Annotated in this window: 60 protein-coding genes and 1 pseudogene (2 of these 61 only partly in view); 25 read left to right on the forward strand and 36 right to left on the reverse strand. The window is 64.2% G+C overall.

Features of this window, described 5'->3' with window-relative positions:
• Positions 1 to 162 carry the end of a DUF1499 domain-containing protein gene (locus IVA75_RS14395; protein WP_247290994.1) on the forward strand. 693 nt of this gene lie to the left of the window's left edge, so 162 of the gene's 855 nt are visible here — the last part of the coding sequence; the start codon falls outside the window, past its left edge; it ends in the stop codon at positions 160 to 162.
• Positions 163 to 169: 7 nt separating this feature from the next.
• Here IVA75_RS14395 and IVA75_RS14400 read toward each other — a convergent pair whose 3' ends face one another.
• The 4 genes from IVA75_RS14400 to IVA75_RS14415 form a co-directional block, all read right to left on the reverse strand.
• Entirely contained in the window at positions 170 to 1,093 is a 924-nt protein-coding gene (locus tag IVA75_RS14400) for an MBL fold metallo-hydrolase (RefSeq protein WP_247290996.1), read from the reverse strand.
• 166 nt (positions 1,094 to 1,259) lie between these two features.
• Entirely contained in the window at positions 1,260 to 2,474 is a 1,215-nt protein-coding gene (locus IVA75_RS14405) for an acyl-CoA dehydrogenase (RefSeq protein WP_007594720.1), read from the reverse strand.
• A gap of 160 nt (positions 2,475 to 2,634) precedes the next feature.
• Entirely contained in the window at positions 2,635 to 3,711 is a 1,077-nt protein-coding gene (ribB, locus tag IVA75_RS14410; RefSeq protein WP_027568700.1) for a 3,4-dihydroxy-2-butanone-4-phosphate synthase, read from the reverse strand.
• A gap of 175 nt (positions 3,712 to 3,886) precedes the next feature.
• Complete coding sequence (locus IVA75_RS14415) at positions 3,887 to 5,614, reverse strand: cation:proton antiporter (protein ID WP_247290998.1); 1,728 nt, start codon at positions 5,612 to 5,614, stop codon at positions 3,887 to 3,889.
• Positions 5,615 to 5,681: 67 nt separating this feature from the next.
• Here IVA75_RS14415 and IVA75_RS14420 point away from each other — a divergent pair, with 67 nt between their 5' ends.
• Positions 5,682 to 6,209: a DUF3124 domain-containing protein gene (locus IVA75_RS14420; RefSeq protein WP_247291000.1), complete on the forward strand. Its 528-nt coding sequence runs from the start codon at positions 5,682 to 5,684 to the stop codon at positions 6,207 to 6,209.
• Positions 6,210 to 6,274: 65 nt separating this feature from the next.
• On the forward strand, positions 6,275 to 7,507 hold the full coding sequence (locus IVA75_RS14425; protein WP_247291002.1) for a PLP-dependent aminotransferase family protein: 1,233 nt from the start codon (positions 6,275 to 6,277) through the stop codon (positions 7,505 to 7,507).
• Positions 7,508 to 7,511: 4 nt separating this feature from the next.
• On the opposite strand, the gene IVA75_RS14430 is transcribed toward IVA75_RS14425, so the two are convergent.
• Positions 7,512 to 7,784 (reverse strand): helix-turn-helix domain-containing protein, encoded by a 273-nt coding sequence (locus IVA75_RS14430; RefSeq protein ID WP_018456224.1) that lies wholly within the window; start codon positions 7,782 to 7,784, stop codon positions 7,512 to 7,514.
• 158 nt (positions 7,785 to 7,942) lie between these two features.
• Here IVA75_RS14430 and IVA75_RS14435 point away from each other — a divergent pair, with 158 nt between their 5' ends.
• Both IVA75_RS14435 and IVA75_RS14440 read left to right on the forward strand, forming a co-directional pair.
• On the forward strand, positions 7,943 to 8,395 hold the full coding sequence (locus IVA75_RS14435; protein WP_247291004.1) for a hypothetical protein: 453 nt from the start codon (positions 7,943 to 7,945) through the stop codon (positions 8,393 to 8,395).
• Positions 8,396 to 8,491: 96 nt separating this feature from the next.
• Complete coding sequence (locus IVA75_RS14440; protein WP_027516531.1) at positions 8,492 to 8,719, forward strand: hypothetical protein; 228 nt, start codon at positions 8,492 to 8,494, stop codon at positions 8,717 to 8,719.
• Between the two features lie 69 nt (positions 8,720 to 8,788).
• On the opposite strand, the gene IVA75_RS14445 is transcribed toward IVA75_RS14440, so the two are convergent.
• The 8 genes from IVA75_RS14445 to IVA75_RS14480 form a co-directional block, all read right to left on the reverse strand.
• Complete coding sequence (locus IVA75_RS14445) at positions 8,789 to 9,607, reverse strand: aldo/keto reductase (RefSeq protein ID WP_247291006.1); 819 nt, start codon at positions 9,605 to 9,607, stop codon at positions 8,789 to 8,791.
• 146 nt (positions 9,608 to 9,753) lie between these two features.
• The gene (locus IVA75_RS14450; protein ID WP_247291008.1) at positions 9,754 to 11,307 is read right to left on the reverse strand and encodes an alkaline phosphatase D family protein; all 1,554 of its coding nucleotides are present in this window, start codon (positions 11,305 to 11,307) and stop codon (positions 9,754 to 9,756) included.
• Between the two features lie 119 nt (positions 11,308 to 11,426).
• The gene (locus IVA75_RS14455) at positions 11,427 to 11,846 is read right to left on the reverse strand and encodes a hypothetical protein (RefSeq protein ID WP_247291027.1); all 420 of its coding nucleotides are present in this window, start codon (positions 11,844 to 11,846) and stop codon (positions 11,427 to 11,429) included.
• Between the two features lie 107 nt (positions 11,847 to 11,953).
• Positions 11,954 to 12,955 carry a nitronate monooxygenase family protein gene (locus IVA75_RS14460; protein WP_247291029.1) on the reverse strand — a complete coding sequence of 334 codons (1,002 nt, stop codon included), beginning with the start codon at positions 12,953 to 12,955 and terminating at the stop codon, positions 11,954 to 11,956.
• Positions 12,956 to 13,048: 93 nt separating this feature from the next.
• Positions 13,049 to 14,668, reverse strand: a complete 1,620-nt coding sequence (locus IVA75_RS14465; protein WP_247291031.1) for a DHA2 family efflux MFS transporter permease subunit — start codon at positions 14,666 to 14,668, stop codon at positions 13,049 to 13,051.
• Positions 14,665 to 15,819, reverse strand: coding sequence for an HlyD family secretion protein (locus IVA75_RS14470; RefSeq protein WP_247291033.1), 1,155 nt, complete (start codon positions 15,817 to 15,819; stop codon positions 14,665 to 14,667). Before IVA75_RS14470 ends, IVA75_RS14465 begins: the two co-directional genes overlap by 4 nt.
• Positions 15,820 to 16,014: 195 nt before the next feature.
• Complete coding sequence (locus IVA75_RS14475; RefSeq protein WP_007594751.1) at positions 16,015 to 16,173, reverse strand: hypothetical protein; 159 nt, start codon at positions 16,171 to 16,173, stop codon at positions 16,015 to 16,017.
• 24 nt (positions 16,174 to 16,197) lie between these two features.
• Positions 16,198 to 16,572: a PRC-barrel domain-containing protein gene (locus IVA75_RS14480; RefSeq protein ID WP_027568689.1), complete on the reverse strand. Its 375-nt coding sequence runs from the start codon at positions 16,570 to 16,572 to the stop codon at positions 16,198 to 16,200.
• A gap of 156 nt (positions 16,573 to 16,728) precedes the next feature.
• On the opposite strand from IVA75_RS14480, the gene IVA75_RS14485 reads away from it, so the two are divergent.
• The 7 genes from IVA75_RS14485 (at position 16,729) to IVA75_RS14515 (ending at position 22,020) form a co-directional block, all read left to right on the forward strand.
• Positions 16,729 to 18,516 (forward strand): thiamine pyrophosphate-requiring protein, encoded by a 1,788-nt coding sequence (locus IVA75_RS14485; RefSeq protein WP_247291035.1) that lies wholly within the window; start codon positions 16,729 to 16,731, stop codon positions 18,514 to 18,516.
• An 8-nt stretch (positions 18,517 to 18,524) separates the two neighbouring features.
• Positions 18,525 to 18,752 carry a hypothetical protein gene (locus IVA75_RS14490; protein ID WP_007607330.1) on the forward strand — a complete coding sequence of 76 codons (228 nt, stop codon included), beginning with the start codon at positions 18,525 to 18,527 and terminating at the stop codon, positions 18,750 to 18,752.
• An 87-nt stretch (positions 18,753 to 18,839) separates the two neighbouring features.
• Positions 18,840 to 19,391: a DUF4142 domain-containing protein gene (locus IVA75_RS14495; protein ID WP_027516522.1), complete on the forward strand. Its 552-nt coding sequence runs from the start codon at positions 18,840 to 18,842 to the stop codon at positions 19,389 to 19,391.
• Between the two features lie 222 nt (positions 19,392 to 19,613).
• A complete protein-coding gene (locus tag IVA75_RS14500) occupies positions 19,614 to 20,504 on the forward strand; it encodes an SDR family oxidoreductase (protein WP_247291424.1) in 891 nt (296 codons plus the stop codon).
• Between the two features lie 99 nt (positions 20,505 to 20,603).
• Positions 20,604 to 21,188, forward strand: a complete 585-nt coding sequence (locus tag IVA75_RS14505; protein ID WP_247291037.1) for a phosphatase PAP2 family protein — start codon at positions 20,604 to 20,606, stop codon at positions 21,186 to 21,188.
• Complete coding sequence (locus IVA75_RS14510; RefSeq protein ID WP_027568683.1) at positions 21,185 to 21,532, forward strand: DUF3147 family protein; 348 nt, start codon at positions 21,185 to 21,187, stop codon at positions 21,530 to 21,532. The genes IVA75_RS14505 and IVA75_RS14510 overlap by 4 nt, the downstream gene beginning before the upstream one ends.
• Entirely contained in the window at positions 21,532 to 22,020 is a 489-nt protein-coding gene (locus IVA75_RS14515) for a DUF3147 family protein (RefSeq protein WP_027568682.1), read from the forward strand. Before IVA75_RS14510 ends, IVA75_RS14515 begins: the two co-directional genes overlap by 1 nt.
• Here IVA75_RS14515 and IVA75_RS14520 read toward each other — a convergent pair.
• The gene (locus IVA75_RS14520) at positions 22,017 to 22,184 is read right to left on the reverse strand and encodes a hypothetical protein (protein ID WP_247291039.1); all 168 of its coding nucleotides are present in this window, start codon (positions 22,182 to 22,184) and stop codon (positions 22,017 to 22,019) included. The two genes, IVA75_RS14515 and IVA75_RS14520, sit on opposite strands and share 4 nt — an antisense overlap.
• A 175-nt stretch (positions 22,185 to 22,359) precedes the next feature.
• On the opposite strand from IVA75_RS14520, the pseudogene IVA75_RS14525 reads away from it, so the two are divergent.
• Positions 22,360 to 22,604, forward strand: a pseudogene (locus IVA75_RS14525) (hypothetical protein).
• Between the two features lie 136 nt (positions 22,605 to 22,740).
• Here the strand turns inward: IVA75_RS14525 and IVA75_RS14530 are convergent.
• The 3 genes from IVA75_RS14530 to IVA75_RS14535 form a co-directional block, all read right to left on the reverse strand.
• The gene (locus tag IVA75_RS14530; protein ID WP_007594775.1) at positions 22,741 to 22,947 is read right to left on the reverse strand and encodes a hypothetical protein; all 207 of its coding nucleotides are present in this window, start codon (positions 22,945 to 22,947) and stop codon (positions 22,741 to 22,743) included.
• A gap of 78 nt (positions 22,948 to 23,025) precedes the next feature.
• Positions 23,026 to 23,157 (reverse strand): hypothetical protein, encoded by a 132-nt coding sequence (locus tag IVA75_RS40140; protein ID WP_256379041.1) that lies wholly within the window; start codon positions 23,155 to 23,157, stop codon positions 23,026 to 23,028.
• Between the two features lie 107 nt (positions 23,158 to 23,264).
• On the reverse strand, positions 23,265 to 23,459 hold the full coding sequence (locus IVA75_RS14535; protein ID WP_247291041.1) for a hypothetical protein: 195 nt from the start codon (positions 23,457 to 23,459) through the stop codon (positions 23,265 to 23,267).
• A 95-nt stretch (positions 23,460 to 23,554) separates the two neighbouring features.
• On the opposite strand from IVA75_RS14535, the gene IVA75_RS14540 reads away from it, so the two are divergent.
• Positions 23,555 to 24,067, forward strand: a complete 513-nt coding sequence (locus IVA75_RS14540) for a DUF4142 domain-containing protein (protein ID WP_247291043.1) — start codon at positions 23,555 to 23,557, stop codon at positions 24,065 to 24,067.
• Positions 24,068 to 24,084: 17 nt separating this feature from the next.
• On the opposite strand, the gene IVA75_RS14545 is transcribed toward IVA75_RS14540, so the two are convergent.
• The gene (locus IVA75_RS14545; protein ID WP_247291045.1) at positions 24,085 to 24,366 is read right to left on the reverse strand and encodes a hypothetical protein; all 282 of its coding nucleotides are present in this window, start codon (positions 24,364 to 24,366) and stop codon (positions 24,085 to 24,087) included.
• A 291-nt stretch (positions 24,367 to 24,657) separates the two neighbouring features.
• On the opposite strand from IVA75_RS14545, the gene IVA75_RS14550 reads away from it, so the two are divergent.
• Complete coding sequence (locus IVA75_RS14550) at positions 24,658 to 30,669, forward strand: HAMP domain-containing protein (RefSeq protein WP_247359337.1); 6,012 nt, start codon at positions 24,658 to 24,660, stop codon at positions 30,667 to 30,669.
• A 13-nt stretch (positions 30,670 to 30,682) separates the two neighbouring features.
• A complete protein-coding gene (locus tag IVA75_RS14555; protein ID WP_247291049.1) occupies positions 30,683 to 32,173 on the forward strand; it encodes an HWE histidine kinase domain-containing protein in 1,491 nt (496 codons plus the stop codon).
• Here IVA75_RS14555 and IVA75_RS14560 read toward each other — a convergent pair.
• Positions 32,170 to 32,391 (reverse strand): hypothetical protein, encoded by a 222-nt coding sequence (locus IVA75_RS14560; protein WP_018456200.1) that lies wholly within the window; start codon positions 32,389 to 32,391, stop codon positions 32,170 to 32,172. The genes IVA75_RS14555 and IVA75_RS14560 overlap by 4 nt on opposite strands.
• Before the next feature lie 138 nt (positions 32,392 to 32,529).
• Between IVA75_RS14560 and IVA75_RS14565 the strand changes: the two genes are divergently transcribed.
• Both IVA75_RS14565 and IVA75_RS14570 read left to right on the forward strand, forming a co-directional pair.
• A complete protein-coding gene (locus IVA75_RS14565; protein ID WP_247291051.1) occupies positions 32,530 to 32,787 on the forward strand; it encodes a hypothetical protein in 258 nt (85 codons plus the stop codon).
• A gap of 95 nt (positions 32,788 to 32,882) precedes the next feature.
• Positions 32,883 to 33,131: a hypothetical protein gene (locus IVA75_RS14570; protein WP_007594791.1), complete on the forward strand. Its 249-nt coding sequence runs from the start codon at positions 32,883 to 32,885 to the stop codon at positions 33,129 to 33,131.
• Between the two features lie 98 nt (positions 33,132 to 33,229).
• Here IVA75_RS14570 and IVA75_RS14575 read toward each other — a convergent pair whose 3' ends face one another.
• Positions 33,230 to 33,439: a hypothetical protein gene (locus IVA75_RS14575; RefSeq protein ID WP_247291054.1), complete on the reverse strand. Its 210-nt coding sequence runs from the start codon at positions 33,437 to 33,439 to the stop codon at positions 33,230 to 33,232.
• 18 nt (positions 33,440 to 33,457) lie between these two features.
• Positions 33,458 to 33,679 carry a hypothetical protein gene (locus IVA75_RS14580; protein WP_247291425.1) on the reverse strand — a complete coding sequence of 74 codons (222 nt, stop codon included), beginning with the start codon at positions 33,677 to 33,679 and terminating at the stop codon, positions 33,458 to 33,460.
• 115 nt (positions 33,680 to 33,794) lie between these two features.
• Between IVA75_RS14580 and IVA75_RS14585 the strand changes: the two genes are divergently transcribed.
• Complete coding sequence (locus IVA75_RS14585; protein ID WP_027568672.1) at positions 33,795 to 34,007, forward strand: DUF3072 domain-containing protein; 213 nt, start codon at positions 33,795 to 33,797, stop codon at positions 34,005 to 34,007.
• An 86-nt stretch (positions 34,008 to 34,093) separates the two neighbouring features.
• Positions 34,094 to 34,399 carry a DUF6496 domain-containing protein gene (locus IVA75_RS14590; protein WP_247291055.1) on the forward strand — a complete coding sequence of 102 codons (306 nt, stop codon included), beginning with the start codon at positions 34,094 to 34,096 and terminating at the stop codon, positions 34,397 to 34,399.
• Positions 34,400 to 34,405: 6 nt separating this feature from the next.
• On the opposite strand, the gene IVA75_RS14595 is transcribed toward IVA75_RS14590, so the two are convergent.
• Positions 34,406 to 34,768: a hypothetical protein gene (locus IVA75_RS14595; protein ID WP_027568670.1), complete on the reverse strand. Its 363-nt coding sequence runs from the start codon at positions 34,766 to 34,768 to the stop codon at positions 34,406 to 34,408.
• A 273-nt stretch (positions 34,769 to 35,041) separates the two neighbouring features.
• Positions 35,042 to 36,580, reverse strand: a complete 1,539-nt coding sequence (locus IVA75_RS14600; RefSeq protein WP_247291058.1) for a Do family serine endopeptidase — start codon at positions 36,578 to 36,580, stop codon at positions 35,042 to 35,044.
• 209 nt (positions 36,581 to 36,789) lie between these two features.
• Here IVA75_RS14600 and IVA75_RS14605 point away from each other — a divergent pair, with 209 nt between their 5' ends.
• A complete protein-coding gene (locus IVA75_RS14605; RefSeq protein WP_247291427.1) occupies positions 36,790 to 37,626 on the forward strand; it encodes a universal stress protein in 837 nt (278 codons plus the stop codon).
• A 115-nt stretch (positions 37,627 to 37,741) separates the two neighbouring features.
• Here IVA75_RS14605 and IVA75_RS14610 read toward each other — a convergent pair whose 3' ends face one another.
• From IVA75_RS14610 to IVA75_RS14650, 9 genes are all read right to left on the reverse strand, one after another.
• Entirely contained in the window at positions 37,742 to 37,954 is a 213-nt protein-coding gene (locus IVA75_RS14610; RefSeq protein WP_063993392.1) for a hypothetical protein, read from the reverse strand.
• A 199-nt stretch (positions 37,955 to 38,153) separates the two neighbouring features.
• A complete protein-coding gene (gene rpe, locus IVA75_RS14615; RefSeq protein WP_247291061.1) occupies positions 38,154 to 38,891 on the reverse strand; it encodes a ribulose-phosphate 3-epimerase in 738 nt (245 codons plus the stop codon).
• Positions 38,888 to 39,823, reverse strand: coding sequence for a CbbX protein (gene cbbX / locus IVA75_RS14620; protein ID WP_018456188.1), 936 nt, complete (start codon positions 39,821 to 39,823; stop codon positions 38,888 to 38,890). Before cbbX ends, rpe begins: the two co-directional genes overlap by 4 nt.
• A 98-nt stretch (positions 39,824 to 39,921) precedes the next feature.
• Positions 39,922 to 40,329, reverse strand: coding sequence for a ribulose bisphosphate carboxylase small subunit (locus IVA75_RS14625; RefSeq protein ID WP_007594833.1), 408 nt, complete (start codon positions 40,327 to 40,329; stop codon positions 39,922 to 39,924).
• Between the two features lie 11 nt (positions 40,330 to 40,340).
• Positions 40,341 to 41,801: a form I ribulose bisphosphate carboxylase large subunit gene (locus IVA75_RS14630; RefSeq protein WP_247291063.1), complete on the reverse strand. Its 1,461-nt coding sequence runs from the start codon at positions 41,799 to 41,801 to the stop codon at positions 40,341 to 40,343.
• 31 nt (positions 41,802 to 41,832) lie between these two features.
• On the reverse strand, positions 41,833 to 42,918 hold the full coding sequence (fba, locus tag IVA75_RS14635) for a class II fructose-bisphosphate aldolase (RefSeq protein WP_247291065.1): 1,086 nt from the start codon (positions 42,916 to 42,918) through the stop codon (positions 41,833 to 41,835).
• 14 nt (positions 42,919 to 42,932) lie between these two features.
• Positions 42,933 to 44,954 (reverse strand): transketolase, encoded by a 2,022-nt coding sequence (gene tkt / locus IVA75_RS14640; RefSeq protein WP_247291068.1) that lies wholly within the window; start codon positions 44,952 to 44,954, stop codon positions 42,933 to 42,935.
• A 16-nt stretch (positions 44,955 to 44,970) separates the two neighbouring features.
• On the reverse strand, positions 44,971 to 45,846 hold the full coding sequence (locus IVA75_RS14645) for a phosphoribulokinase (protein ID WP_027516497.1): 876 nt from the start codon (positions 45,844 to 45,846) through the stop codon (positions 44,971 to 44,973).
• A 12-nt stretch (positions 45,847 to 45,858) separates the two neighbouring features.
• A complete protein-coding gene (locus tag IVA75_RS14650) occupies positions 45,859 to 46,896 on the reverse strand; it encodes a class 1 fructose-bisphosphatase (RefSeq protein WP_247291071.1) in 1,038 nt (345 codons plus the stop codon).
• Positions 46,897 to 47,017: 121 nt separating this feature from the next.
• Here IVA75_RS14650 and IVA75_RS14655 point away from each other — a divergent pair, with 121 nt between their 5' ends.
• Positions 47,018 to 47,989, forward strand: a complete 972-nt coding sequence (locus IVA75_RS14655) for a LysR family transcriptional regulator (RefSeq protein WP_247291073.1) — start codon at positions 47,018 to 47,020, stop codon at positions 47,987 to 47,989.
• A 257-nt stretch (positions 47,990 to 48,246) separates the two neighbouring features.
• Here IVA75_RS14655 and IVA75_RS14660 read toward each other — a convergent pair whose 3' ends face one another.
• The 4 genes from IVA75_RS14660 to IVA75_RS14675 form a co-directional block, all read right to left on the reverse strand.
• Positions 48,247 to 48,456: a hypothetical protein gene (locus IVA75_RS14660; RefSeq protein ID WP_106942870.1), complete on the reverse strand. Its 210-nt coding sequence runs from the start codon at positions 48,454 to 48,456 to the stop codon at positions 48,247 to 48,249.
• Between the two features lie 138 nt (positions 48,457 to 48,594).
• On the reverse strand, positions 48,595 to 49,014 hold the full coding sequence (locus IVA75_RS14665) for a DUF4118 domain-containing protein (RefSeq protein ID WP_247291075.1): 420 nt from the start codon (positions 49,012 to 49,014) through the stop codon (positions 48,595 to 48,597).
• A gap of 138 nt (positions 49,015 to 49,152) precedes the next feature.
• Positions 49,153 to 50,346, reverse strand: coding sequence for an MFS transporter (locus IVA75_RS14670; protein ID WP_247291077.1), 1,194 nt, complete (start codon positions 50,344 to 50,346; stop codon positions 49,153 to 49,155).
• Positions 50,347 to 50,398: 52 nt separating this feature from the next.
• Positions 50,399 to 50,953, reverse strand: coding sequence for a TetR/AcrR family transcriptional regulator (locus IVA75_RS14675; protein ID WP_247291079.1), 555 nt, complete (start codon positions 50,951 to 50,953; stop codon positions 50,399 to 50,401).
• A 953-nt stretch (positions 50,954 to 51,906) separates the two neighbouring features.
• Here IVA75_RS14675 and IVA75_RS14680 point away from each other — a divergent pair.
• From IVA75_RS14680 to IVA75_RS14690, 3 genes are all read left to right on the forward strand, one after another.
• The gene (locus IVA75_RS14680) at positions 51,907 to 52,446 is read left to right on the forward strand and encodes a hypothetical protein (protein ID WP_247291081.1); all 540 of its coding nucleotides are present in this window, start codon (positions 51,907 to 51,909) and stop codon (positions 52,444 to 52,446) included.
• Between the two features lie 187 nt (positions 52,447 to 52,633).
• Complete coding sequence (locus tag IVA75_RS14685) at positions 52,634 to 53,545, forward strand: helix-turn-helix domain-containing protein (RefSeq protein ID WP_247291083.1); 912 nt, start codon at positions 52,634 to 52,636, stop codon at positions 53,543 to 53,545.
• Positions 53,545 to 53,744: the 5' end (the start) of a hypothetical protein gene (locus IVA75_RS14690; RefSeq protein WP_247291085.1), read on the forward strand. The gene runs 454 nt beyond the window's last position; the window shows 200 of its 654 coding nt (coding positions 1–200); the start codon lies at positions 53,545 to 53,547; its stop codon lies beyond the right edge, outside the window. Before IVA75_RS14685 ends, IVA75_RS14690 begins: the two co-directional genes overlap by 1 nt.

Raw genomic sequence — 53,744 nt, forward strand, 5'->3', positions numbered from 1 at the left:
TCCGCCTCGCGCTATTTCGAGAGCGACCTCGGCAGCAACGCCGCGCGCGTGAAGAAATTCACCGACGATCTCAACACCGCCGCCGATGCCGACGCACTCAAGCCGGTGAAGAAGACGCCGGTGGCGCCGCCGAAGGCGCCGGCGAAAACTGTGAAGAAGTAACGGAACGCTAGGCGTCCGCCATCCGATAGGTCCCGCCGATCACGGGATCGCCATCCGTCGCCACCACGCCGCGGGCGACCAGATCCTCCAGATGCGCCAGCACGGAGTAGCCTGCCGCGGTGGTGAGCCTTGGATCGATGCCGATATAGATTGCCCGGACCATGGTCGGGATGTCGGTCTCGCCCTTGGCGAGGCGGTGCAGGATGGAGGCTTCGCGCGCCTTGCGGTGACGGATCAGGAAGCGCACGAAGCGCGGACCGTCCGGAATTTCGGGGCCGTGGCCGGAGAAATACACATCCTCCTCGCGCGCGGCGAGACGATCCAGCGATTCCATGTAGTCGATCATCGAGCCGTCGGGCGGCGCCACGATCGAGGTCGACCACCCCATCACGTGATCGCCGACGAAGTTGAATTTCCGCTCGGGCCAGGCAAACGCAAGGTGATTGGCGGTATGACCGGGTGTCGCCACGGCCTCGAGCCGCCAGCCGTCGCCTTCGACCACGTCGCCATGGGCGATCCTGATATCGGGCGCGAAGTCGCGATCGGCGCCGGATTCCGGATTGTGCTTCTCGCTCTCGAAACGTGGGCGCGAGGCGCGGTGCGGGCCTTCGGCGTAAACAGGCGCGCCGGTCGCCCGCTTGATCCGCGCGGTGTTCGGCGAATGGTCGCGGTGGGTGTGGGTGACGAAGATATGGCTCACCGTCTCGCCGCTGACAGCATCGAGCAACGCCGCCGCATGCGCCTCGTCGTCCGGACCGGGATCGATGATCGCGACATTGCCTCGGCCCACGATGTAGCTGACCGTGCCGGTGAAAGTGAACGGGCTCGGATTGTTACAGAGCACGCGCCGCACACCGGGGCGGACCTCCTCGACGATGCCGGGCTTCAGCGGAAAGTCGCGGTTGAACGGGACGTCGTCGTTGTCGGACATGGGACTTCCTGTGCACTGCAGTCCCAACCCTCGCCGTCATACCCCGCGAAGGCGGGTATCCAGTACGCCGTGGCGCCGGTGGCGAAGGCGAGGTCTCTGGGATACTGGATCGTCCGCTTTCGCGGACGATGACAGCTGAGCAAAACGACGGCCACGGAATACGTGCCTAGAAAAACGCCTGAATGCCCGTGATCGCGCGGCCCAGGATCAGGGCGTGGACGTCGTGGGTGCCCTCGTATGTATTGACGGTCTCGAGGTTATGGACGTGGCGCATCACGTGATACTCGATCGAGATGCCGTTGCCGCCGTGCATGTCACGCGCGACGCGGGCGATGTCGAGCGCCTTGCCGCAGTTGTTGCGCTTCATGATCGAGATCATCTCGGGCGCGAACTTGCCCTCGTCCATCAGGCGGCCGACGCGGAGCGAGCCCTGAAGGCCCAGCGCGATCTCGGTCTGCATGTCCGCGAGCTTCTTCTGCACGAGCTGGGTCGCAGCGAGCGGCTTGCCGAACTGCTTGCGGTCGAGCGTGTACTGGCGGGCGCGGTGCATGCAGTCCTCGGCCGCGCCGAGCACGCCCCAGGAAATACCGTAGCGGGCGCGGTTTAGGCAGCCGAACGGGCCCTTCAGGCCGGAGACGTTGGGCAGCAGCGCGTCTTCCGGAACCACGACGCCGTCCATCACGACCTCGCCGGTGATGGAGGCGCGAAGCGACAGCTTGCCGCCGATCTTCGGTGCCGACAGGCCCTTCATGCCCTTCTCCAGCACGAAGCCGCGGATCTGGTTGTCGTGCGCGGCCGACTTGGCCCAGACCACGAACACGTCGGCGATCGGCGCGTTCGAGATCCACATCTTGCTGCCGGTCAGGCGATAGCCGTCCGAGACCTTCTCGGCGCGGGTCTTCATGCCGGCCGGATCGGAGCCGGCGTCAGGCTCGGTCAGCCCGAAGCAGCCGACCCACTCGCCGCTGGCGAGCTTCGGCAGGTACTTCTTGCGCTGGTTCTCGTCGCCATAGGCGTAGATCGGATACATCACCAGCGAGGACTGCACCGAGTTCATCGAGCGGTAGCCGGAATCGACCCGTTCGATCTCGCGTGCGACGAGACCATAGGCGACATAGCCGGCGTTGGCGCAGCCATATTCCTCCGGCAACGTGATGCCGATCAGGCCGAGTTCGCCCATCTCGTTGAAGATCTCGCGATCCGTCTTCTCTTCGAGATAGGCCTTGGCGACGCGCGGCAGCAGCTTGTCCTGGGCGTAGGCGCGCGCGGTGTCGCGCACCATGCGCTCGTCTTCGGTGAGCTGCTCGTCGAGCAGGAACGGATCGTCCCACTGGAAAGAAGCCGAAGCCGGCTTGTCCTTGGCCTGAGGGCGCGCGGTCATGAAACGTCCTTTCGTCTGGTTCCGTCAAAATTTGCCCGACAACGTAAAGCGCCGCGGCAACAAGTGCAATTGCGTTGCAGATGATCGGGTCTGCGTGAATCCCGGGGACCTGCGAGGCGCGCCTCGGGGGATTCGCTTCGCGCACCCCGGGATGACAGCGCTAGCTTTCGAGCAGCTCGTTGGCGACGATCTCGATGCCGAAGCCCGAAAGGCCCTTGTAGTCGTGCACGGAGGAGGTGAGATGCCGGATCGAGGTGACGCCGAGATCGCGCAGGATCTGTGCACCGACGCCGACTTCACGCCACTGCCGGTTGCGGTCAGCCTCGGTCGCGCTCTCATCGGGCAGCGGCGCCACGGGGACACCGGCAGCACCGTCGCGCAGATAGACCAGAACGCCACGGCCCGATGTCTTGAAGTGCTCGAGCACCGCCGCCATGCGCTTGTGGCCGGTGAAGATGTCCTTGACGATGTTCGGCTTGTGGAAGCGTGTCAGGACGTTCTTGCCGTCGCCGACGCCGTTATAGACGAAGGCGACGTGGGCGATGGAATCGAACGGCGAGCGGTAGGCATAGCCCTGAAGCGGCCCGATCGGGCTTTCGGTGACGAAGGTCGAGACCCGCTCGATCAGCTTCTCGCGCACCTGGCGGTAGGCGATCATGTCGGCGATGGTGACGTGCTTGAGCTTGTGCTGGGCGGCGAAGCGGGCGACCTGCTCGCCCTTCATTACGCTGCCGTCGTCATTCATCAACTCGCTGATGACGCCGACCGGCGGCAGGCCGGAGAGCTTGCACAGATCGACCGCGGCCTCGGTATGGCCGGAGCGCAGCAGCACGCCGCCGTCCTTGGCGATCAGCGGGAAGATGTGGCCGGGACGGGCGAAATCGTTGGCACCGGCGTTGGGATTGGACAGTGCGCGGCAGCACGAGGCGCGCTCCTCGGCCGAGATGCCGGTGCCGCCGTCGGGCTTGTAGTCGATCGAGACCGTGAATGCGGTGGTGTGCGCGGAATCGTTGTGGGCCACCATCGGATCGAGCCGCAGGCGGCGCGCATCTTCGGTGGTGATCGGCGCGCAAACGATGCCGGAGGTGTGGCGGATGATGAATGCCATCTTCTCCGCGGTGCAGAACGAGGCGGCGACGATCAGATCGCCCTCGCCCTCGCGGTCATCGTCGTCGGTGACGACCACGAGCTCACCCCGGGCAAAGGCCTGCAAGACTTCCTGGACGTTATCCGGCATTTCCCAATCTCTATCGGTTATGGCCCGGAGGCTTAGCCGGACTTGGGCCGGGGCGCTAGTGTCCCCGGCGCAACCACATATGCCGGACCGCAACCCTGCCCGACGGGCGGCTTGCACCGGGCAGATCAGGGATATGGGCGAGGAAAAGCCCCGGTGAGAAGCGGGCCTGGCGCGGTCAGGGCAGCACCTCGCGCCGCTCGCCAAGCCGCTGATCGAGTTCGGCACGCTTGTCGGCCAACAGGCCGGCTTGGGCGGCCTCGATCACCGTGAACAACTCGTGGGCGTCGCTGAGCCGGGTCACGGTGACATAGCTGGCGCCAGCCGCGTAGAGTTCGTCCACATCCGACAACAGATCGGCCGTGGCAATGATCATGGCGGTCGGGTTGAGGGTGCGGACGTGGCGGACCAGCTTCTCGTTGCTGGCCCCCTTCAGAAGCGCATCCGGTACGCTGAGGATGATCATCTCGGACTTGCCGACGCCGGCATGGAGCAGCGTGTCGGCGCTGCTGATATCTCCATAGATCACATGCAGGCCGCGCGAAAGCAGCGTCTGGTACACATTGGGGTTGAAGTCGATCACGGTGATCTGCTCGAGCAGCACCGGTGCCTGCCGTTCGATCTCGGCCAGCAGCGCGCTCGCCGCACGGAAAAAGCCGAGGATGACGATGCGGCGCGCCTCGCCATGGCCTTCGTGCCCTTCCTCGCCTTGGCCATTGCCGTGGTCGAGATCGCGCAGGCCGATCCGCTTCAGGGGACCGATCGCCCAGCGGGTGATCTCGTCGCTGCGGGTCATCACGAAGGTCGAGAGCACTGCCAGCACCACGAAGGCGAAGGAGGCCGCATTCGCAGTCTCCGCCGCGATGTGATGGTCGGCGACGCCGGTCTGGATCACCACCAGCGAGAATTCGGAGATCTGCGCGAGATTCAGGGCCGGCAACAGGCTGGCGCGCAGGCCCTGCTTCATCAGATAGAGCGGGGCGAAGGTGGTGACGAGGCGGCTCACCACCGTGAACGCCGCGATCATCAGGGCAAGCCCGATCACGGAGAGGCCGGGCACGGGAATGGTCATGCCGAGCGCGACGAAGAACAGCGTGATGAAGAAATCGCGAAGCGTCGTGACCTTGGCCGTGACGTCGAGCGCGTAGGGAAAGGTCGAGAGCGAGACGCCGGCGATCAGGGCGCCCATCTCGCGCGACAGCGACAGCCGCTCGGCGGTCTCGGCGACCAGGAAACACCAGGCGAGCGCGCCGAGCAGGATCAGCTCGGGGCGGCGGGCGATCTGGTGAAACAGGCGCGGCAGCACGTAGCGGCTCACCAGCAGTGCCGCGGCGACCAGCACCGCGACCCGGCCGATCGAGAGCAGGATGACGCTGATTTCCAGATTGGCGAGGCTCGGCTGCACCGCCAGGAACAGGATCGCGAAGATGTCTTGGAGCACCAGCACGCCGAGGGTGATGCGGCCCGGCAGGGTGTCGAGCTCGCGCTTCTCGTAGAGCACCTTGACGATGATGACGGTGCTCGACAGCGCGCAGGCGACACAGAGATAAACCGCGTCGAACTGACCCCCACCGAGCGATAGACCGATGCCGACGAAGAACAGCACCCCGAGCAGGCAGCCGCCGAGGAGCTGGCCGCCCGCCGCGAACAGGATGACTTTTCCCGCCCGCACGATCTTCTTCAGGTCGATCTCCAGGCCGATCATGAACAGCATGAAGATCAGGCCGAGCTCGGAGATGACGCTGATCGATTCCTGCGACTTGACCCAGCCGGCGCCAAATGGACCAATGCAGAAGCCGGCGATAAGGTAGGCCAGGATCAGCGGTTGCCTGGAGAAGTGGGCAAGCAAGCCCAGCATCCAGGCAAACAGGATACAGAGAGTGATGTCGCGAATGAGCTCGTGCATGCCAGATTGGTCCGTTTTGCCGCACCCTAGTGATCGAGTGCGGCGCGGCAAGCGAGCAATTCGTCACATGCGGATGGGGCTCGCCATTGCAATGCTGCTATGCCCCCTCGCCTGCTCCGTCCCCGCGGCCGCTCAATCCAAGGTCAATATCGAACAAAACTTTGCCGATTCCCTCACCGCACTGCCAAAAGAAGAACTCGCCGTCTCCGGCGGGTTCTACGTGCCCGCCTATTCCAGCGTCGCGATGAGCCAGGGCAAGCTGCGCGTCGACTTCTCGGTGACCCTGAGCGTGCACAACGCCTCCGAGACGCAAGCACTGGTGGTCAAACGCATCGCCTATTTCGACACCGCAGGCAAGCAGGTCGAGAGCTATCTGAAGGCACCCGTCGCGGTGAAGCCCCTCGCCACCGTCTCGATCTTCATTCCGACCGACGACGTACGCGGCGGGACCGGAGCCAATTTCCTCGTCGATTGGGCCGCAACAAGCGAGATCGCCGAGCCTGCCGTCGAGGCCTTGATGGTTGGCGGCGTCGCCAATGCGCATTACGCTTTCATCAGCCAGGGCCGTCCGACCCGGACGGTCGGCAAAAAATAAGCAAGAAGCACGACTGACCGGCGCAAAGCCGGCAGCCTGACAAGAATAGAACGAGGAACGCTCCAATGACGTCCAGCTTCGATTTTGCGCCCCTGTTTCCCGCAGGGCTGCCGGCCCCCTCTGCGCGCTGGACGGGCCTTGCCAAATACAGTTTTGTCGGCGGCAATAACGACTCCGAGCAAGTGCCGCTCGATCATCTGATCGAGGCGGCCAACCTGGCTCTGCAACGCGAAGGCCGCTCGCTCGCCACTTACGGGCTGGCACATGGTCCCCAGGGCTATCTGCCCTTGCGCGAATTCCTGGTGACAAAACTCAAGCGCGATGCCGGCATCAACTGCACGGTCGACGACCTCCTGATCGTCTCCGGCTCGCTGCAGGCGCTCGACCTCGTCAACGCCACGCTGCTGACGCGCGGCGATACCGTGATCTTCGAGCAGGATAGCTATCAGGGCTCGCTGACCCGCCTGGCACGGCTCGGGGTCAACGTTGTTGGCATTCCCCTCGATAAGGACGGCATGCGCATGGACGTGCTGGCCACGACGCTGGCCGACCTCAAGGGCCGCGGCATCCGGCCGAAATACATTTACACCATTCCGACCGTGCAGAACCCGACCGGCAGCATCATGCCGGAGGGCCGCCGCACCGAGCTGTTGCGGCTGTCGGCAGGCTACGGCGTGCCCATCTTCGAGGACGATTGCTATGCCGATCTGGTCTGGTCAGGACAGCGGCCGCCGGCGATCCATGCGATGAGCCGGAACGGCGGCGTCATCCATATCGGCTCGTTCTCGAAGTCGATCGCGCCCGCGCTGCGCGTCGGCTTCATCGTGGCGCCCTGGGATGTGATGTCGCGGATGCTGGCGCTGAAGACGGACGCCGGCTCCGGCGCGCTGGAGCAGATGGTGCTCGCTGCCTATTGCAAGCCGCATTTCTCGACCCACGTGCCGGCGCTGACCAAGACGCTACGCACCAAGCTCGACACGCTGATGGAGGCCGTCAACGAGCAGTTCGGGACGGCAGCCGAGTTCGAGGAGCCCAAGGGCGGCATCTTCCTGTGGGTGAAGCTGCCCGATCAGGTGGATACGCTAAAGCTGTATCAGGCCGCGCTTGCCGCCGGCCTCTCGATCAATCCGGGGCCGGAATGGTCGACCGACAAAACCCACTCCAGATCGCGACTGCGGCTGTGCTTTGCGAGCCCCTCGCATCAGCAGATCCGCGAGGGCGTCGCCGTGCTGGCCGAGATCTGCCGCAAGGAGTTCGGCGTGCCGGCCCGCAGCGCCAATGTGGAGAAGCGAGCCTGAGCCTTCAGACGATCTGGGGCTGGCTGCCGTGGATCGCGGAGGCCAGCCGCAGCAGCAGCACGATCGAGACGTTGCCCTTGCCGGCCTCGATCTGGGCGATGTAGCGCTCGGAAATCCCGGAGCGGCGGGCCAGCTCCCGGCGCGACAGGACGCAGCGCATGCGTGAGGACTTCAAGCGGTCGCCCAGCTCGGCCAGAAACGCGCTCTCGGAATAAGGCGGCACGGCGCAGCTCCCGGGCAGCACCTCGCCTGCGAAATCCCTGACTTGATTCAGCATCGGTCTATCCAATTTCGCCTTCGGGAGCGCCATCCTACCCCGGAAGCGGCCGGCCTCATTGACGCGGATCAAATTCGCGCGCGATTGGTGGTCAGCGTGGACGATTGCTCGCAGGATGCTACACTTCGGAATCATTCGGAGGTGGGGCTTTTCAGAACATGAGGCGTTGTTTGAACCGCTGGATCGCGGCAGCAGTGCTGTGGGTTGCGTTCGAGCCGGCGGCTGGTGCCGAGTCGCTCGCGGCGACCGTTGAGCAATGGGGTCTGCTCGGCTCATGGGCGATCGACTGCGCGGTCCGGCCCGACCGCGACAAGGGCGCGCTCTTGATTTACGAGATCCGCAAGGACGGAAGGGTGATGTACCGGCGCAATTTCGGCGAGACCAAGGACGAAAACGAAGTGGTATCGGCGACGGTCAGCGCCGACGGCATGCTCAATGTGATGGTGTACTTCCCATCGCTGCAGCAGACGCGCGAGTTTGGCCTGCTCCTTTCGAAGCAAGGCGGCTTGCGCGCAATCTACAATCGCAGCGAGCGCGGCGAGTACACGATCAGGGACGGCAAATACGTCGCGACCGGCGCGCCAACACCTGCACAACAGCGCTGCGATTAACCCACCTGAACAGGCGTTCAGAAATCTCCTGCGATTCCTCCGGAACGTTCCCGCGAATGCGCCGTTTAGATTTGCATTCCATTGGAGGAGGACATCATGAAGAAGTTTGGTTATGTGCTTGCCGCTGTCGGCGCGCTCGCGGTTGCACTGCCGACGCTCGCCAGCGCGGAGACGGTGGTGATCAAGCGCGGAGGTCATCATCACGGCATGTATGGTGCCCGCGCCGAATACGGCATGCATCGCGATCACGGCTGGCATCGCGGCTGGCGCCATCGCGACCGCGTGGTCGTGATCAAGCGTGGTCACCGCCATCATTGGGACTAATGCGCAACGCAACATGGAAATGGCCCCTCGCGGGGCCATTTCTTTGCGTGCACGAAACGTTCGGCGAGGTCAGTCCCATGCCGGCGCGAAGCCGGGATTGACGCAGCGCCTGTCCTTCGGCAGCGCGGCGATCTTGTTGCGGTCGGCATCATCGAGGGTGATCTTCAGCGCGTCGAGATTGGCCTGCTGGCTCTCTCGGCGTGAGGCTTTCGGGATCGCGGCGACACCGTCCTGGTCGAGCAGCCATTTCAGCGCGACCTGCGCGGCGGTTGCATTGTGCCTCGCGCCGATCTCGGCCAGCACCGGATCGGAGGCGGCACGCCCCTGTGCCAACGGGCAATAGGCAACCAGCGGGATCGATTTGGCGTTGAGATAGGCCAGCACCTTCGATTGATCGAGCATGGCGTGGTATTCGATCTGATTGCACGCGATCGGCGCCTTGATGTCCTCGACCGCGATCTTCAGCAGCGCTGTGGTGAAGTTGGCGACGCCGATCGCCCGCGTGCGCCCCTCCTCCTTCAGCTTCATCAAGGTCTCGAACACCGCGCCCCAGTTCGCCGCCTTGGACGGCCAGTGCACGAGATAGAGATCGACATGGTCGAGCCGCAGCTTCTTCAGGCTGGCGTCGAAAGCGCGGCGAATGGCGTCGGCGCTGAGGTTCTCGTGCCAGACTTTCGTCGTGACGTGCAGCTCGCCTCGCGGCAGCCGGGCCGCGGCGAGCGCCGCGCCGATCGATTCTTCGTTGCCGTACATCTCGGCTGTATCGATATGGCGATAGCCGATCGACAGGGCGCTCTCGACTGCCGCGCGGCAGGCATCGCCCTGCATACGAAAAGTCCCGAGGCCAAGCTTGGGCATGCTGATGCCCTGTGTCTTGAGAGTATCCATGAAAAGGCTCCTGACATCGTTCAGCCCGCCGAGGCCAGCAGCGATGCTGCGTGAGCAGACTCTTTGGGGATGGAAGAGAGGTGGCGGGAACGGACAGCATAGCGCGGCAGGCGCAATGCGGCCAATCAAGATCGGGTTAGCGTCCCTCAGGAATGCTGCGCCACGACGGCTGGACGCGCCTGCGGCTGCGGCTCGATATCGGCCGACCAGAGGTCCCGGTTGTCGACGTCCTTCAGCGTCACTGTCATCACGCCGGTCCGGCCATCGATGTCGACCTTGCCGAAGAACTGCAGTCCGAAACAGGGCGCGAGGTTTTCCCCCTGCGCCTCGCCGCACCCGTTCTGGTACATCGCGACGGGACCAAAGGTATCGTCGAGCTCGCCCGGCCCCCAGGTGCCGGCATGCAAGGGCCCCGAGACGAATTCCCAGAACGGTTCGAACTCCTGGAATTGCGCCCTGTTCGGATCGTAATAGTGCGCGGCGGTGTAATGCATGTCGGCGGTGAGCCAGACGATGTTGCGGATTCCGGCGTGCTTGATGGACGCGAGAAGATCGGCGATCTCGTGCTCGCGCCGGTCGGGCGGCCCACTACCCAGCGCGACCGCATCGAGACTGACCAGCCCGATCGGCAGGTCGGCCGCGATCACCTTCCAGGTCGCGCGCGACGCCGCGAGCTCACGCTTCAGCCAGGCGAGCTGTTCTGCGCCCAGGATCCAGCCGCGGTGATCGTCGCCCTTGTTCCAGCTATCGTCGCGATAGCTGCGCATGTCGATCATGAAGACGTCGAGCAGCGGGCCATAGGCGATCTTGCGATAGACCCGCCCCTTTCGCGCGCCGATGTCGTGGATCGGCATGAAGTCGAAGAACGCGCGGCGGGCGCGCGCGACCAGGCGCGGGGTGCCGTCATCCTCATGGCCGGCGGCGTCATAGCTGCCGGTCGGCGACCAGTCGTTGGTGACCTCGTGGTCGTCCCATTGCGCGAACATCGGCACCTCGGCATGGAAGGCGCGGAAGTGCTCGTCGAGATGGTTGTATTTGTAATTGCCGCGGAACTGCGCCAGCGTGTGCGCGACCTCGGATTTCTCCTCGGTCACGACATTGCGCCAAATCTCGCCGTTCGGCAGCTTCTGCTCGGAGGGGATCGTGCAGTCGGCGTAGATGTGGTCGCCGGAGTGGATGAAGAAGTCGGGGCGATTGTCGAGCATGGTGCGATAGCTGCGGTAGCCGCCGCGCGATGTGTCGATGCCCCAGCCCTGCCCCGCAGTATCACCGGACCACAGGAACGAGATCGACCGGCCGGCAGCCGGCGCAGTGCGGAAATGGCCGATGCGGCTTTCGCCGGCGATGCCGGTCGCGATGTCGTCGAAGCGCACACGATAGAAGATGTCCTGCCCGGGCGGCAGATCTTCCAGCAGCAGTTTCGAGGTGAAGTCGGCATCGCGCGAAGCCGACGCGATGACGGTCTTGAAGCTTTCCACGGATGAATAATCCACCCGCATCCGCGCCGGCCTGTCGGCACGCGCCCAGATCACGGCGGAGCCATCCGAGACGTCGCCGGACTGGATGCCGCCTGCGATCTGCGGACGATCCGCGGCGCGACTGAGGTGTGGCGTTGCAAGCGCGGCAACGGCGAGGCTTGAGGTGGAACGGACCAGGAATTGCCGCCGGGTCCAGGCGCGCGAGGCGCGGAGCGCTACCATTCAGGAAACCTTCGTCGACTAGCGACGGAAGGTGCCTGCGTCGTTTGACCCCCGGCTTACGGTTTCTTGACCGCGGGCCTACGGTTTTACGACGTGCGGATGACGGCTCGGAGCTGAACCTAATGCTTCCAGTTGCAGATGCCGCCGCTGCGGCACGGCCATGTCTGGATACGGGTATCCATCGCCTGCGCGTCGAGGGGATTGCCGTGGCGATGCGCGAGCTTGGTGCGCGCCGCGCCGCGTGGCTGCGCGGGCTTGGCGTGCGCGACCTTCGGCTCCGACACGCGCACGCGTTCGGCGGCCACCTTCTTCGGCACGTCGACCGGCTCGGCGCGCGCCCGCGCCTCGTTGCCGCCGCGCGCCTCCAGCGCGACCGGCGCGAACTGGGTTTCGGGCCCGAGCCGCTTCGGCGACAACACCGCCTTCGAAAGATCGAGGCCGAGATATTCACTGGGTTTGTAGTCGTCAGCGCGCGCGACGCCGCCCCATGCGAGCACGAGGGCAACGGCCATTGCAAAAGGAGCGCTCTTTGGAATCACGGACGCCTCCTGAAATTGATTGTTAAGAGGTAATTTACCTCTATTTAGGAGGCGTCGCGCGCAATTCCAGCGGTCAACTGCCGCCGTGGTTAAGAAGTCTGGCGGTGTCAGGCGACCTTTCGCGGTGCACCCGTCTCTTCAAGAAGCCCCATCAGACGGGTGCGGATGATGGTTTCCGCCTCAGCCATGATCCTGTCGACGAGTTCCTTGCAGGTCGGGATGTCGTGGATAAGGCCTGCGACCATGCCGCAGCTCCACGCGCCCGCGTCCATCTGCCCGTCCAGCATGATCCTGGGATAGACGCCCGCGACCTGGTCGTGGATGTCGTCGATCTTCAGCTTGTCGCCCTTCTCGCGTTCGATCTCGAGCAGGCGGTCGACATTGGCGTTCTTCAGCACGCGCTCGGTGTTGCGCAGGCTGCGCATAATCAGGCGGGTGTCGAGCTCGGTCGCCGCGACCAGCGCATTCTTGACGTTCTGGTGCACCGGCGCTTCCTTGGTGGCGATGAAGCGCGTGCCCATGTTCATGCCGGCCGCCCCCAGCGACAGCGCCGCGACGAGGCTGCGGCCGTCGGCCATGCCGCCGGATGCGACGAACGGAATCTTCAATTCCTCCGCCGCGCGCGGCAGCAAAATCATGTTGGGAATGTCGTCCTCGCCGGGATGGCCGCCGCACTCAAAGCCGTCGACGCTGACGGCGTCGCATCCGATGCGCTCGGCCTTCAGCGAGTGGCGCACCGAGGTGCATTTGTGGATGACCTTGATACCGGCGGCCTTCAGCGCGGGCATGTAGGCTTCCGGGCTGCGGCCGGCGGTCTCCACGGATTTGATGCCGCCTTCGACGATGGCGGCGATGTACTCCGGATAAGGCGGCGCGGCGAAGGTCGGCAGGAAGGTGAGGTTCACGCCGAACGGCTTGTCGGTCATATCGCGACAGCGTGCGATCTCTTTTGCCAGCAGTTCCGGCGTCTTCTGGGTGAGACCGGTGATGATGCCGAGCCCGCCGGCATTGGAGACGGCAGCCGCCAGCTCGGCAAAGCCGACGAAATGCATGCCGCCCTGGATGATGGGGTGCTCGATGCCGAACAGTTCGGTGATCGCCGTCTTCACTTAAATTACCTCCCGGGCTTTTGCTTGACGTTCGGAGCAGTCTAGCCGGACTTTTGCGCCGCGGTCACCATTTCTCTCCGAACGGCCATTGGCTCAATGCCCCCGCGCGGGAGCGCCCAGCTTGATCGGGCGCAGCACCGCGGCGGTCGGGATCATCAGCACCGCGATGATCGCGAGCGTCCAGAACACGTCGATATAAGCGAGCAAATCGACTTGGTGCTGCAAAGTGCGGCCGACCCAGGCGACCGCCTGCGAGGCCGCATCGCTGGCATTCGAGCCCTGAGCCTGGAAGAAGCGGGTCATCGTCTCGATGGTCTGCTGATAGCCGAGGTCCGACGGCGCGGCGTGCTCGATCAGGCGGCTCTGGTGGAATTGCTGGCGCTGCGCCAGAATTGTCTGCGCCAGCGCGACGCCCATGGAGCCGCCGATATTGCGGGCGACGTTGATCAGCGCCGAGGCCTGGTTGGTCTTGTCGGGCGGCACGCCGTCATAGGACGCCGTCGTGACCGGCAGGAACAGGAAAGGCAGACCGAGCGCGAGGAAGATGCGCGACATCGCGGCATAGCCGTAGGTGATGTCGCCGGTGAGGCCCGTGAGATGCCACATCGAGAAGGCGACGATGGCGGCACCGAACATGATGAGGTATTTCGGCTGCACGCTGCTGACGAGACGCCCCACCACCGGCATCAGCACCAGGGTCGCGATTCCGCCCGGTGACAGTGCGAGACCCGCCAGCATCGCGGTGTAGTTCAAATCGCTCTGGAGCAGTTGCGGCAAAAGCTGGGTCGTCGAGATCAGCACCGCGCCGGTCGCAAGCATGACCAGGAAGCAGGCGGCGAACTGGCGGCGGCCGAGCAGGCGGAGATCGACGATGGGATCCTCGCGCGTCAGCTCCCACGGGATCAGCGCAAGCAGGGAGACGGCCGAAAGCACCGCGAAGAACACGATCATGTTCGAGCCGAACCAGTCGCTGCGCTGGCCTTCGTCGAGCACGTATTCGAGCGAGCCGAGCCCGATCGCGACCAGCAGGAAGCCGACATAGTCGATGCGCAGGCCCTTGCTCAGCAGCTTCTCCCTCTCCTCCTCCGCGCCCGACGGCTCCTTGACCAGCGTGCCGACCAGGAACAGCGACAGCAATCCCATGGGAACGTTGATCAGGAACACCCAGTGCCAGGTGTAGGTGTCGGTGATCCAGCCACCGAGCGTCGGACCGACCACGGGCGCGACCACGACCGCGACGCCATAGATCGCGAAGGCCTGGCCGCGCTTGTGCGGCGGGAAGGAGTCGGCGAGGATCGCCTGCTCGCTGGTCGCCATGCCGCCGCCGCCAAGGCTCTGAAGGATGCGGAACAGCACCAGCGCCTGCAAATTCCAGGCGAAGCCGCACAAAAGCGAGGAGACCGTGAAGATCGCAACGCAGATCATGTAGAAGCGCTTGCGACCGATCACGGTCGACAGCCAGCCCGAGATCGACAGCACGATGGCGTTGGCGACGAGATAGCTGGTGATGACGTAGGTGCTCTCGTCGATGCCGACGGCGAGCCCACCGGCGATGTGGCGCAAGGCGACGTTGGCGATGGTGGTGTCGAGCACCTCCATGAAGGTCGCGATCGAGACGACGAATGCGATGAGGTAGGGATTATGACCGCCCGCCGCCGAGCGCTCGGGCGACCAGCCGCCCGCGGACGCGCCGCCCTGCGCCGTGTCGGTCATCGCACCCTGGTCCAGGGTACGACCGACATGCCGGGACCAACGGGCAAATCGGCCGGCCAGCTGTCGACCACGATCTTCACCGGCACGCGCTGTACCACCTTGACGTAATTGCCGGTGGCGTTCTCCGCCGGCAGCAGGCTGAACGCGGTGCCGGAGCCCGGCTGCACGGACTCCACATGGCCGGTGAGCTTGCGCCCGGGATAGGCGTCGATGCGGATCTCGACCGGCTGGCCCGGCCGCATGTCGTTGAGCTGCGTCTCCTTGTAGTTGGCGACGATCCAGACCTCGTCGGGCACGAACATCATCAGGCTCTGGCCCGCATTGACGAAGGTGCCCTTCGCGCCGCTGAGTTTGACGACGCGGCCGGACTGCGCCGCAACGACACTGGTGTATTGCAGGTTCAGCTTGGCCTGATCGAGCTGCGCCTGCGATTGCTCGAGCTGAGCCCGGGCGCCCTCAAGCTGCGCCTGCAGCGTCTTGATGCCGACTTGCGCGGCCGTTACCGCAGTCTTCGCGCGTTCAGTGTTGGCCTGCTGCGCCTGAAGATCGGAGCGGGTCTGCTGCTGGCGCTGCACTGTGCCGGCGCCCTTCTCGACCAAATCCTGGGCGCGCGCGAATTCTTCCTGCGAGAACTGAAGCTGGGCCTGCGCCTGTTCGAGCTGCGCCTCCGCCTGCTTGATCTGCTCCTGCTGCGAAACAATCTGCGCCTCGACATTGGCGATGTTCGCCCTGGCGACCGCGACCTGCGCATTGGCTTGATCGATGGCGATGCGATAATCGCGCTCGTCGATCTTGGCGAGAAGGTCCCCGGCTTTGACGTGCTGGTTGTCCGTGACCGGGATGTCGGTCACGTAGCCGCCGACCTTGGAGGCCACGGAAAAGCTGCGCGCCGCGACGAAGGCATCGTCGGTGGATTCATAGTGGCGCACCTCGAGCCAGTAGAGCAATCCGACGATCAGAGCTGCCAGCAAGACGATGGCGCCGACGCTTGCCAGCAACCAATGCTCGCGAATCCGGTCTCGCAGCGACGGTGCCTGCGCCGGCTTCGCGTCCTCGGCGTCGGGGGCCTGATCAGGAGATGTCTTCGGAGCTTGCTTTGCACTCTGCGGCTGCTCCGCGGACGGTCCACGCTCCCGTGTTTGAGCATCCACGGTGAACACCTTTCTTGGGGATCAAACTGGCGGCAGAGCCGCCAAAGCCGGCACACGCGCCGCGAGCCCAACTGCAACTCCTGATCATGGTTCCGCTTGTGTTGCGAGCACCATCGCGTTCGTGAACGCCTGCCCAAAAAGCGAGCGCGGCACACTGGGTGCCGCGCACGCCTCTCACGGGAAATGCACCAGGAGTCAGTGCGTTTTCGTCGCGTGCCACTTCTCGAGATCGGGCTTCACCTCGTCCGATCCCTGCTCCTTTTCCGGAGTGCCCTTCCAGGGCTTGTCCGTCTGCTTGTGCGAACCCCAGTCGCTCTGCTGCCGAGGATCGTCGTTAGGCCGTTCCTTGCTCATCGAGCTTCCTTTCGGTGGAAACGCTTACGCGAAGGGGACGCCGTAATAGGAGTTGATGCCGCGAACCGCGGCGTCATCACCCCAGTTCCAATCACTCCGTTCGCCGTATTTCGGCGCGCCTTCCAGTTCCTTGGTGGTGATGCCCGTGACGTAACCGCCGAGCTCCGTGTCGTATTTCAGCGACTGCCACGGCAGCGGATAATGGTCGTTGCCGAGGCCCAGAAATCCGCCGAAGCCGAGCACGGCGTAGGACACCTTGCCGCTGACCTTGTCGATCATCACGCGTTCGATCGAGCCGATTTTGTTGCGATCGGCGCCGTAGACCGATGTTCCCTCGACCTTGTCGCTACCGATCAACCGACCCATTTCGTCTCGGTCCAGTTCACCCTGATTCAACATCTCAATTCTCCACTCAGCCAGTGTGGAGACAACCCGATGAGGTGCGCGATCGTTCCGGCATGTTCCGTCAGACTTGAGGAACATCGCCGGAAACGGGCGGTTCTCTCAGCTTCAAATCCCGGAAACCAAATACCGGAAAACGAAGGGCCGCCCTCGATGTCCCAGACCGTCTCCGACTTCATCGTTCAACGTCTGCATCAATGGGGCGTGCGCCACCTCTTTGGCTATCCCGGCGACGGCATCAACGGCGTATTCGGCGCCCTCCAGCGCGCTGAGGGCAAGATCGGTTTCGTCCAGGCGCGGCACGAGGAAATGGCCGCCTTCATGGCGACGGCCTATGCGAAGTTCTCGGGCCAGATCGGGGTCTGTATCGCAACTTCGGGCCCCGGCGCCTCGCATCTGATCACCGGGCTCTATGATGCCCTGCTGGATCACCAGCCGGTGCTCGCGATCGTCGGTCAGCAGGCACGCAATGCACTGGGCGGACATTATCAGCAGGAACTCGATCTGGTCTCGATGTTCAAGGACGTGGCTGGCGCCTACGTCATGCAAGCATCCTCGCCGGCGCAGATCCGGCATCTGATCGATCGGTCGACCCGGATCGCGTTGGCTCGGCGGACGCCAACGGTGATCATCCTGCCCAACGATATCCAGGAGGAGCCCTACGAGGATCCGCCGCGCGCTCACGGCACCCTGCACTCCGGCATCGGCTATAGCGCGCCAAGCATCAAGCCTCGTGACGCTGACCTCGACCGCGCCGCCGAGGTGCTCAACGCCGGCAAGAAGGTCGCGATGCTCATCGGCGCCGGCGCGCTCCACGCCACCGAGGAGGTGATCGCGGTCGCCGACCGCTTGTCCGCCGGCTGCGCCAAGGCGCTGCTCGGCAAGGCAGCGCTCCCCGACGATCTGCCTTGGGTCACCGGCTCGATCGGCCTGCTCGGCACCGAGCCCAGCTACAACATGATGATGGAATGCGACACGCTGCTGATGGTCGGCTCCGCCTTTCCCTATGCCGAATTCCTGCCGAAGGAAGGCGCGGCGCGCGGCGTGCAGATCGATATCGACGCCAGCATGATGTCGATCCGCTTTCCCATGGAGGTCGGCCTCGTCGGCGATGCCGCCGAGACGCTGCGCGCCTTGCTACCGCGACTGAAACCGAAAAACGACGGCGCCTGGCGCCAAGGGATCCAAGACGACGTCGCGAAATGGTGGAAGACGCTCGATGATCGGGCACATCAGCCTGCGGCACCGGTCAATCCCCAGCTCGTCGCCTGGGAGCTGTCTCCGCGCCTGCCCGACCGCGCCATTATCACCAGCGATTCCGGCTCCTGCGCCAATTGGTTCGCGCGCGACCTGAAGATGCGCCGCGGCATGACGGCCTCGCTCTCAGGCGGCCTCGCCTCGATGGGTGCCGCGGTGCCCTATGCGCTCGCCGCGAAATACGCCCATTCCGACCGGCCGGTGATCGCCCTCGTCGGCGACGGCGCGATGCAGATGAACAATATGGCGGAGCTGATTACCGCCGCCAAGTATTGGCGCGACTGGACGGATCCGCGCTTCATCGTCTGCGTCTTCAACAACGAAGACCTCAACCAGGTGACCTGGGAGCAACGCATCATCAACGGCGATCCGAAATTCGAGGCATCGCAGCGCATCCCGAACGTGTCCTATTCGCGGTTTGCCGAGCTGATCGGCCTCTCCGGCATCTACGTCGACAGCCCGCAGCTACTAGGCTCGGCTTGGGACCAAGCGCTCGCGAGCCAGATGCCGGTGGTGCTGGAGGTGAAGACCGACCCCGAAGTGCCGCCGCTGCCGCCGCACATCACCTTGCAGCAGGCCAAGAACTTCTCTCTTGCGCTGATGAAGGGCGATCCCAACGAGAGCGGAGTGATCAAGGGCGCGGCGCGGCAGGTGCTGGCAAAGATCCTGCCTGGAAGCGAATGAGGTGAAGCATGAGCGATTTCCGCGATATCCAGCACGGCGTCAACGATCCCGTCGATGGTCTCGACGTGAAGCGGCAGATCAACGACAACCGGACGCCGCATGAGCGGGCACAACGCCATGCAGACGTTCGTGCCGAGGCGACCGCCACGCCGACCGAGCCGTTTCTGCCCGAACGGCTTCGGCGCAAGCCGACCGATCCGATCAATCCACGGACCGGGAGGAGACCGACGGATTAACCGTTAGGAACCCCGGCCCCTGCAGCGTGTTGGTGGGCGCAACGTCGCGCGGCCAGAGGCTGCGCGCCCATTCAAAGGGATCGGACCATGAAACGTACCATCATCGCAGCTGCCTGCGTGCTGCTCGCAGGCCCCGCACTCGCCCAGTCGCTCGGCGAGAAAACCGGCGTCAACTCGGCGCTCGGCGTCGCGCCTGCCACCGCCGACTTCGTCAAGGAAGTCGCCATCAGCGACATGTTCGAGATCGAATCGAGCAAACTTGCCGAGCAGAAGGGCAACGCGCAGGAGAAGACTTTTGCGCAGCAGATGGTGACTGACCACACCAAGACCAGCAGCGAACTGAAGGGCCTGGTCAGCGGCGGCAAGGTGCAGGCGACCCTGCCGACAGCGCTCGACAGCTCGCATCAGAGCAAGCTCGACAAGCTCAAGAGCGCGAATGGCAAGGACTTCAGCTCGGATTACAACTCCTACCAGGTCAGTGCCCACGAGGACGCGGTCTCGCTGTTCGAGCGTTACGCCAAGGGCGGCGACAATTCCGACCTGAAGGATTGGGCCGGCAAGACGCTGCCCGCGCTCAAGCACCATCTCGACATGGCCAAGGAGCTCGGCAAGGCGCCGAGCGTCGGCCAGACCAAGTAAACATCTTCCGAGGACGCCGGCCTCCTGGTCGGCGTCCTCCCGTTTGCAACGATGCCTCTCTCCGTGCATTGAGATCGCGATATCGCGGAGACCGTCATGACGCATCCAGACAAGACTTCAGTATCCCGCCGGCACGTCGTCCAAGCGGCGAGCGCAACGCTTGCTGCTGCTTCGCTGGCCTCTTCGACAGCGAAAGGAGACGCCTCCATGGCCGAGCAGAAAATGGCCGAGCAGAAACTGGTCGATCCCGTCACCCGCTTTCCAAAGCCGCCGTTCAAAAAACAATCGCAGCCCTGGCCTGGCCTCGCCGGCAAGATGGAGCCGCCTCCGGATCACGGCGAGACCAGCTACAAGGGCTCCGGCCGGCTCGCTGGCCGTAAAGCGCTGATCACCGGTGGTGATTCAGGTATGGGCCGCGCCGCTGCGATAGCCTACGCGCGCGAAGGCGCCGACGTCGCCATCAACTATCTGCCGGCGGAAGAGCCCGATGCGCAGGACGTTATCGCGCTGATCAAGAAGGAAGGGCGTATCGGGCTCGCGATCCCCGGCGACCTCAAGGATGAGGCTTTCTGCAAGAAGCTGGTCGAGCAGGCCACGCAGGGGCTGGGCGGCCTGGATATCATCGTCTGCAATGCCGCACGGCAGCAGAGCCGTGAATCGATCCTCGACGTATCGTCCGAAGATTTCGACGCGACGATGAAGACCAATATCTATGCGCCATTCTGGATCATCAAGGCGGCGCTGCCGCATTTGAAGCCCGGTTCGTGCATCATCGGCACGACATCGGAGCAGGCGTACGACCCGTCGCCGGAGCTCTACGACTACGCGCAGACCAAGGCAGCGACGATGAACTACGTCAAATCGCTGGCGAAGCAGTTGGGTCCGAAGGGCATCCGCGTCAATGGCGTCGCACCGGGACCGATCTGGACGCCGCTCCAGGTCTCCGGCGGCGCCACCATGGAGAAGCTCGAAAAATTCGGCGGCATGACGCCGCTCGGCCGTCCCGGCCAGCCCGCCGAACTGGCCTCGATTTACGTGCAGCTTGCCGCAGCCGACGCGAGCTATGCGACCGGCCAGGTGTATGGGTCCGCGGGTGGATCGGGACAGCCGTAGTCCGGCGCTGCAGGTTGATGCCACGAGGCAAAGCCCAGGAACCTTCTTTGTCCCCCGGCTTTACAAAACTGTCACAAAGGACATCACGCTTGCAGACCGATGGCATTGGTAGAGGTCAAACCCAGCCGGATCGATACCGCGATCGCGGATACGATCGCTGATCACACCAATTCAGGCGTCGAGCACACGGCGCAGACATTGACCTGGGCCGCCGACGAGCACGTGCTGCTCGCGCTGGCCGCAATAGGGTGGCTCTATACTCACATTCGGCAGCCGCAACAGCGGCCCGTGGCAAATCACATTCTGGCCGTGTCGCTGGCGACGGCCGTCCTGCCGCATGTCCTGAAATCCGTATTCGATCAGACCAGGCCAGACCGGCTGACCATACGCGGACACCGACATGGAGTACCCATCTCAGGACAGGCGCGCGACGCCTTCCCGTCCGGTCACGCGGTCCATATGGGCGCACTTGCCTCGGCGGCGGGCTTGCTGCCGAAGACGCCGCGCCGATTGCTGCGCACGGCAGCGATCGCGCTGTCGCTGACACGGATTGCGGTGCTCGCACACTGGGCAAGCGACGTGGTCGCAGGCTTCGCGCTTGGCGCGGCCGTAGAGAGACTCGTGCGGCCATGGACACTGACGCAATCGTTCCGCAAGCAAGTCAATCGGCGAGAAAAGCCGTGACCGAATATATCGTGCGCTTCATCGCCGGTGGCATCATCGTCTCGGCTTTTGCGATCTTGGGGGATATGCTCAAACCCAAAAGCTTTGCGGGGTTGCTCGGCGCAGCACCGTCAGTCGCACTGGCGACGCTTGGCATCGCCGTCGTCCAGCACGGCCCGCAATATGCCGCGGCCGAAAGCTGGACCATGATCTATGGCGCGGTCGCGCTCGGCTGCTACAGCGTCGTCGTCTGCCATCTGCTGATCAGATACCGTGTGTCCGCGCTGCCGGCGACCGTCCTCGCTGTTATCGTGTGGCTTGCGGTCGCCTTCGGCCTGCTCGCCGGCTTTGGAGGTGCGGCCTGATGCCGGTCAAGCTGTCGCTCTCCGCGCTGAAGCAGACACGCTGGTACGAATACGGCATTCGTTTCCTGCTCGGCGGCCTGGCGACCGTGCTCACGGGGGTTCTGGGGGCGCGCTTCGGTGTGTCCGTCGGCGGACTCTTCCTTGCGCTTCCCGCTATCTTCTGCGCCAGCGCCACGCTGGTCGAAAGCCATGAACGCCGCACCAAGGAGAAGGCCGGCCTCAGCGGCACGCGCCGCGGGCAAGAGGCCGCCGCGCTGGACGCGGCCGGCGCCGCCTGGGGAAGCATCGGTCTCTTGGCATTCGCCGCCGTCTTTCACTTCACCGTGGCTGCGAGCGTTCCGGGCGCCTTCGCTGCCGCGTTGATAGCCTGGGCCTTCGTTTCGGTATTGGCCTGGTGGCTCAGGCGGAAGCTGCGCATCGTCTCCCGCAAACCGCACCGGTCCGCCCATTCGCTATCGGCCAAGGGCTCTTCCCTTGCGAAGCGCTAGCCCGCCTTGGCATGCGTTGACGGCTGCAATCTCGGCGGTTGAAGGCCCGGGCTGTTGGCCCAGCGCTCGACCTGCTCGATGACCTTCTGGTGGCTGAGGCGCACCGGCTTGGGTGCCTCGCTGTCTTCGATATGTATGCGGGGCAACCTGACTTCGCTCGTCATGACGTCTCTCCCATTTGCCGGGAGCATACACCTGCCCAATGGCCTTTGCATCATATAACTTATTGATTTTGTTGATTTTTTTGCTAACTTGGCGCCATAGCCGCATCTTGTGGAACCGCGGCCGAATGAGTTCGTTGAGTAAACTACTCAACTTGCTCATTTTGGGTGATTGATCATGAACGACCTTCGCGCCGAGCGGCTCCAGGTCATGCTGTCACCGGAAGAACTGGCCGCGATGACTTCCGGTTCAAACATCGCATGCCGACGCGAGCCGCAGCCGTGCGCGAGCTCCTGAAGCTCGGACTCGCCACCGCCGCGGTCGACGCAGGGGCGAATGTCAAATCGAGCAGGTTCGGAGTTTTCGGCCGCGGCCCGGACGGCCATACGCAACCCCATTCGCAGCGCGATGCCGAGGATTAGTCCAGCCTGATGCTCAAGCAAACGGCCCCGGCACGGGGTGCCGGGGCCGTCCTTGGAGATTACTTCCGGATCACCGGGGGCATGACAACCGGAAGCAATCTCTCGACTCTTTGCGAGCGGTTTCGTTCCTGATGGATTAGCCGCTCGGCGCGTCACCGGAATCATCCGGCGCCATGCCGGAGCCGGGCGTCTTGCTATTGTCGTTCAGCTTGGGATCGCGCGTGGCCTCACGAGAGGGCGAGCCCTTTGGCTCCGACTTGTGTACGGTCTGCGCGCGCTGCTTGTCCCGCGGCTGCTGTTCACCGCGCTGATCTCTGATGATGCCTTGGTCGGAATGGGCCATGATAGCTCTCGCCTCTTTGCTGTCTCGAAGCGCTTACGCGCCGGAGCGTCGAAGGTTCCGACCCGCGAGATCAGACTGCTAACTGTGCGCTGAGTGCACCGGGGCCGATGCATTTTCATGATGCACCTGCCGCACCGTCGTCACCGTGGCGAACGCGACCGACACGCCAAAGGCGAGGATGAGCGAAAGAAGAGCCAGACGTGGAGCCATTGCAAAAACCTCCCGGAATAGGAAATCAACGCGATCGACTGTTACGAATGATCCTGCTTGCCGTCCGTGAGCAGTCTCACACGCAGATCCAGGAAACGAGAGCATTATTACGCATCCTGCTTTTGACGGATGCGGGCTGGAACGGGCGGCACCTCGCCATCGAGCCAATCCTGCTCGTTGGCGAGTGCCGTCCACGCGTTCGCCATGCGCAAAAAACGATTGTGTGACGGCTGTCCTTCAGCGCGCTCAGCGAGATGGAGGCAGTTATCGGCGTTATCTCTGAAGATCTCGGACTGTTTCATCAATACGAATTGGGGACGGAACCGTCGCGTCGCAACCGCCCTTACCGGATCGTAACATCTGCGGAACTTCGCCCGCCATCCGCCATTGGATATCCATGCGGATTCTTCTCGCGGTAGTTTTGGCGTTCATCAGCACTGCAGCGCTTGCCGACAGCACCGGGGAGCGAAGGCCGGCCGGCCGCACGCCGACCGCAACCGAGACCATCAGCGACCTCTACAGCTTCAGCCGCTTCCAGCAGGGTCTGCTGGAGAGCACCGACCTCAAGGGTAATGCCGAGGTCAAGAACCTCGCCGCCCTGCGCGCCGAAGAAGCGGCCCGGCGGGACAAGGCCCTGAAGGAGATCCAGGAGGCGATCGGCACCGAACCGCGAGTCACAAAGACGACTCCGGCGAGCGCGAGCCTGATCGAGCCCGAAACCTCGGACGGACCGACTTTCGTCAGAAGCTTCTATGCCGCGCAAATTCCCGAGTATGAATCTGTGATCGAGCTGCTCGAACGCTATCTCAAGGCGCCCGACAATGCCGCGCTTGCAGCCTTCGCGCGGGAGCAGCTCCCGATGTTGCGTTCACAGGTCAGGGACGCCGAGCGCACCATGGCAGACAAGTAGGACTGCCAAGTAGCCCCTTACTTTTGCCGGCTCTCCGGCTGCGCGCTGCGGTTACCCTCCAGCATCTTTTCTCGGCCGGCATCCCCATTGTCATCCTTGCCGCCCGAACTCGACGTGCCGCTACCGCTGGGATTGGACCGGGTCGACGTACCCGTGGTTGGTGTGTCCGCGCGTGGGGTGGCGGAGCTTGCGGCTGGATCGCCGGTCACGGCACCACGGCCGCTGGGCGCGCCGCCCTGCGCCAACGCCGATCCGGCCAACAACATCACTGTGCCGATGACGGCAAATCCTGCTTTCATGTGCGCTCTCCTGTATCTGCGGGCTAACGGCACGCCCGGCGCTCCGTTCCGGAAGGCAGATCACGGCGGCCCGAAAGCGGCCTCGCCTCTTCTCTTTTCTCTTCCGCCCGGAAAAACTGGGAACCGGACGGAACCATTCCGAGGGATCGCGCTTGTGTTAATCGGGCTGAGCAAAGCAGGTTCCACTTCCTGGCGCCGTCACGTTGGCGCTTGATTTCGAATTTGGCTGACGCTCTATTTTGACAATCGCGTCTTGCCTGGGAATCGGCTGACGCCTGCGGGGGAATCAGTATGAGCGACCTCGATCCCGGATCTGCATCACGTTCCGGTCGTCGCGTTCCAAAGCCAAAAACCAGCGGCATGTCGGAGCCCGATTCCCGGGCAGAATTGCTGCTCGCCCTGCAGGCCATGCGCAACGGCGATTTCTCCGTGCGCATGAGCGGCGACTATCTCGGCATCGACGGCAAGCTCGCCGACACTTTCAACGATATCATCGCCGCCAATCAGCGCATGGCGCAGCAGCTCGAGCTGGTCGGCCAGGTGGTGGGCCGCGAGGGCAAGACGCGCCAGCGCGTGAAGTTCGGGCTGGCCTCCGGCTCCTGGGCCGACATGGAAGGCTCGGTCAACACGCTGATCGACGATTTGCTGTGGCCGACCCGCGAGGTGACGCGCGCGGTCGCAGCCGTGGCACAGGGCGACCTGCTCCAGACCGTCAAGCTCGACGTCGATGGGCGTCCCCTGCGCGGCGAATTCCTGCAGTCGGCGACCATCGTCAACACCATGATCAAGCAGCTCGGCGTGTTCACCTCCGAAGTGACGCGCGTGGCGCGCGAGGTCGGCACCGAAGGCAAGCTCGGCGGCCAGGCCCAGGTGCCGGAAGTGACCGGCGTCTGGAAGGATCTGACCGAGAGCGTCAACTCGATGGCGAACAACCTGACCAACCAGGTTCGCAACATCGCCGAGGTGACGATCGCAGTTGCGAACGGCGACCTCTCGAAGAAGATCACGGTCGACGTCCGCGGCGAGATCCTTCAGCTCAAGGAAGCCATCAACACGATGGTGGACCAGCTCCGTTCCTTTGCCTCGGAAGTGACGCGCGTGGCGCGCGAGGTCGGCACCGACGGCAAGCTTGGCGGCCAGGCCATCGTGCCCGGCGTCGCCGGCACCTGGAAGGATCTCACCGACAGCGTCAACGCCATGTGCGGCAACCTCACCGCGCAGGTGCGCAACATCGCCAACGTCACCACCGCCGTGGCGCGCGGCGACCTGTCGCGCAAGATCACGGTGGACGTACGAGGCGAAATCCTGGAGCTGAAAGACACCATCAACACCATGGTGGACCAGCTCAACTCGTTCGCCTCGGAAGTGACGCGCGTCGCGCGCGAGGTCGGCACCGAAGGCAAGCTCGGCGGCCAGGCCCAGGTGCCGGGCGTGGCCGGTACCTGGAAGGACCTCACCGACAACGTCAACTTCATGGCGTCGAACCTCACCGCGCAGGTCCGCAACATCGCCGACGTTGCCACCGCCATCGCGAGCGGCGATCTGTCGAAGAAGATCACGGTGAACGTCTCGGGCGAAATCCTTCAGTTGAAGGAAACGCTCAACACCATGGTCGACCAGCTCAACGCCTTCGCCGGCGAAGTCACGCGCGTCGCGCGCGAGGTCGGCACCGAGGGCCGGCTCGGCGGTCAGGCCAACGTGCTCGGCGTCGCCGGCACCTGGAAGGACTTGACCGAGAGCGTCAACTCGATGGCCTCGAACCTCACCGCGCAGGTCCGCAACATCGCCGAGGTGACGACCGCGGTCGCGGGCGGCGATTTGTCGAAAAAGATCACCGTCGATGTCCGCGGCGAGATCCTGGAGCTGAAAGACACCATCAACACCATGGTGGACCAGCTCAACGCCTTTGCCGGCGAAGTCACGCGCGTCGCCCGCGAGGTCGGCACCGAAGGCAAGCTCGGCGGCCAGGCCCAGGTGCGCGGCGTCGCCGGCACCTGGAAGGATCTCACCGACAGCGTCAACTCGATGGCCTCGAACCTGACCGGCCAGGTCCGCAACATCGCCGAAGTCGCGACCGCGGTCGCCAAGGGCGATTTGTCGAAGAAGATCACCGTCAACGTGTCGGGCGAAATCCTTCAGCTGAAGGAAACGCTCAACACCATGGTCGACCAGCTCAACGCCTTCGCCGGCGAAGTCACGCGCGTCGCGCGCGAGGTCGGCACCGAAGGCAAGCTCGGCGGCCAGGCCGAAGTGCCCGGCGTCGCCGGCACCTGGAAAGACCTCACCGACAGCGTCAACTCGATGGCGGGCAACCTCACCGCCCAGGTCCGCAACATCGCCGAAGTCACCACTGCCGTGGCGCGCGGCGACCTCTCGCGCAAGATCACCGTCGACGTCCGTGGTGAGATTTTGGAGCTGAAGAACACCATCAACACCATGGTGGACCAGCTCAACGGCTTTGCCGGTGAAGTCACGCGCGTCGCCCGCGAGGTCGGCACCGAAGGCAAGCTTGGCGGCCAGGCCGAAGTGCCCGGCGTTGCCGGCACCTGGAAGGATCTCACCGACAACGTCAACTTCATGGCCTCGAACCTCACCGCGCAGGTCCGCAACATCGCCGAGGTCGCAACCGCGATCGCCGGCGGCGACCTGTCGAAGAAGATCACGGTGGACGTGCGCGGCGAAATTCTGCTGCTCAAGGATACCTTGAACACCATGGTCGAGCAGCTCCGCTCCTTCGCCGCGGAAGTGACGCGCGTCGCGCGCGAGGTCGGCACCGAGGGCCGGCTCGGCGGCCAGGCCGTCGTGCCCGGCGTCGGCGGCACCTGGAAGGACCTCACCGATAACGTCAACCTGCTGGCCGCGAACCTCACCACCCAGGTCCGCAACATCGCCGAAGTCACCACCGCCGTCGCGCGCGGCGACCTGTCGCGCAAGATCACCGTCGACGTGAAGGGCGAAATTCTCGAGCTCAAGAACACCATCAACACCATGGTGGACCAGCTCAATGCGTTCGCCGGCGAAGTCACGCGCGTTGCGCGCGAGGTCGGCACCGAAGGCGAACTCGGCGGCCAGGCCCAGGTGCCCGGCGTCGCCGGCACCTGGAAGGATCTCACCGACACCGTCAACTTCATGGCGGCGAACCTGACCGAGCAGGTCCGCGGCATCGTCAAGGTGGTGACCGCGGTCGCCAATGGCGACCTCAAGCAGAACCTCACCGTGAAATCGAAGGGCGAGGTCGCGGCGCTCGCCGATACCATCAACAACATGACCGAGACGCTCGCGACCTTCGCCGACCAGGTGACGTCGGTGGCGCGCGAGGTCGGCGTCGAGGGCCGGCTCGGCGGTCAGGCCGACGTGCCCGGCGCCGCCGGCACCTGGAAGGATCTCACCGGCAACGTCAATTTGCTGGCGGCCAACCTCACCTCGCAGGTGCGCGCGATCGCGGAAGTGGCGACCGCCGTGACCAAGGGCGACCTGACGCGGTCGATCCAGGTCGACGCCCGCGGCGAGGTCGCGGAGCTGAAAGACAACATCAACACGATGATCACGAACCTCCGTCTCACGACGGACGTGAACACCGAGCAGGACTGGCTGAAGACCAATCTGGCGAAATTCACCAACATGCTTCAGGGCCAGCGCGATCTCACCACCGTCGGTCGCCTGCTGCTGACCGAATTGTCGCCGCTGGTGAATGCGCATACCGGCGTGATCTATCAGGTCGAGAACGAAGACAGTCCGCGGCTCCTGCTGCTTGCCTCCTACGCCGGCGATGGCGTCTATCCGTATCCGCGCGTGCTGCCATTAGGCGACGGCCTGATCGGCCAATGCGCGCTCGACCGGCGCCCGCGCGTGATTGCGGACATTCCGCCCGACGTGGTGCCGATCAACTCAGCGCTGCTTCGCGTCGCGCCGAAGAACCTCGTGGTGCTGCCGGTGCTGTTCGAAGGCCAGGTCAAGGCGGTCATCGAGCTCGCCTCGCTGACCTCCTTCACGACCTCACAGATGACCTTCCTGGAGCAGCTCACGGACTCGATCGGCATCGTGCTCAACTCGATCGAGGCGACGATGCAGACCGAAGGCCTGCTCAAGCAGTCGCAGCAGCTCGCTGGCGAGCTCCAGACCCAGCAGCGCGAATTGCAGCAGACCAACGATCAGCTCGAACAGAAGGCGCAGCAACTCGCCGAGCGCAACGTCGAAGTCGAGCGCAAGAACCAGGAGATCGAGCAGGCCCGCCGCGCACTGGAGGAAAAGGCGACCGAGCTCGCGCTGACCTCGAAGTACAAGTCCGAGTTCCTGGCCAATATGAGCCACGAGCTGCGCACGCCGCTGAACTCGATCCTGATCCTCGGCCAGCAGCTCACCGACAATCCGGACGGCAATCTTACCGGCAAGCAGGTCGAATTCGCCCGCACCATCCACGGCGCCGGCACCGACCTGCTCAATCTCATCAGCGACATTCTCGATCTCTCGAAGATCGAGTCCGGTACGGTAACGGTCGACGCCGAGGAAATCCTGACCGCGAACCTGCTCGAAACGGTCGGGCGGCCGTTCCGTCACGAGGCGGAGAACCGCAACCTTTCGTTCAAGATCGACGTCGATCCGAATCTCGCGCGCAGCCTCGTCACCGACTCCAAGCGCCTGCAGCAGGTTTTGAAAAACCTGCTCTCCAACGCCTTCAAGTTCACCGCCGAGGGCGAGGTGCGCCTGAAGGTCGCCGCCGCGGTCGGCGGCTGGGGCACGGATCATCCCGTGCTGAACTCGGCGCCGGCGGTGATCGCATTCGAAGTGTCCGACACCGGCATCGGCATTCCCCTGGAGAAGCAGAAGCTGATCTTCGAGGCGTTCCAGCAAGCGGATGCCGGCACCAGCCGCAAATATGGCGGCACCGGCCTCGGCCTTGCGATCAGCCGCGAGCTCGCAAGCCTGCTCGGCGGCGAGATCCACCTGCGCAGCTTGCCGGGCAAGGGCTCGTGCTTCACGCTTTACCTGCCGCTGAAATATTCCGGACCGACGCTCGCGCCCCGCGCGACGCCTCAACAGAGCCAGCCGCCGGCGCTGCAGCCCGCGACAGCCGAACCGCAGCGCGTGATCGAGCAGCTTCCCGACGACCGGCTCAACCTCGAACCCGGCGACAGCATCCTCCTGATCGTCGAGGACGACCCGCATTACGCGCGTGTGCTGGTCGATCTCGCGCGCGACAAGGGCTTCAAGGTGCTGGTCGCCGCCCGCGGCGCGGAGGCGCTGGAGCTTGCAAAGCAGTACCAGCCGCGGGCCGTCTCCCTCGACGTATTCCTGCCTGATATGCTCGGCTGGACCGTGCTGAGCCAGCTCAAGCACAATCCGCTGACCCGCCACATCCCCGTGCAGATCATCACGCTCGACGAGGACCGCCAGCATGCGCTGGCGCGCGGCGCCTTCTCCTTCGTCAACAAGCCGACGACGACCGAGGGCGTCTCGGCCGCACTGACGCAGATCAAGGAATATGCGCGGCCGCGGCGCAAGCGGCTGCTGATCGTCGAGGACAACGAGGCCGAGCAGCTCTCGATCCGCGAGCTCCTGCACCACGACGACATCGAGATCGTGACGACCGGCACCGGTGCCGACGCGCTCTCGATGCTGCGTGAGAACCCCTGTGATTGCGTCGTGCTCGACCTGCGCCTGCCCGACATGACCGGCTTCGAGGTGCTGGACCAGATCCGCAACGACGAGGCGCTGTCGAATGTCCCGGTCGTCGTTTTCACCGGCCGCGAGTTGTCGGCCGAGGAAGATGCGGAGCTCCACACCATGGCGCGAAGCATCGTGGTCAAGGGTGTGGAATCGCCGGAGCGCCTTCTTGACGAGACCGCGCTGTTCCTGCACCGCGTGATCACGGAGTTGCCGGTCGAGAAGCAGCGCATGCTCGAGAAGCTGAACAGTTCCGACGAAGACCTGATCGGCAAGACCGCCCTGCTCGTCGACGACGACGCCCGCAACATCTTCGCGCTGTCGAGCGTGCTGGAGCGACGCGGCATGAAGGTGCTGACGGCCACGACCGGCAACGAGGCGGTGGCCCTGGTTGAATCCAATCCGGAGATCGCCATCGTGCTGATGGACATCATGATGCCGCAGATGGATGGCTATCAAACCATCGGCGTCATTCGTGAAAATCCGACCTTCGCCCGTCTTCCGATCATTGCGTTGACGGCCAAGGCCATGAAAGGCGACCGCGAGAAATGTCTCGAGGCCGGCGCGTCCGACTACCTCGCCAAACCCGTCAACACCGATCAATTGCTGCTTGCAATCCGCATGTGGCTGCACCGCTGAGTTGGATGCCCGTATGGACCACGAAAAGGTCAACATCCTCCTCGTCGACGACCAGCCGGCCAAGCTGCTCGCCTATGAGGTGATCCTGAAGGATCTCGGCCAGAACCTCGTGATCGCCTCGTCCGGTCGCGAGGCTCTGGAGGTGCTGCTCAAGACCGAGATCGCGGTGATCCTGGTCGACGTCTGCATGCCCGAGCTCGACGGCTTCGAGCTCGCCGCGATGATCCGCGAGCACCCGCGCTTCCAGAAGACCGCAATGATCTTCATCTCGGCCATTCAAGTCAGCGACATCGACCGCCTGCGCGGCTACGAGATGGGCGCTGTCGACTACGTCCCGGTGCCGGTCGTGCCGGAGGTGCTGCGCGCCAAGGTCAAGGTGTTTGCAGAGCTCTATCGCAAGACGCGCGAACTCGAACGGCTGAACCAGGATCTCGAGGACCGCGTGCGTGCACGCACCGCCGAGCTGGAGAATTCCACCGCAAAGCTCCGCGAGAGCGAAGAGCGGCGCAGCATGGCGATCGCCGCCGGCAAGATGGGTTCGTGGGACTGGGACTGGATCACCGGCGACTGGATGTGGGACGAGGGGCAATACCGCATCTTTGGTGTTGGCCCGGAGAGCTTCGAGGTGAATCCGGCCAACGTTCAGGCGCTGTTGCATCCGGACGACGTCGATCAGTTGCGCAAGGCGATCGCCGAATTCAACAAGGGCACACGCTCCTATGAAACGGAGTTCCGCATCGTGCGGCCCGACGGCGATGTGCGCTGGTGTGTCGGCACGGCCGCCGCCACGGTTGACGAGAGCGGTCGGGTGATGCGCGTCAGCGGCGTGACGGTGGACATCACCGAACGCAAGCGCGCCGAGGAACGGCAGACTCTCCTGGCGCGGGAAGTCGATCATCGCGCCAAGAATGCGCTTGCGCTGGCGCAATCGATCGTGCGCCTCACCCGCGCCGACGAAGTCAAAGCCTATGTCAGCGCCGTCGAGGGACGCATCAATGCACTGGCGCGCGTGCATACGATCCTGTCGCTGTCGAGCTGGCAGGGTGCCGAACTCTCGAAGCTGATCGACGAGGAGCTTGCGCCCTATTCCCTCGGCGGCCAGATCAAATTGGCGGGGTCCGAAGTTCAGTTGCTGCCGGCAACCGCCCAGACGCTGGCGCTGGCCCTGCATGAGCTTTTCACCAACTCGGCGAAGTATGGCGCGCTCTCGACGCGGACGGGACAGCTCGCGATCGGTTGGCAGGTCGAGGATGAGCTGCTCACGCTGACCTGGGAGGAGTCCGGCGGCCCGCTCGTCATGACGCCGAAATCCCGCGGCTTTGGTACGCGGAGCCTGCTTGCGAGCGTCGAGTCCCAGCTCGGCGGGCAGGCGCGATTCGATTGGCGCGCCGAGGGTCTGTTGTGCCGGCTCGAGGTGCCGTTGGTCCGCAAGACTGCCGCGACGACCGCGCCCGGCAACTTCGAAGCCGCCAGCTCCGCCGAATTGCAGCGCGCGTCCGGTTAACCGGAGGCCGCACTCTTCCTGCGCTGCGTCGTTTGCGGCTCGCGCGCGACCCGTCCTTCGAGCCAGGCTTCCGTTTGGGCGAGATCGCGCAGCGCCTTGGCATAGCGGCACGCCGCGCTTCGCTCCGCGCCGCGGGGCAGCTTGCGCGCTTTGCGGAGGATGTCCGCGGCGGCGTTGCGATAAGCCAGAGAGCGATAGAGAAAGACCACCTTACCCATATCGAATGTTCCCGTGTTGCGCGGTCATTCTCGCCCACCCGGCATGAACGTCGGATGAAGCGGGCGATAACGATTCCTTCATGCGGGTGGAACCGGCGCGTGTCGCAGGCGTTGCTTGCGAGATCGGGATAGAGTTCCATGCGCGCGAAAAAGTCGTCGGACCTGATCTCTCCGAGCGGGCTCGTCAAGCTGATGACGCACGCCATGATGGGCGCAGCCTTAGGGCTCGCTTTCAGCCTCTTGCTCGTGCTGTCCAATCCAGCCGTCGCCAATTTGCTGAATCACGGCGGAAGCCAGGCCGTTGTCGTTTTCGCCCTCACATTGGTGACGACGTTCGCGATCGGGGCGACACTCACCGGCCTCGTATTCATCCTCGCAGAAGACAAGCGATCTTGAAGGACGCGAGATTTACCGGAACTTCTTTGTTCGGAACTCCTGCGGCGAATGGCAGTTGGCTGCCTGCGTCAATTCAACTCAGGGAGTTCCCGCACATGAAGACCACCAAGCTCGCTCTTGCCGTGATGTTGGCCACCGGCCTCGCCGCCGCACCGTTCGCCGTGCAGGCCAAGTCGCACAAGGCAAAACACGGATCCTCGATGTCATCGTCGCAAACCACCACAGGCGCCAATACCAAGTCCTCCAAGGGTGCTGATCCCTCCGGTCAGGGCGGCTCCGGTCCCGGCTCCGATCAGGGCGGCACCATGACGAACAACAAGGGCGGCATGAGCAACACCAAGTAGGTTTTGTTCGTCCAACTCATAGAGGCCCCGCGACCGCGGGGCCTTTTTGCTTATGGTGTTCGAACGAACTTTTTCTCGGGCCGCGTTGCGCGCAGCCTTCAGCTACGAAGGCTTCCCAGGATAACAGGATGAACGCCTGCAGGATCTGACTTCACCAGATGGTCGAGTCGTGCACGCTTGCGCGCGATCAAGAGCTGGGCCGCGGCGTCATCAAGCCCCTCGCGTTGCAGCTGCCGGATGGCAGAGCCCAGTTCGAGAATCTCGGCGCGCAGCTTTAGAATCCGGTACGCATCCGGGTCTTCCTCCACCGTGCGCTCCCAAAGCTCTCAGCGGCGCGCGATCACGCGCAGAGGACTACCTGATGTGTTCGCGGAACGAAGGCGCATCCTATCGCGGACATTCGGCAGGACATCGCCGCCACCTGCAGCCTTCCATTCGCCGATCAGCAGATTGATTTTCCGGCGCAGATCCATCTGCGCCAGGGCCTTCTCTGTGCAGTCCCGATCGCGCTCGACGAGTTCGCGTACGGCCGCCTCGACATCGGCCATTTCCAGCCTCAAGGCGCTGATTTTACGTCGAATTTCATTAATTCTGTTGTCCATGACTTGTTAGAACAAAATAAGAACATATAGTCAAGTCACGATTTCAGAAGGGAGCAGCGACATGCAGGTTCAGGGTAAATACGACGCCAAGACTCTCCTCACCGCCAAGACTTTCCTCACCGAGCAGATGACGCGGGCGCAGGGCCTCCGGCTGAAACGGCTGAGCGAAGAGGCGTATCAGCCCGCGCAATATGCGCGGGATCTGTCCTCCAGCGAGGCAGCACGGCGCATTCAGGTGCTGGAAGCCGAGATCGAGCTGGCGGATTCGTTCTAGACTAAGCCGCATATCCGGGACGTGCATGCGCGCTTTCGGAACCATGCCTGTCTCGGATTGTTTTCCCAGGCCAAGGGAGAACATGTATGGCACGCAAGGCAAAGAAGCGCCGCTACTCGCGCAGCTCCGGCAGCGACGTCGAAGGCGAGATGAAGCGCTACAAGAAGGGTACCGCGAAAAGCGGACCGGGCGGTCGAGGCGGACGCGTGAAGAGCCGCAAGCAGGCAATCGCGATCGGCCTGTCGAAAGCGCGCAAGAAGGGCAAGAAGGTCCCGAAGAAAGCCGCGAAGCGAAAGACGTCCAAGAAGACGTCAAAGAAGACATCTCGGAAAACATCCAAGAAGACTTCGAAGAAGACGTCGAAGCGCAAATCCTCCAAACGGTCGCGCTGACCTCCGTCAGATCATGCTGCCCGGCATGAAGCAGCGGATCGAAACGCCGAACGCGGTCTTCACCGGCCACACCATGGTGCGGCCGGCCCGGTTCGGCTCGGTGATCACGGCTTCGTCCGGGACGTCGACCCACTCGCCGTCGAGCCGCACGCGATAATGTCCATTGTGCGAGTCCCAATCGGGATCGGCGACGGCAAACCCATCCGCATCTGAGCAGCACGGACCGAGATGGCTGCGCAGACCGTCGAACCATGGCTTGAGGGGAGAGTCCGCGTAGCGGCCGTCGTCACGCCCGAGAGCGATTCCGCCCCACAGCACGAATGGCGCCACGAGCAGCGCAGTCCTCAGCGAGAGCTTCAATCGATCCATGTCGGCACCGATCAAATACGAATTGCCGACCGGTCCAGCTCAGCGGCGGCAAGTTCGAAGTTCCACGCTTGCAATCGTCCCGGCGGCTTCATTGCCGCCGAGTCCCTACCTGACCCGGAATTGTGATGAGCGAACACGGCTTTTTCGGACGAACCGGGTCATCCTCACTGCCGTTAACGAGAATGTTATCGGCGGACATCCGGAATCCTGAAGGCGAACAGGAAAGGCGGCCCGTGGGCCGCCTTTTTGGAGTTGCGCCGATCGACGTTCGCCTTATGCGAGCGGCACCGCGACGAAACGGGTCGCCTGCGCGCTTCTGACCTGCAGCAGCACGCTACGCTTGCCGGACGATTTCGCCTGCGCCAGCTCCGAACGGACATCGCCGATATTGGCGACAGCCTTGCCGCCCACATTGAGGATGACGTCGCCGGTCTGGATGCCGCGTTGCGCGGCCGGCCCTTGCGGATCGACTTCAGTGACGACGACGCCCTTCTGGCCGGCGCCCTGCACGTCGCCGGCCGGAGCCAGGCTGAGCCCGAGACGCGGCGGCATGCCGGCATCCGGCTGCGACTTGCCCTCATCGGCTCTGGCCTGCCGCTCGTTCGGCAACTCGCCGAGCGCCAGTGTCACCGTCTTGCTGTCGCCCTTGTGGACGACGTAGAGCTTCACAGACGTGCCCGGCGCCAGGGTGGCGATGGTGCGGGCGAGATCGCGGGAATCCTTGATCGCGGTGCCATTGACGGCGGTGATGACGTCGCCCGCCTCGATGCCCGCCTTCGCCGCCGGGCTGCCGTCCTGCGGATTGTCGACGATCGCGCCGCGCGCCTCCTTGAGGCCGAGGCTGTCGGCGATATCCGATGTCACCGGCTGCACCTGCACGCCGAGCCAGCCGCGAGTGACCGCGCCCTTGTCCTTCAACTGTGCGACGACGAGCTTTGCAGTCGAGGCCGGAATGTCGAAGCCGATGCCGACAGAGCCACCGGAGGGCGAGAAGATCGCGGTGTTCACGCCGATCACGTTGCCGTTCATGTCGAAGGCCGGGCCGCCGGAATTGCCCTTGTTGATCGGCGCATCGATCTGGATGAAGTCGTCATAGGGACCGTTGCCGATGTCGCGGCCGCTGGCCGAGACGATGCCGGCGGTCACGGTGCCGCCGAGGCCGAAGGGATTGCCGACCGCGACGACCCAGTCGCCGATACGCGGCTTCTGGTCCGAGAATTTGACGAACGGAAAATCCTTCTTACCCTCGACCTTGATCAGCGCGAGATCGGTCTTCGGATCGGTGCCGACCACTTTCGCGCTGTAGGTCGTGCCGTCGTCCATCGTCACTTGCACCGACTCGGCGTGATCGACGACGTGGTTGTTGGTCACGGCATAGCCGTCGGCGGAGATGAAGAAGCCGGAGCCCTCACCCGTGATCATCTGGCGGTGCTGGCGCGGCATGCCCTCCATGCCACCCGGGCCGCGGAAGCCGAATTGCCGCGAGAACTGGTCGAACGGCGTCGCCTCGTCCGAATCCATCCGGTTCTGTTGCAGCATCGCGCTCTTGTCGTTGTCCTGGTCGATCCTGACCCGCACCGAGATGACGGCGGGTTTGACCTTGCTGACGAGGTCGCCGAAGCCCGGCGGTGTCGCGGCGGGCTCCGCGGCTTGGGCGGGCGCGATGAAGGAGTTCGCGGTGAACGGCGAAGAGCCGGGTGCAGTCGCCAGCACGGCCACGCCAAGCGCGGCCACGGTGCCGAGCAGCGCGAGCCGGCGCGGCCTCAGGACCTTGCGGGACGTTGTGGTGTCGGAATTGACGTGATCGCTCATGTCGATATGTCCATGTTGGGTAAGTCGCCTTGCACCCAACATGGTGGTCGCCACCTTACGGCGTCCCGTCCGCGCGGTTAAATCTTGGCAAAGTAGCCGGGGCCGGCGAAGGTCCAAAACTCGAGGCTGCACGTTTGATGCAGCTCAACGCGGCCCCTGCGCACCGTGAAAGACTGCCGCCACCGGATGATGTCCGTCGGAGGCGCGTCATGTACAAAGACATTCTCGTCCACATCCCCACCGAGCGCCCGGTGCGCCCGGTGATCGATGGCTCGATCTCGCTCGCGGCGGGCCTCAACGCCCATCTCGATGCAGTCGCGGTTGGCTATGTGGCAACCAGCGCGGCCTATATCATGGAGGGCGGCGCCGCGGTAGCGGCGGTGTTCGAGATGGAGCGCGAGAGCGCAGTGGAGCGGGCCGAGGCGGCGCTCGCGGTATTCAAGAACGAAGCGATGAACGCCGGCATTTCCTACACATGCCACCCGCTCGGGACGATGCCGGGGGATGCGGTCGGCTTGCTCGGCGCGATGGCGCGGCTGCACGATCTCAGCATCGTGCTCCAGCCGGACCCGGCGCAAGGCTCACTCGACAACGATGTACCCCGCGAGATCCTGTTCCAGGCGGGCGGCCCGGTGCTTTTCCTGCCCTACACTTTCCATGGAGCGTTCAAGGCGAAACGGATCGGAATCTGCTGGGATGGCAGCCGCCTCGCCGCGCGGGCCATGCGCGACGCCGCACCATTCCTGGCCCGCGCCGAGGAAATCGTGATTATTGCGATCAACGAAACAGACATGGTTCCCGACGAGGTCTCGACGCGCAATCTGGCAAGGCACCTCGGCCGGCGCGGACTGTCGACCCGCACCGTCAACCTGTCGGCCGCGCGCTCTGACATTCAGCCGACCATGCTGTCGCTTGCAGCCGATGAGCGCCTCGATCTTCTGGTCATGGGCGGCTACGGCCATTCGCGATTGCAGGAACGGTTCCTCGGCGGCGTCACCCGCGCCATGTTGGAAGCCATGACCGTCCCGACGTTGATGTCGCATTAATCGAGGGTTGATCCAGGACGGGCCGGTCGCAAGCCTCGTCGTTCGGGCTGATAACCGCGTCCTTGAGCGGTGCCGGCCTCGGCAAGTTCAGGTCCTATTCGAACAAGTTGGACCGTCACGCCGCGGCGGGCCTCTCCCACGCCGTGGCCTCAACGCCGTCCTCGTCGTGTGGCGCATTGCACGCGTCGAAATGCGCCTTGAGTTCGACTTCGGCGAGATATTCGAAATGTTCGGCCTGGCCGAGCAGTTCCCAGCTCTGGAGCGGCCGGTAGGCGGCCTGCTGACGACAGAGGGACGCCAGCGCGCGGTAGCGACGTACGTTATCCATGAGACCCTCCCTCGCATTCACAGAGCTTATTGCCCTTATTTGCGTCAGGGCGATGGCGGTTGTGCAAAAGATTTGCTGCGCCCGCCGCGCGCGTGACGCGCGTGATTCTAGGCAAACGCGTGTTCGGGCGAAAGTTCCAATCACCGCGGCCTCAACGCCTCGGAACCCTGCCGCGGGCCAATGTGTACCCGGCGGCAGTCTACCGGATGAGCGCGGGCTCACCGGCTCGCATCGTCCGCTCCGAACTATGTTGCAGGTTCGGAACTCTGCCCGCTTCCGCAGCCGCGCGGATGGCCGCAATGTTGCCGGCATAGTCCGCGCTGCTCCTGCCGCGAAACACGGCGGAACCCGCCACAAGCGTATCGGCGCCCGCAGCGGCCACGGCTGCGGCATTGTCGCGCGTGATGCCGCCGTCAACCTCGAGCCGGATCGGCCGGTCGCCGATCATGCTTCGGATGCGCGCGATCTTCTCGAGCTGGGACTCGAGGAAGGACTGGCCGCCAAAACCCGGATTGACCGTCATCACCAGGACGAGATCGAGACGATCGAGCACATACTCGATCGCGCTTTCGGGAGTGGCGGGACACAGGCTGACGCCGGCTTTCTTGCCGAGCGCGCGGATGGCCTGAAGCGAGCGATCGAGGTGCGGACCCGCTTCGGCATGCACCGTAATGAGATCCGCGCCGGCCTTCGCAAACGCCTCGAGATAAGGATCGGTCGGCGCGATCATGAGATGCACGTCGAATATTTTCTTCGTCAGCGGCCGGATCGCCTTGATGACGTCCGCGCCATAACTGATGTTCGGGACGAAATGCCCGTCCATGACATCGCAATGAACCCAGTCGGCGCCCGCCGCGTCGATCGCTGCGATCTCCTCGCCGAGGCGGGCAAAATCCGCAGCCAAGATCGACGGCGCGATGAGGATTTCTCGGGTCATGGCTTCGCACTCCCCTGCGCGTCGGCACCGCCGCTGAAGACGCGGCTCGCCAGGACGTCCATGGGATCGATCGTTTCGAGGTCGGCGATGTCGAGCATGCGATCGAGATCGGATACCAGGCGATCGGCCTGCCGCAGGCGGATGCGGTCGACGGCGTTGCGGATAGATCGCGCATTGGAGAAGAACGGTTGGGTCCGACGCAGCGCAATATATTTCTCGAACGCCTCACGCGCCGCCGCCGAGAGGCGATAACCCCGTTCCTTCAGCATCAGCTCGGCGATGACGAGCAGCTCGGCTTCCGCATAGTCCGGAAAGTCGATGTGGTGGGCGATGCGCGAACGGAAGCCGGGATTGGAGGCGAAGAAGCTCGTCATCCGCTCGCCATAGCCGGCAAGGATCACGACGAGGTCCTCGCGCTGATTTTCCATCACCTGCAGCAGAATCTCGATCGCCTCCTGGCCGTAGTCGCGCTCGTTGTCCGGCCGATGGAGATAATAGGCCTCGTCGATGAACAGCACGCCGCCCATCGCCTTCTTCAGGATCTCCTTCGTCTTGGGCGCGGTGTGGCCGATATACTGGCCGACGAGATCGTCGCGCGTCACCGAGATCACCTGCCCGCGCCGCACGAAGCCGAGGCCGTGCAGGATCTTTGCCATGCGCAACGCGACGGTCGTCTTGCCGGTGCCGGGATTGCCGGTGAACGACATGTGCAGCGTCGGCGGCGACGAAGCCAGTCCCGCACGCTGCCGGATACGTTCGATCAGCAAGAGCGACGCGATCTGGCGCACGCGGCTCTTCACCGGCTTCAATCCGATCAGCTCCTGCTCGAGCTGTTGCAGCGTGCCGGTGATTCCAGCCTCTTCGGCCTCCTTGCGGAGATCGAAACTGGTCTCGCCGGGCTCAGTTGTCATTGCATGGGGAACATCCAGCATCGGCACCTCGAAGAAAAGGGCTTCGCCGCGGGAGAGCGGCGAAGCAGTGGTCCGCCAAGGAAACGGAGCAGGGAGTGCTCCGCGCGGAGGAGAATGAGTTAGGTTGGCGCGTGCGCGGGCTGCCGACGCACGGTGGTGTAGCGGATCGCGCGTCCGCCCACCTCCTGCCGCACCAGCTCGAACTCGGCTTCCTGCGGCGGGCGGTTGACGATGAACGAGATCCGCACCGATTCCCAGCCATGGCTGGAGTCGAAGCCGCTGAGGCGGATGTAGCGGTCGCCATACACTCTGCGGCATTCGGCGAGCTCCATCATCACGCCGGCGGCGTCCTGGAGATCGAACATCGGCAGGCCCCACATCTCCCAATAGGTGTTGCGGGGATGCGGATCGTCGGTGAACTCGATGTTCACCGCCCAGCCGTTGGTCAGGCAATACTGCACCTGTTTGGTGATCTGGTCGTCGGTCAGATCGGGCAGGAACGAGAAGCAGCCTTGGGTCAGCTTCATGTCAAATCTCCTCAAACGGTTTCGAGCACGGTCGGCACGAAGTCAGGCGTGTCGGTGGATTCATAATTGAAGGAGACGTCCTTCCAGACCTCGAGTGCAGCTTTCAGCGGTGTGCAGGTCTCGGCCGCCCTGGCCAGTATCTCCGGACCTTCGTGGACATAGTCGCGGCCCTCGTTGCGAGCGAGGATCATCGCTTCCAGCGCCACACGATTGGCGATCGCGCCGGCCGCGATGCCCATGGGATGGCCGATGGTACCGCCGCCGAACTGCAGCACGACATCCTCGCCGAGCAGGTCGAGCAGCTGGTGCATCTGGCCGGCATGGATGCCGCCGGAGGCAACCGGCATCATCTTGTTCAGGCTCGCCCAGGACTGGTCGAAGAACAGTCCGTGTTCGAGCTTGGTCGGGTTGAAGTCTTCGCGGCAGACATCGTAATAGCCGCGCGTGGTGTTCGGATCACCTTCGAGCTTGCCGACCACCGTGCCGGCATGGATGTGGTCGACGCCGGCAAGCCGCATCCACTTGGCGATGACGCGGAACGACACGCCGTGGCTCTTCTGCCGCGTGTAGGTCGAGTGACCGGCGCGATGCAGATGCAGGATCATGTCGTTGCGCCGCGCCCATTTCGCCATCGACTGGATCGCGGTGTAGCCGATCACGAGGTCGATCATGACGATGCACGACCCGAGCTCCTTCGCGAACTCCGCGCGCTCGTACATGTCCTCCATCGTTCCAGCGGTGATGTTCAGGTAGGTGCCCTTCGCCTCCCCGGAGGCCGCCTGTGCGCGGTTCACCGCTTCCATGCAATAGAGGAAGCGGTCGCGCCAGTGCATGAAGGGCTGCGAGTTGATGTTCTCGTCATCCTTGGTGAAGTCGAGCCCGCCCTTCAGCGCCTCGTAGACCACGCGGCCGTAATTGCGGCCCGAGAGGCCGAGCTTCGGCTTGACGGTGGCGCCGAGCAGCGGCCGGCCGAACTTGTCGAGCCGCTCGCGCTCGACCACGATGCCGGTTGCCGGCCCCTGGAACGTCTTCACATAAGCGACCGGGAAGCGCATGTCTTCCAGACGCAGCGCCTTCAGCGGCTTGAAGCCGAACACGTTGCCGATGATCGAGGCCGAGAGGTTGGCGATCGAACCAGGCTCGAACAGGTCGAGGTCATAGGCGATGTAGGCGAAATATGAGCCCGGCGTGCCCGGCACCGGATCGACGCGATAGCATTTTGCGCGATACTTCTCGGCAGCGGTCAGGCGATCGGTCCACACCACCGTCCAGGTCGCGGTCGAAGATTCGCCGGCGACTGCGGCCGACGCCTCGATCGGGTCGACGCCCTCTTGCGGCGTGACGCGGAACAGCGCGATGACATCGGTGTCCTTTGGCACGTAATCAGGCTCCCAATAGCCCATGCGCTTGTATTCCATCACGCCCGATCGATATCTTTCCTTGCCGCGGACGGTTCCTGCATGTGCATTCATGGCTCTCTCCTGCTCTTCTCTCTCTGAATGATTAGGCCGCGACGGGCTCGCGGGCGTCGATGCTGGGATCGAGTTCTCCGGCGCGGTAGCGCCGCGCCATCTCGCTCAAGGGAACGACCTTGATCCGGCTGGCGTGGCCTGCAGTCCCGAACTGCTCGAAGCGCTCGCGGCAGAGCTCGCGCATCGCATCCATCGCGGGCTTGAGGAATTTGCGCGGATCGAACTCGGAGCGCGTTTGCGCGGCGACCTTGCGGAACACCGCGGTCATCGCCAGCCGGCAGTCGGTGTCGATATTGACCTTGCGCACGCCGCTCTTGATGCCGCGGACGATCTCCTCGACCGGCACGCCCCAGGTCTGCGGCATCTCGCCGCCGAACTGATTGAACATGTCCTGGAGCGGCTGCGGCACCGAGGAAGAGCCGTGCATCACGAGATGCGTGTTCGGCAGACGGCGATGAATCTCCTCGACCACCCGCATCGCCAGAATGTCGCCATCCGGCTTGCGGCTGAACTTGTAGGCGCCGTGCGAGGTGCCCATCGCGATCGCGAGCGCATCGACCTTGGTGGCGCGGACGAAGTCGACCGCCTGGTCGGGATCCGTCAGCAACTGATCGTGGCTGATCGTGCCTTCGACGCCGTGACCATCCTCCTGTTCGCCGCCGCCATGCTCGAGCGAGCCGAGCACGCCGAGCTCGCCTTCGACGGAGGCACCGACCCAATGGGCGAGATCGACGACGCGGCTGGTGATCGCAACGTTGTAGTCGTAATCGGCCGCGGTCTTGGCGTCTGCCTTGAGCGAGCCGTCCATCATCACCGAGGTGAAGCCGTGGGCGATCGCGGAGGCGCAGGTCGCTTCGTCGTTGCCATGGTCCTGGTGCATGCAGAGCGGGATGTCCGGATAGGTCCGCTCCAGCGCGCCGATCATGTGCGAGAGCATGAGGTCGCCGGCATAGCTGCGCGCGCCGCACGAAGCCTGGATGATCACCGGCGCGTCGACCTCGGCCGCCGCCTGCATAATCGCGATGCCCTGCTCCATGTTGTTGATGTTGAATGCCGGCACCGCGTAGCCGTGACTGGCGGCGTGGTCGAGCAGCTGACGAAGGGTGATACGGGCCACGACAATTCCTCCTGTTATTGCTTGCCGGTGCGGGCAATCGCCCGCCGGGCGGCTTCCGCAACGCTTTGCGGCGTGATGCCGAATTCGCGGTAGAGCACTGGCGCGGGCGCCGAGGCACCGAAGCCGCGCATGCCGACGAATTCGCCGTCAGTGCCGATCCATCGATGCCAATCGCCGGCGACTGCCGCCTCGATGCCGATCCGTGGCGCCGTGCCGAGCACGGCAGCGCGGTAGTCCTCCGGCTGCTCCTCGAACAACGCGAAGCAGGGCGCGGAGACTACGGCCGCGCGGACGTGCTCGGTGGCGAGCAGGCGGGCCGCTTCCAGCGCAATAGACACTTCCGAACCCGTTGCGATGAACGTCACGTCGCGGCCGCCGTCCGGCGAAACGATCAGATAGGCGCCCCGTGCGACGCGGTTTCTACCGCGCACGTCGCTGCGGAAGGTCGGCAGCGCCTGACGGGACAGGCACAGCACGGACGGACGATTTTCAGCTTGGAGCGCGCAGTCCCATGCTTCCAGCGTCTCAACCGCGTCGGCCGGCCGGAAAACAAGCAGGTTCGGAATGACGCGAAGCGCTGCGAGATGCTCGACCGGCTGATGCGTCGGGCCGTCCTCACCGAGGCCGATGGAGTCATGGGTCATCACATGAATGACGCGGATCCGCATCAAGGCCGCAAGGCGGAGCGCCGGCCGGCTGTAATCGGAGAACGCGAGGAAGGTGCCGCCATAGGGAATGAAGCCGCCGTGCAGCGCGAGGCCGTTCATCGCGGCCGCCATGCCGTGCTCGCGGATGCCGTAATGGATGTAATCGCCGGCGAACGCGCCGCGCTTGACCGGGGTCTGCGACTTGGCATGCGTCAGGTTCGAATGCGTGAGGTCCGCCGAGCCACCGACAAATCCGGGAATCGTCCCTGCGATTCCGTCGAGCACCTGTTGCGACGCCTGCCGCGTCGCGAGCTTCGGACGCTCGGTGGCAAAGCGCTCGCGCAACTTCGCCGAGGCCAGGGCATAGGCGTTCGGCAGGGCAACCGACTTACCCTCGACAAACAGATCGCGCTGCTCAGGCGTCGCGCATTCATAGCGATCGAGCCAGGCGAGACGCTCGACCTGCCCGCGCTGCCCGATCATCCGCCATGCTTTCAGGACCGTGACAGGCACCACGAAGGGCTGATAGTCCCAGCCGAGCGCTCGCCGCGCCGCCGCGGTCTGCTCGGTGCCGAGCGGCGCGCCGTGCGCCTTCTCGGTGCCCTGACGATCCGGCGCGCCATAGCCGATGATGGTGCGGCAGGCGATCAGCGACGGTCTTTGGCTCTCACGCTCCTCCGCAATCGCCTGCGCAACTGCTTCGGAATCGTGCCCATCGACACGGCGCACCGACCAGCCTGAGGCGGCGAAGCGCGCGAGCTGGTCGTCGGAGGTCGAAAGCGAGGTCGGCCCGTCAATGGAGATGCCGTTGTCGTCGAACAGCACGATCAGGCGGCCGAGCCCGAGATGGCCGGCGAGCGAAATCGCTTCCTGGCTGATGCCTTCCATCAGGCAGCCGTCGCCGGCGATCACATACGTAAAGTGATCGACGAGGCCATCGCCATGCCGCGCATTGCCCATCCGCTCGGCGAGCGCCATGCCCACCGCGGTCGCAATCCCCTGCCCCAGCGGACCGGTCGTCGTCTCGACGCCCGGCGTATGGCCATATTCCGGATGGCCCGGCGTCTTCGAGCCCCATTGCCTGAAGGCCTTGATGTCATCGAGGCTGACGTCGCCGCCGGTGAGATGGAGCAATGCATAGAGCAGCATCGAGCCGTGGCCTGCCGACAGCACGAAGCGATCACGGTCCGGCCAGTGGGGGTGAGCCGAGTCGAATTTCAGAAATCGCGAGAACAGCACGGTGGCGACATCGGCCATGCCCATGGGCAGTCCGGGGTGGCCGGACTGCGAGGTCTCGATGGCGTCGACCGCGAGGAAGCGGACGGCGTTGGCGAGATCATTGTGTGTGACCGCGGTAAGGTCTGCGTCGGCGTGGACGGAGATGTTCATCGGATCCTCCCCTCGTTCACTTCAGGTTTCGCTTGCGCTCGATGAGCTGCATGATCAGCGGCGTCAGGATCAGCTGCATGGCAAGATCGAGCTTCGCGCCGGGGCACACGATCGAATTGGCGCGCGACATCCAGCTTTGCGGCAGCATCGAGAGCAGGTAGGGGAAGTCGATGCCGCGCGGGTTCTTGAAGCGGATCACGACCATCGATTCGTCCGGCGTTGGGATCCAGCGCGCGATGAATGGATTGGAGGTGTCCACCGTCGGCACGCGCTGGAAGTTGATGTCGGTCTCGGAAAATTGCGGACAGATGTAGTGGATGTAGTCGGGCATCCTTCGCAGAACGGTGTCGGTGACGGCCTCGGTCGAATAGCCTCGCGCACTGCGGTCGCGGTGCAGCTTCTGGATCCATTCGAGATTGATGACGGGCACGACGCCGATCTTGAGGTCGGCATAACGCGCGACGTTGACCTTGTCGGTGACGACCGCGCCATGCAGGCCCTCGTAGAACAGCAGGTCGGAGCTCTCCGGCAGCCGTTTCCATTCGGTGAAGGTGCCGGGTGCGGCACCATGCAGCGCGGATTCCTCGGCATCGTGGACATAGTGCCGCGTCGTCGCCGTACCGGTCTCGCCATAGTCGCGGAACGCCCGCTCCAGCTCCTCGAACAGATTGGTCTCGGGGCTGAAATGGCTGAAATGCCTGTTGCCGCGATCGGCCTCCTTCGCCATCTGCGTGCGCATTTCCACGCGATCGTAACGATGGAAGGCGTCGCCTTCGATGTAGGCGGCGTTGACCTTCTCGCGGAAGAATATCTGTTCGAACGTCTTCTTGACCGACGTGGTGCCGGCGCCGGAAGAACCGGTGATGGAGATGATCGGATGCTTCCTGGACATGGGATGCCTCGCTTACAGCCGGAAGAAGCCGCGCCGCGCGAACAGCGGTGCGGAGACGCTGGCGACCAGCAAGGGATCGCAATGCAGGTCCTCGACGCGCTGCACCTCGTTGTTCGAACCCATGATCAGCGGCACGCGCTGGTGCAGGCTCTGCGCTGAAAGCTCAAGGATGCGTTCGCGCCCGGTCGACGCGGAGCCGCCGGTCTGCTCGACGATGTAAGCCATCGGGTGCGCCTCGTAGACGAGGCGCAGGCGGCCGTCGCCATAGCCTGGCCGTGCATCAGAGGGATAGAGGAACACGCCACCGCGGGTGAGGATACGGTAGGCCTCGGCAACCAGCGAGCCGACCCAGCGCATGTTGAAATTGTGGTTGGCCTGCCCTTCCACACCGGCGAGGCATTCGTCGACGAAGGCGCGCACCGGCTGTTCCCAATGCCGGCGGTTCGAGGCGTTGATCGCGAACTCCTCGCAGGTCTCGGGGATCTGCACGGCGCTACGCGCGAGACGGAAGCAACCGGACTTGCGATCCAGCGTGAAGATATCGACGCCCTCGCCAAGCGTCAGCACCAGCGAGGTCTGCGGGCCGTAGGTGACGAACCCCGCCGCGAGCTGCGCCGAGCCGCGCTGATGAAAGGCGAGCGCGAGATCATCAGGCGCGGGCAGGATCGAAAAGATCGTGCCTACGGTCATGTTGATGTCGATGTTGGAGGAGCCGTCGAGCGGATCGATCGCGACGCAGATCTTGGCCTTGCGGTCGCCGATCTGAGGTTCGCGCATCTCCTCCGACGCCAGTGCCGCGATCGGCAGCTTGCCGAGACAGCGGCGCAGGATCGCATCCGCCTGCACGTCGAGATCGCGCTGGACGTCACCGTCGCTATTGCGGCCGGTGGTCAGGCCGGAGGCGTCCGCAAGGTCTCCGGTGGCGATGAGATCGGCGATTTCGATCGCGGCCGCCGCGATGGCATCGACCGCGGACGCCACGGCCAGCGCATGCGGCGCCGTCTCGGAATACCGCTGAAGGTGGTCGTCCAGCCTGAGTTGCCCGGTCATCTGCGTCCATCCCCTTTGCTGGTGCCGTATCCAGTTCCCTCCTCGCTGGAGGTCCGGTGCGGTCAGTGCCACAACGATGAGATTGACAGGGCCGGCTTAATAAGGAAAATTTCTATTCATAATGAGCGCCAAAGAATTATCTTATAATGCCCGTTCGGCGGCACAGCTCCGGCATCTGACGATCCGGCAGCTTCGCTCGCTCGCGGCGCTCGCGGCCAAGGGCAGCGTCACGGCAGCCTCGACCCAGCTCGGCCTGACGCAGCCGGCCGTGACCCAGCAACTGCGCCAGCTTCAGGATCTCGCCGGCCTGCCGCTGCTGCAGCGGACCGGCGACGGCATGCTGCTGACGGAGGCGGGCAAGGAGGTGCTTACCCTCGCCGAGCGCGTCGAAGCCGCAATCACCGACTGCCAGGGCGCGCTCGACCTGCTCGCCGGGCGAACCGGCGGCACGGTGCATCTCGGCGCTGTCTCGACCGCAAAATATTTCGTGCCGCACGCAATCGCGGCATTCTCGAAGCGGTATCCGAAGATCGAGCTCAAGCTCACGGTCGGCAATCGCGAGGAGATCCGCGAGGCCATGCACGGCTACGACCTCGATTTCGCGGTGATGGGTCGGCCACCGGCCGATGTCAGCGTCGACGTCCGTCAGCTCGGGCGGAATCCGCACATCATCGTCGCACGCAAGGGGCACTGGCTGGAGAAAGATTCCGGCCTCAACCTGACCGACCTCGTGCACGAGACCTTCCTCACCCGCGAGCCTGGCTCGGGCACGCGGACGCTGATGGAAGGCATGTTCCAGAGGTCGGATCTCGAGCCGATCATCGGCATGGAGATGAGCAGCAACGAGACCATCAAGCAGGCTGTCATCGCCGGGCTCGGCATCGCCTTCATCTCGGCCCACACCGTGGCGCACGAACTCACCGAGGGCCGGCTCGTAGTGCTCGACGTCGCGGGCCTGCCGATCGTGCGGCAATGGTATGTGATCCGCCGCAGCGACAAGGTGCTGTTGCCGCCGGCGCAGGCGATGTTCGATTTTCTGGGCTCGGAAGGGTCGAACTATCTGCCCGAATTACCCGAATTCGGCGCGCGATAGCCTGTCGAAATTCAGCCCATCAGCTTCATTGCGACGGTGGCCGCGAGAATGACGATGATCTGGAGCAGGCGCTCGGTCGTGAAGATGCGGTTGAAGGTGGTCATCGCTTGCCCCGGCCGAATTGGGATGTCTCGGTCGCGACGTTGCTAGCACGGGCGGGCGTCGAGATAACTCCGTAGTCGACCCGTGTTTTCCGTGCACGACGCGACGGCCGACCCTGCGGCGGGCCTGCCCAAGGCCATGCCGATGGTTAACGATCAGGCCGCACGCGTAGCAGCGTAATCCATCCGCGCGGCGAAATAGGCTTCCAGCTCCAGCAGCGCCCGTGCTTCCCAATCCCTCGCCTGCTCAAGCAGCGACCAGCTCTGGCCCGGGCGGAATGCAGCGGTCTGGCGATAGAGCGATGCGATACCGCGGTAGCGGCGCACGTTCTCCAAGATGGCGTGACCGGTGATTTGGCCGTTCATGTCCGAAAACTCCCTCGTCATTCCCGGGGGAGAAATTGCGGCCAAATCTTTTTCGAAAAGTTAGCGCCGCGCGGCAAGCGCGCGAATGGTTTCCGGACTGTTGCCCGCGCGCAACGTGCGCGACCGCGCAAGACCGATCTATTGCGAATTCGTTGCCGCGCTCTCGCTTCGCGGCTTCAATCCGCCGCGGCTGATGATCGCCATCGTCTCGCGGCAGAGATCGGCAAGGCCGATCACCAGCACGGCGAGCAGGCAGAACAGCTTGATGGAATCGGCATGCGCGCTGGTCAGCGAATTGAACTCGAAGAAGGGCGGCATGAACGCCCACCACACCAGCGGAATGGTGAGGACCGCGGCGAACGCCGCAACTGGCACGCCCGCGACAAAGCCGAGCACGAACAGGCTGGGCAGGAACGCCGCGAAATAGAGCTTTGCGCCGAGCACGACACAGGCGCCCTGGAGCGCAGCCGACATTGCGACAACGACGAATCCAAGCAGAAACGCCTGCCATGACCACGGTCGTACCCGCGGTACGCCAAACAGCCCCGCACGCCTCATCAGCCTCCCCCTGCCGCCCGTTAACCAGGCTCGCTTGCGACCAAAGTACTACACCGGCAGGGAAACTGCGAGGTGGAAATTGCCGGCGGGACGGCCTTGGTAAACGGGCCGAACCGCACGAATTGGGCGACCCGGCCCCTATTCGGTGGCCGCATAGATCAGGCCTGCGACGGGCAGCGCGAGGCCAATGGCCGATGCGAGCGTCCAGCCGCCTTGCGCAAACGCCCAGGCGCCGACCGCCGAGCCCGCCGCGCCCGCGGTGAAGAACGTCGCCATGTAGAGGCCGTTGAGGCGACTGCGGTGCTCGTGCCCCAGCGCGAAGATCGCGCGGAAGCCGAGCACGACGTTGCCCTGCACGCCGATGTCGATCGCGATCGCGGCCACGACCAGGCAGGCGAGGTTCAGCACCGATCCGGGCGCGCCGATATGCGTGATCAGGAAGCCCACTGCCGCCAGCAGCAGCGCGACCAGTGTTGCCATGCGGCTATGGCCGCGATCGGCAAGCCGCCCGGCGATCGGAGCCGCGAACACGCCGGCGACACCGGCAAGCGCGAACAGCGCGATGCCGCGCTGGGTGAAGCCGAACTCGCTCGCGAGCAGCAGCGGCGTCACGGTCCAGAACAGGCTGAAGGCGCCGAACAGGCTGGCCTGGTACAGCGCGCGGCGGCGCAGCAGCGGCGTGGTCCGCACCAGATGCGGCATCGACAGCAGCAACTCGCCGTAATGCATGCGCGCGACCGGCTTGCGCTTCGGCAGCGTCATCCAGAGCACGGCCGCGAGCACGATCATCAGCGCGGCCGAGCAGAAGAACACCGCGTGCCACGACAGCATCGCCGTGACGAAGCTCGACACCGGCCGCGCCAGCATGATGCCGAGCATCAGGCCGGTCGAGACGTTGCCGACGACGCGGCCGCGAATGGCTGCCGGCGCAAGATGCGCCGCATAGGGAATGATGATCTGCACCGCGACCGAGCCGAGCCCGATGAACAGCGCGGCGATCAGGAACGGCAGCGCGTGGGACGCGAACCCCGCGGCGAGCAGGGCTGCGGCGCCGAGCGTGATGACGGAGCAGATCAGGGTACGGTTCTCGACGAGGTCGCCGAGCGGCACGATGAAGAGAAGCCCCACGCCGTAACCGATCTGCGTCATGGTGACGATCAGCCCCGCCGCTTCATGCGACAGGCCGAGCGCGGCGCTGATCGGCGCGATCAGCGGCTGGGCGTAATAGATGTTGGCGGCGACCATGCCGCAGGCCGCGGCAAGCACGAAGGTCAGTCGCTGCGACACCGCAGCCGGATCCGGCGCGGTCTCGATCGTGGCATTCATCGTCATTCACACGGTCTCCAGATATAGGAAACGCTTGTTTCCTAATATGACAAAAAATTCAGGCGAGCAGCTTCATCGCGACGGCGACCAGGCGCTTGCCGTCGAGCGAAAGGCGCGCCTTGCCGACGACGCGCAGACCCTGCGTGATGCAGATCATCAGCCGCGCGGTGTCGTCGGCGGCGACATGGCGGGGAATCGAGCCGTCAGCCTGCCCCTCGCGAATGAGGCCAGCGATGAAGCCTTCGTTGGTCTCGAGCCGCGCGCTGACGAGGGCGCCCACCACCGGATCGACCGCGGACAATTCGACCGCGCTGCCGACCACGAGACAGCCGCGCCGCCCCTCGCTGCCCTGGGAATGCTCTACATACGACAATAGCATGTTGCGCAGCCGCTCGCGGCCGTTGGCGCCTTTCGCCGCGGCGCTACGCGTCTGCTCCTGGCGCAGAGCGACATAGCGCTCGAAGGCGGCGAGAAACACCGCATGCTTGTCGCGAAACGCCTTGTAGACGCTGCCGGTCGCCAGCCGCATCGCCGCGGTGAGATCGCCAATCGAGGTCGCATGATAACCGCGCTCGGAAAACACGCGCACGGCCCCGTCGAGGGCAATGTCCATGTCGAACTCCCGGGGACGGCCGGGCGGACGCGCGACGGAGCGGGATTTGCGGGCGGCTTTTTGCATTGCGGGATGATAGGGAATGATTGTTTCCGAATAAAGACACGTGGTTGTGATGGGGTGTGGGTCACACTGATCGCCACCAACTCCTGCGTCGTCCTGGCGAAGGCCAGGACCCATTACCCCAGGGAGGAGTTTGGCGGACATTCTCTGTAGATCGTCATTGCGAGCGCAGCGAAGCAATCCAGAATCCCTCCGCGGCGGCAGACTGGATTGCTTCGCTGCGCTCGCAATGACGGAGTATGAGGCGGCAGCGGCACTCCTCCAACTCGCATTCAGATTGCAGACACGCCTTCGCATCCTCGCGGCTGATTTCGCCCGAGCTTTGCTTCGTCACTCCACCCTCTTGTCCAAGAGGGCGCAGGGAAGGCCGGGTGCCGGCTGGCACCCGCGGTCCGCTGCGCGAAAATGTAGCGCAAGGAAACCGCACAGCAGCATACAGGTGTAGCCAATCACTCGGCCTTCCCTGCGCGATGGTTGGACGGCTTATGCCGTGCTCTCCCGGGAGCCGAGTTCCTTTTGGCCTCCCTCACTCTCACAGAAGTCGCCGACATCGCGCCGGTTGACGCAGATGCCGCATCCGTCAGAGCTTGACCGTAGCAACGACGGCCAGGACCACACGGCTTTGCCGCAAGCAAAAAGAAATGTCGGCTTTTCAATGCCTTAGGGAAATGCCGGCGCTAAGGCCGGAGGCTCAGGCCCCGAATAGGCCCCGGCTCAGATATGCGGGGCTGTGAGCGCTCCTGAGCGCCTCTGAGCGCGCGTATGGACGGCTTGCCAAGCCGCGATCAGCCGCTCAGGCTTCGGCAGATCGACGCTGCTCCAGCGAGAGCATCATGACAAAACTTCCGCCGACCATTGCTGAGGCCGAAGCTTCGCTGATCGAGGCCGAGATGATCGGCGTCGTTAGCCATTGGTTCGATCTCGCGCACGAGTTGCTGCAAAAGGAAAGCTCGCATCACTACACGCAGGCGAAGATGAAGGCCCTGATCTGGGAAGGCACGATCCCGACCGTGAAGGTGATCGGCTGGGCCCATCAAGGCGCTGCCGATGCCCACATCGCGCTGCTGGAGGTCGCCGCCGAGATGATGGATCGCGGCGATGAGCTGCCTCGGACGATAGCGGGCTATGCGATCCAGTATTTGGGCAAGCCGCCCCCATCGCGCGCCAAGGGCCGGGATGCGGCTGACAACTGGCTTCGCGATCAATGCATTGCCGTGCTCGTCGCGCTGGCGGTCGAACGCTGGCATCCGCACCTGCCGATGAGCCGCAACCCAACTTCAAACTGGCCGAGCGCCTGTTCGCTGGTCAGCGCCGCGCTTCGTCGGCGTGGGATCAAAGTGAAAGAAAAGCGGGTGGAACAGATTTTCTGCCAGCTCGCCGATCTCTTGCCGGCGCACCGTGCGTGGCAGGCAGGTCTTCTCGCGTCCTAACCTGATCCAGCTATTTGATTAGGACGACATCCCAGCAGACATCGTCGAAAATGCAAACGCCGCCCCCGGCAAAAGGGAGCGGCGCTTATTCACCGACCGAGCAAGGTCAGAGCAACATCATCGTCGCAGCCCTGATCCTACTCGGTCCAGCAGCCCTCGCCAAGGGGGCAGCAGGAGGATCGGGCCCATGGCCACCACCAGCAGCAAAACCCGCATCAACCGCCGTCGCGAGACGCGCAAACTGTTCGTCTGGCTCGATCAGGTGAGAGGTGATCCCGAGCTGTCGCCGAGCGCCTTCAAGGTCGCCTATGAGATCGGGCAACATTTCAATTCACGGCATGGCGGAGCGGCATGGCCGTCAAGCCTGACCCTCGCGACAAATATCGGTGTCGGCAAAGCCACCGTGATCCGCGTGGTCCAGCAGCTGCGCGAGCGCGGCCACCTTAAGATCGATCCCGGCAAGGCGGGGCGCGGCCATTCCAACCAGTACTTCATGGTCGTGCGAAAAGGTGCAGCCGCGCACCATAAGCCAGCGGAAAAAACCAGCGCCAGCGCAGGGTTTCAGGACGCCAATAAAAGGTCCACCAGCGAACCTTTTGCCGAACCGATAAAAGGTCCATTTTCGACGCTAAAAGGTCCACCAGTGGACCTGAACTACTTAGAACCACCTATGGGACCGCCTTCAGCGGTCCCCATAGGAGAGGGAGAGCGCTCGCGTGCGCTCGCTGTGATCCACGCCACCGCGCCTGCGCCTGTCGGCGGCGCGGTGGAAGAACGCAAGGAAGCCGTTGATCGGTTGGTCGTGGATCGGTTCCCCGAGCTGCTGGCGGTCTGGCAGCGGCCATGGGGCGACGACGACATCGCCGCCCACCGCGCCTTCGTGATCGCCTGCCGCGAGGCCGAGCCCGACGAGATCATCGCCGCCGCTCGCGCATGGGTCAGCGCCGCTGATGATCCGCGCTTCCTCAAGCCGCTGACGGAATGGCTGGCGAAAGGCCTCTGGCGAAACCAGCCGCCGCAGCGAAGGCCGCAGCGCAACGGCGGCAAGGTCTCCCTGTCGCGCCTCGCTCTCGAAATCGGTAGCCAGTGGGGGCGGTGATGGGCAACAGCAACATCGTTCCGCTGCAGCCGCATCCCATCCATCCGCTGCGTTCTCTGAAGCAGCTTGCCACCAAGGCCGACCGCATCGCCCTGCGCTACGATCAGATCGAAGAGCTGCTGGATACCCTCAGAGAAAAACTCGAAGCGACGACAGACCGCAAGCTGATCGACCAGCTGATCGCCGACGCCAGGCGCAC

The sequence above is a fragment of the Bradyrhizobium sp. 134 genome, assembly GCF_023074155.1.
Taxonomy (GTDB): Bacteria; Pseudomonadota; Alphaproteobacteria; order Rhizobiales; family Xanthobacteraceae; genus Bradyrhizobium.

What these genes read in the sequence shown, in the direction of transcription:
- IVA75_RS14680 (WP_247291081.1), top strand. Translation starts at nt 51,907, where the DNA reads ATGATCGGCGTCGTTAGCCATTGGTTCGATCTCGCGCACGAGTTGCTG.
- IVA75_RS14475 (WP_007594751.1), bottom strand. Translation starts at nt 16,173, where the DNA reads ATGAGCAAGGAACGGCCTAACGACGATCCTCGGCAGCAGAGCGACTGG.
- IVA75_RS14650 (WP_247291071.1), bottom strand. Translation starts at nt 46,896, where the DNA reads ATGACCGGGCAACTCAGGCTGGACGACCACCTTCAGCGGTATTCCGAG.
- IVA75_RS14500 (WP_247291424.1), top strand. Translation starts at nt 19,614, where the DNA reads ATGGCCGAGCAGAAACTGGTCGATCCCGTCACCCGCTTTCCAAAGCCG.
- IVA75_RS14555 (WP_247291049.1), top strand. Translation starts at nt 30,683, where the DNA reads ATGGACCACGAAAAGGTCAACATCCTCCTCGTCGACGACCAGCCGGCC.
- IVA75_RS14550 (WP_247359337.1), top strand. Translation starts at nt 24,658, where the DNA reads ATGAGCGACCTCGATCCCGGATCTGCATCACGTTCCGGTCGTCGCGTT.
- rpe (WP_247291061.1), bottom strand. Translation starts at nt 38,891, where the DNA reads ATGACCCGAGAAATCCTCATCGCGCCGTCGATCTTGGCTGCGGATTTT.
- IVA75_RS14660 (WP_106942870.1), bottom strand. Translation starts at nt 48,456, where the DNA reads ATGAACGGCCAAATCACCGGTCACGCCATCTTGGAGAACGTGCGCCGC.
- IVA75_RS14415 (WP_247290998.1), bottom strand. Translation starts at nt 5,614, where the DNA reads ATGCACGAGCTCATTCGCGACATCACTCTCTGTATCCTGTTTGCCTGG.
- IVA75_RS14545 (WP_247291045.1), bottom strand. Translation starts at nt 24,366, where the DNA reads ATGAAAGCAGGATTTGCCGTCATCGGCACAGTGATGTTGTTGGCCGGA.
- IVA75_RS14655 (WP_247291073.1), top strand. Translation starts at nt 47,018, where the DNA reads ATGAGCGCCAAAGAATTATCTTATAATGCCCGTTCGGCGGCACAGCTC.
- IVA75_RS14665 (WP_247291075.1), bottom strand. Translation starts at nt 49,014, where the DNA reads ATGAGGCGTGCGGGGCTGTTTGGCGTACCGCGGGTACGACCGTGGTCA.
- IVA75_RS14560 (WP_018456200.1), bottom strand. Translation starts at nt 32,391, where the DNA reads ATGGGTAAGGTGGTCTTTCTCTATCGCTCTCTGGCTTATCGCAACGCC.
- IVA75_RS14430 (WP_018456224.1), bottom strand. Translation starts at nt 7,784, where the DNA reads ATGCTGAATCAAGTCAGGGATTTCGCAGGCGAGGTGCTGCCCGGGAGC.
- IVA75_RS14630 (WP_247291063.1), bottom strand. Translation starts at nt 41,801, where the DNA reads ATGAATGCACATGCAGGAACCGTCCGCGGCAAGGAAAGATATCGATCG.
- IVA75_RS14505 (WP_247291037.1), top strand. Translation starts at nt 20,604, where the DNA reads ATGGCATTGGTAGAGGTCAAACCCAGCCGGATCGATACCGCGATCGCG.
- IVA75_RS14440 (WP_027516531.1), top strand. Translation starts at nt 8,492, where the DNA reads ATGAAGAAGTTTGGTTATGTGCTTGCCGCTGTCGGCGCGCTCGCGGTT.
- IVA75_RS14600 (WP_247291058.1), bottom strand. Translation starts at nt 36,580, where the DNA reads ATGAGCGATCACGTCAATTCCGACACCACAACGTCCCGCAAGGTCCTG.
- IVA75_RS14420 (WP_247291000.1), top strand. Translation starts at nt 5,682, where the DNA reads ATGCGGATGGGGCTCGCCATTGCAATGCTGCTATGCCCCCTCGCCTGC.
- IVA75_RS14450 (WP_247291008.1), bottom strand. Translation starts at nt 11,307, where the DNA reads ATGGTAGCGCTCCGCGCCTCGCGCGCCTGGACCCGGCGGCAATTCCTG.
- IVA75_RS14605 (WP_247291427.1), top strand. Translation starts at nt 36,790, where the DNA reads ATGTACAAAGACATTCTCGTCCACATCCCCACCGAGCGCCCGGTGCGC.
- IVA75_RS14445 (WP_247291006.1), bottom strand. Translation starts at nt 9,607, where the DNA reads ATGGATACTCTCAAGACACAGGGCATCAGCATGCCCAAGCTTGGCCTC.
- IVA75_RS14515 (WP_027568682.1), top strand. Translation starts at nt 21,532, where the DNA reads ATGCCGGTCAAGCTGTCGCTCTCCGCGCTGAAGCAGACACGCTGGTAC.
- IVA75_RS14670 (WP_247291077.1), bottom strand. Translation starts at nt 50,346, where the DNA reads ATGACGATGAATGCCACGATCGAGACCGCGCCGGATCCGGCTGCGGTG.
- IVA75_RS14480 (WP_027568689.1), bottom strand. Translation starts at nt 16,572, where the DNA reads ATGTTGAATCAGGGTGAACTGGACCGAGACGAAATGGGTCGGTTGATC.
- IVA75_RS14595 (WP_027568670.1), bottom strand. Translation starts at nt 34,768, where the DNA reads ATGGATCGATTGAAGCTCTCGCTGAGGACTGCGCTGCTCGTGGCGCCA.
- IVA75_RS14580 (WP_247291425.1), bottom strand. Translation starts at nt 33,679, where the DNA reads ATGGCCGATGTCGAGGCGGCCGTACGCGAACTCGTCGAGCGCGATCGG.
- IVA75_RS14685 (WP_247291083.1), top strand. Translation starts at nt 52,634, where the DNA reads ATGGCCACCACCAGCAGCAAAACCCGCATCAACCGCCGTCGCGAGACG.
- IVA75_RS14565 (WP_247291051.1), top strand. Translation starts at nt 32,530, where the DNA reads ATGCGCGCGAAAAAGTCGTCGGACCTGATCTCTCCGAGCGGGCTCGTC.
- IVA75_RS14610 (WP_063993392.1), bottom strand. Translation starts at nt 37,954, where the DNA reads ATGGATAACGTACGTCGCTACCGCGCGCTGGCGTCCCTCTGTCGTCAG.
- IVA75_RS14520 (WP_247291039.1), bottom strand. Translation starts at nt 22,184, where the DNA reads ATGACGAGCGAAGTCAGGTTGCCCCGCATACATATCGAAGACAGCGAG.
- IVA75_RS14590 (WP_247291055.1), top strand. Translation starts at nt 34,094, where the DNA reads ATGGCACGCAAGGCAAAGAAGCGCCGCTACTCGCGCAGCTCCGGCAGC.
- IVA75_RS14405 (WP_007594720.1), bottom strand. Translation starts at nt 2,474, where the DNA reads ATGACCGCGCGCCCTCAGGCCAAGGACAAGCCGGCTTCGGCTTCTTTC.
- cbbX (WP_018456188.1), bottom strand. Translation starts at nt 39,823, where the DNA reads ATGCTGGATGTTCCCCATGCAATGACAACTGAGCCCGGCGAGACCAGT.
- ribB (WP_027568700.1), bottom strand. Translation starts at nt 3,711, where the DNA reads ATGCCGGATAACGTCCAGGAAGTCTTGCAGGCCTTTGCCCGGGGTGAG.
- IVA75_RS14535 (WP_247291041.1), bottom strand. Translation starts at nt 23,459, where the DNA reads ATGAAACAGTCCGAGATCTTCAGAGATAACGCCGATAACTGCCTCCAT.
- IVA75_RS40140 (WP_256379041.1), bottom strand. Translation starts at nt 23,157, where the DNA reads ATGGCTCCACGTCTGGCTCTTCTTTCGCTCATCCTCGCCTTTGGCGTG.
- IVA75_RS14540 (WP_247291043.1), top strand. Translation starts at nt 23,555, where the DNA reads ATGCGGATTCTTCTCGCGGTAGTTTTGGCGTTCATCAGCACTGCAGCG.
- IVA75_RS14400 (WP_247290996.1), bottom strand. Translation starts at nt 1,093, where the DNA reads ATGTCCGACAACGACGACGTCCCGTTCAACCGCGACTTTCCGCTGAAG.
- IVA75_RS14485 (WP_247291035.1), top strand. Translation starts at nt 16,729, where the DNA reads ATGTCCCAGACCGTCTCCGACTTCATCGTTCAACGTCTGCATCAATGG.
- IVA75_RS14490 (WP_007607330.1), top strand. Translation starts at nt 18,525, where the DNA reads ATGAGCGATTTCCGCGATATCCAGCACGGCGTCAACGATCCCGTCGAT.
- IVA75_RS14585 (WP_027568672.1), top strand. Translation starts at nt 33,795, where the DNA reads ATGCAGGTTCAGGGTAAATACGACGCCAAGACTCTCCTCACCGCCAAG.
- IVA75_RS14425 (WP_247291002.1), top strand. Translation starts at nt 6,275, where the DNA reads ATGACGTCCAGCTTCGATTTTGCGCCCCTGTTTCCCGCAGGGCTGCCG.
- IVA75_RS14465 (WP_247291031.1), bottom strand. Translation starts at nt 14,668, where the DNA reads ATGACCGACACGGCGCAGGGCGGCGCGTCCGCGGGCGGCTGGTCGCCC.
- IVA75_RS14530 (WP_007594775.1), bottom strand. Translation starts at nt 22,947, where the DNA reads ATGGCCCATTCCGACCAAGGCATCATCAGAGATCAGCGCGGTGAACAG.
- IVA75_RS14645 (WP_027516497.1), bottom strand. Translation starts at nt 45,846, where the DNA reads ATGTCCAGGAAGCATCCGATCATCTCCATCACCGGTTCTTCCGGCGCC.
- IVA75_RS14495 (WP_027516522.1), top strand. Translation starts at nt 18,840, where the DNA reads ATGAAACGTACCATCATCGCAGCTGCCTGCGTGCTGCTCGCAGGCCCC.
- IVA75_RS14675 (WP_247291079.1), bottom strand. Translation starts at nt 50,953, where the DNA reads ATGGACATTGCCCTCGACGGGGCCGTGCGCGTGTTTTCCGAGCGCGGT.
- IVA75_RS14625 (WP_007594833.1), bottom strand. Translation starts at nt 40,329, where the DNA reads ATGAAGCTGACCCAAGGCTGCTTCTCGTTCCTGCCCGATCTGACCGAC.
- IVA75_RS14570 (WP_007594791.1), top strand. Translation starts at nt 32,883, where the DNA reads ATGAAGACCACCAAGCTCGCTCTTGCCGTGATGTTGGCCACCGGCCTC.
- IVA75_RS14435 (WP_247291004.1), top strand. Translation starts at nt 7,943, where the DNA reads ATGAGGCGTTGTTTGAACCGCTGGATCGCGGCAGCAGTGCTGTGGGTT.
- tkt (WP_247291068.1), bottom strand. Translation starts at nt 44,954, where the DNA reads ATGAACATCTCCGTCCACGCCGACGCAGACCTTACCGCGGTCACACAC.